The 56,495-nt window shown below is 51.2% G+C and carries 61 protein-coding genes, 2 riboswitches and 1 other annotated feature (2 of these 64 cut by a window edge); of the genes, 41 read left to right on the top strand and 20 right to left on the bottom strand.

The features are described 5' to 3' along the window. Both lipA and RB297_RS28415 read left to right on the top strand, forming a co-directional pair. A protein-coding gene (lipA, locus tag RB297_RS28420; RefSeq protein ID WP_009591422.1) for a lipoyl synthase crosses the window boundary here: on the top strand, positions 1 to 395 show its final stretch. 499 nt of this gene lie to the left of the window's left edge; 395 of the gene's 894 nt are visible here — the last part of the coding sequence; the start codon falls outside the window, past its left edge; it ends in the stop codon at positions 393 to 395. A 28-nt stretch (positions 396 to 423) separates the two neighbouring features. After that, positions 424 to 963 (top strand): YutD family protein, encoded by a 540-nt coding sequence (locus tag RB297_RS28415; RefSeq protein ID WP_375121955.1) that lies wholly within the window; start codon positions 424 to 426, stop codon positions 961 to 963. A 119-nt stretch (positions 964 to 1,082) separates the two neighbouring features. Here the strand turns inward: RB297_RS28415 and RB297_RS28410 are convergent, their stop codons facing one another. Both RB297_RS28410 and ylbJ read right to left on the bottom strand, forming a co-directional pair. After that, entirely contained in the window at positions 1,083 to 1,886 is an 804-nt protein-coding gene (locus tag RB297_RS28410; protein ID WP_375121954.1) for an NAD kinase, read from the bottom strand. A 76-nt stretch (positions 1,887 to 1,962) separates the two neighbouring features. Then, a complete protein-coding gene (gene ylbJ / locus RB297_RS28405) occupies positions 1,963 to 3,180 on the bottom strand; it encodes a sporulation integral membrane protein YlbJ (RefSeq protein WP_375121953.1) in 1,218 nt (405 codons plus the stop codon). Between the two features lie 405 nt (positions 3,181 to 3,585). Here ylbJ and RB297_RS28400 point away from each other — a divergent pair, with 405 nt between their 5' ends. Continuing rightward, a complete protein-coding gene (locus tag RB297_RS28400; RefSeq protein ID WP_036671870.1) occupies positions 3,586 to 3,963 on the top strand; it encodes a globin domain-containing protein in 378 nt (125 codons plus the stop codon). Positions 3,964 to 4,020: 57 nt separating this feature from the next. Continuing rightward, entirely contained in the window at positions 4,021 to 4,716 is a 696-nt protein-coding gene (locus tag RB297_RS28395) for a DUF2225 domain-containing protein (protein ID WP_255250656.1), read from the top strand. A gap of 78 nt (positions 4,717 to 4,794) precedes the next feature. Here RB297_RS28395 and RB297_RS28390 read toward each other — a convergent pair whose 3' ends face one another. Together RB297_RS28390 and RB297_RS28385 are read right to left on the bottom strand one after the other, a co-directional pair. Next, the gene (locus RB297_RS28390) at positions 4,795 to 5,025 is read right to left on the bottom strand and encodes a hypothetical protein (protein ID WP_009591425.1); all 231 of its coding nucleotides are present in this window, start codon (positions 5,023 to 5,025) and stop codon (positions 4,795 to 4,797) included. Next, positions 5,022 to 5,207, bottom strand: a complete 186-nt coding sequence (locus RB297_RS28385) for a YycC family protein (RefSeq protein ID WP_096776657.1) — start codon at positions 5,205 to 5,207, stop codon at positions 5,022 to 5,024. The genes RB297_RS28390 and RB297_RS28385 overlap by 4 nt, the downstream gene beginning before the upstream one ends. A 145-nt stretch (positions 5,208 to 5,352) precedes the next feature. Between RB297_RS28385 and RB297_RS28380 the strand changes: the two genes are divergently transcribed. Together RB297_RS28380 and RB297_RS28375 are read left to right on the top strand one after the other, a co-directional pair. Continuing rightward, positions 5,353 to 7,146 (top strand): M3 family oligoendopeptidase, encoded by a 1,794-nt coding sequence (locus tag RB297_RS28380; protein ID WP_375121952.1) that lies wholly within the window; start codon positions 5,353 to 5,355, stop codon positions 7,144 to 7,146. Between the two features lie 293 nt (positions 7,147 to 7,439). After that, positions 7,440 to 7,844, top strand: a complete 405-nt coding sequence (locus RB297_RS28375) for a hypothetical protein (protein WP_009591435.1) — start codon at positions 7,440 to 7,442, stop codon at positions 7,842 to 7,844. A 93-nt stretch (positions 7,845 to 7,937) separates the two neighbouring features. On the opposite strand, the gene RB297_RS28370 is transcribed toward RB297_RS28375, so the two are convergent. Both RB297_RS28370 and RB297_RS28365 read right to left on the bottom strand, forming a co-directional pair. Beyond that, on the bottom strand, positions 7,938 to 8,159 hold the full coding sequence (locus RB297_RS28370; protein ID WP_006212633.1) for an alpha/beta-type small acid-soluble spore protein: 222 nt from the start codon (positions 8,157 to 8,159) through the stop codon (positions 7,938 to 7,940). Between the two features lie 208 nt (positions 8,160 to 8,367). Continuing rightward, entirely contained in the window at positions 8,368 to 9,357 is a 990-nt protein-coding gene (locus RB297_RS28365; RefSeq protein ID WP_192570586.1) for an aldose 1-epimerase, read from the bottom strand. Between the two features lie 178 nt (positions 9,358 to 9,535). Then, positions 9,536 to 9,777 (top strand) — a binding site (T-box leader). A 91-nt stretch (positions 9,778 to 9,868) separates the two neighbouring features. On the opposite strand from RB297_RS28365, the gene trpS reads away from it, so the two are divergent. Next, positions 9,869 to 10,855, top strand: coding sequence for a tryptophan--tRNA ligase (gene trpS, locus RB297_RS28360; RefSeq protein WP_015737432.1), 987 nt, complete (start codon positions 9,869 to 9,871; stop codon positions 10,853 to 10,855). A gap of 11 nt (positions 10,856 to 10,866) precedes the next feature. Here trpS and RB297_RS28355 read toward each other — a convergent pair whose 3' ends face one another. Further along, positions 10,867 to 11,034, bottom strand: a complete 168-nt coding sequence (locus RB297_RS28355) for a hypothetical protein (RefSeq protein WP_009592873.1) — start codon at positions 11,032 to 11,034, stop codon at positions 10,867 to 10,869. Positions 11,035 to 11,156: 122 nt separating this feature from the next. Between RB297_RS28355 and RB297_RS28350 the strand changes: the two genes are divergently transcribed. The 3 genes from RB297_RS28350 (at position 11,157) to RB297_RS28340 (ending at position 13,296) form a co-directional block, all read left to right on the top strand. Then, positions 11,157 to 11,375, top strand: a complete 219-nt coding sequence (locus RB297_RS28350; RefSeq protein ID WP_015737431.1) for an alpha/beta-type small acid-soluble spore protein — start codon at positions 11,157 to 11,159, stop codon at positions 11,373 to 11,375. Between the two features lie 284 nt (positions 11,376 to 11,659). Continuing rightward, positions 11,660 to 12,598, top strand: a complete 939-nt coding sequence (gene cyoE / locus RB297_RS28345; protein WP_009592896.1) for a heme o synthase — start codon at positions 11,660 to 11,662, stop codon at positions 12,596 to 12,598. Positions 12,599 to 12,678: 80 nt separating this feature from the next. Continuing rightward, positions 12,679 to 13,296, top strand: coding sequence for an SCO family protein (locus RB297_RS28340; protein WP_192570587.1), 618 nt, complete (start codon positions 12,679 to 12,681; stop codon positions 13,294 to 13,296). A gap of 123 nt (positions 13,297 to 13,419) precedes the next feature. On the opposite strand, the gene RB297_RS28335 is transcribed toward RB297_RS28340, so the two are convergent. Then, entirely contained in the window at positions 13,420 to 13,767 is a 348-nt protein-coding gene (locus RB297_RS28335; protein WP_096776653.1) for a toprim domain-containing protein, read from the bottom strand. Between the two features lie 414 nt (positions 13,768 to 14,181). After that, positions 14,182 to 15,354 (bottom strand): MFS transporter, encoded by a 1,173-nt coding sequence (locus tag RB297_RS28330; RefSeq protein WP_096776652.1) that lies wholly within the window; start codon positions 15,352 to 15,354, stop codon positions 14,182 to 14,184. A 182-nt stretch (positions 15,355 to 15,536) separates the two neighbouring features. Between RB297_RS28330 and RB297_RS28325 the strand changes: the two genes are divergently transcribed. The 3 genes from RB297_RS28325 to RB297_RS28315 all read left to right on the top strand — a co-directional run bounded on the left by RB297_RS28325 (position 15,537) and on the right by RB297_RS28315 (position 19,427). Continuing rightward, positions 15,537 to 15,983: a hypothetical protein gene (locus RB297_RS28325; protein WP_192570588.1), complete on the top strand. Its 447-nt coding sequence runs from the start codon at positions 15,537 to 15,539 to the stop codon at positions 15,981 to 15,983. Positions 15,984 to 16,089: 106 nt separating this feature from the next. Next, the gene (locus RB297_RS28320) at positions 16,090 to 17,238 is read left to right on the top strand and encodes a transglutaminase domain-containing protein (RefSeq protein WP_096776650.1); all 1,149 of its coding nucleotides are present in this window, start codon (positions 16,090 to 16,092) and stop codon (positions 17,236 to 17,238) included. A 134-nt stretch (positions 17,239 to 17,372) separates the two neighbouring features. Further along, complete coding sequence (locus tag RB297_RS28315) at positions 17,373 to 19,427, top strand: peptidoglycan D,D-transpeptidase FtsI family protein (protein ID WP_096776649.1); 2,055 nt, start codon at positions 17,373 to 17,375, stop codon at positions 19,425 to 19,427. A 49-nt stretch (positions 19,428 to 19,476) separates the two neighbouring features. On the opposite strand, the gene RB297_RS28310 is transcribed toward RB297_RS28315, so the two are convergent. Further along, complete coding sequence (locus tag RB297_RS28310) at positions 19,477 to 19,938, bottom strand: SRPBCC family protein (protein WP_119846444.1); 462 nt, start codon at positions 19,936 to 19,938, stop codon at positions 19,477 to 19,479. Positions 19,939 to 20,198: 260 nt separating this feature from the next. Here RB297_RS28310 and RB297_RS28305 point away from each other — a divergent pair, with 260 nt between their 5' ends. Genes RB297_RS28305 through RB297_RS28295 form a run of 3 tightly spaced genes read left to right on the top strand, consistent with a single transcriptional unit; the run spans position 20,199 to position 23,113 of the window. Beyond that, positions 20,199 to 20,945: a Cof-type HAD-IIB family hydrolase gene (locus RB297_RS28305; protein ID WP_015737425.1), complete on the top strand. Its 747-nt coding sequence runs from the start codon at positions 20,199 to 20,201 to the stop codon at positions 20,943 to 20,945. A gap of 7 nt (positions 20,946 to 20,952) precedes the next feature. Continuing rightward, positions 20,953 to 21,432 carry a DUF456 domain-containing protein gene (locus RB297_RS28300; RefSeq protein WP_096776714.1) on the top strand — a complete coding sequence of 160 codons (480 nt, stop codon included), beginning with the start codon at positions 20,953 to 20,955 and terminating at the stop codon, positions 21,430 to 21,432. Positions 21,433 to 21,487: 55 nt separating this feature from the next. Next, complete coding sequence (locus RB297_RS28295; protein WP_096776647.1) at positions 21,488 to 23,113, top strand: putative polysaccharide biosynthesis protein; 1,626 nt, start codon at positions 21,488 to 21,490, stop codon at positions 23,111 to 23,113. Positions 23,114 to 23,200: 87 nt separating this feature from the next. On the opposite strand, the gene RB297_RS28290 is transcribed toward RB297_RS28295, so the two are convergent. Then, entirely contained in the window at positions 23,201 to 24,628 is a 1,428-nt protein-coding gene (locus RB297_RS28290) for a DUF2515 family protein (protein ID WP_375121951.1), read from the bottom strand. 87 nt (positions 24,629 to 24,715) lie between these two features. On the opposite strand from RB297_RS28290, the gene RB297_RS28285 reads away from it, so the two are divergent. The 8 genes from RB297_RS28285 (at position 24,716) to RB297_RS28250 (ending at position 31,389) form a co-directional block, all read left to right on the top strand. Then, positions 24,716 to 25,060: a thioredoxin family protein gene (locus RB297_RS28285; protein ID WP_009592843.1), complete on the top strand. Its 345-nt coding sequence runs from the start codon at positions 24,716 to 24,718 to the stop codon at positions 25,058 to 25,060. A 249-nt stretch (positions 25,061 to 25,309) separates the two neighbouring features. Beyond that, a complete protein-coding gene (locus RB297_RS28280; RefSeq protein WP_375121950.1) occupies positions 25,310 to 26,284 on the top strand; it encodes a COX15/CtaA family protein in 975 nt (324 codons plus the stop codon). An 86-nt stretch (positions 26,285 to 26,370) separates the two neighbouring features. Further along, positions 26,371 to 26,694, top strand: a complete 324-nt coding sequence (locus RB297_RS28275) for a hypothetical protein (RefSeq protein ID WP_375121949.1) — start codon at positions 26,371 to 26,373, stop codon at positions 26,692 to 26,694. 25 nt (positions 26,695 to 26,719) lie between these two features. Further along, entirely contained in the window at positions 26,720 to 27,439 is a 720-nt protein-coding gene (locus RB297_RS28270; RefSeq protein ID WP_096776644.1) for a Cthe_2314 family HEPN domain-containing protein, read from the top strand. Positions 27,440 to 27,560: 121 nt separating this feature from the next. Then, positions 27,561 to 27,707: riboswitch (SAM riboswitch) on the top strand. Positions 27,708 to 27,814: 107 nt separating this feature from the next. Beyond that, entirely contained in the window at positions 27,815 to 28,831 is a 1,017-nt protein-coding gene (locus RB297_RS28265; protein ID WP_375121948.1) for a methionine ABC transporter ATP-binding protein, read from the top strand. Then, positions 28,831 to 29,499, top strand: a complete 669-nt coding sequence (locus RB297_RS28260) for a methionine ABC transporter permease (RefSeq protein ID WP_009592866.1) — start codon at positions 28,831 to 28,833, stop codon at positions 29,497 to 29,499. The genes RB297_RS28265 and RB297_RS28260 overlap by 1 nt, the downstream gene beginning before the upstream one ends. A 66-nt stretch (positions 29,500 to 29,565) precedes the next feature. Continuing rightward, positions 29,566 to 30,408, top strand: coding sequence for a MetQ/NlpA family ABC transporter substrate-binding protein (locus RB297_RS28255; RefSeq protein ID WP_375121947.1), 843 nt, complete (start codon positions 29,566 to 29,568; stop codon positions 30,406 to 30,408). Between the two features lie 207 nt (positions 30,409 to 30,615). Next, a complete protein-coding gene (locus RB297_RS28250; RefSeq protein WP_015737416.1) occupies positions 30,616 to 31,389 on the top strand; it encodes an SDR family oxidoreductase in 774 nt (257 codons plus the stop codon). Between the two features lie 185 nt (positions 31,390 to 31,574). On the opposite strand, the gene RB297_RS28245 is transcribed toward RB297_RS28250, so the two are convergent. Beyond that, a complete protein-coding gene (locus RB297_RS28245) occupies positions 31,575 to 31,820 on the bottom strand; it encodes a NifU family protein (RefSeq protein WP_006212609.1) in 246 nt (81 codons plus the stop codon). An 82-nt stretch (positions 31,821 to 31,902) separates the two neighbouring features. Here RB297_RS28245 and RB297_RS28240 point away from each other — a divergent pair, with 82 nt between their 5' ends. Further along, positions 31,903 to 32,151 carry a YuzB family protein gene (locus RB297_RS28240; protein ID WP_009592888.1) on the top strand — a complete coding sequence of 83 codons (249 nt, stop codon included), beginning with the start codon at positions 31,903 to 31,905 and terminating at the stop codon, positions 32,149 to 32,151. A 63-nt stretch (positions 32,152 to 32,214) separates the two neighbouring features. On the opposite strand, the gene RB297_RS28235 is transcribed toward RB297_RS28240, so the two are convergent. Both RB297_RS28235 and mqnE read right to left on the bottom strand, forming a co-directional pair. Next, on the bottom strand, positions 32,215 to 33,273 hold the full coding sequence (locus RB297_RS28235) for an NAD(P)/FAD-dependent oxidoreductase (RefSeq protein ID WP_009592908.1): 1,059 nt from the start codon (positions 33,271 to 33,273) through the stop codon (positions 32,215 to 32,217). A gap of 155 nt (positions 33,274 to 33,428) precedes the next feature. Continuing rightward, on the bottom strand, positions 33,429 to 34,535 hold the full coding sequence (gene mqnE / locus RB297_RS28230; protein ID WP_009592862.1) for an aminofutalosine synthase MqnE: 1,107 nt from the start codon (positions 34,533 to 34,535) through the stop codon (positions 33,429 to 33,431). Positions 34,536 to 34,927: 392 nt separating this feature from the next. Between mqnE and RB297_RS28225 the strand changes: the two genes are divergently transcribed. After that, positions 34,928 to 35,287: a HesB/IscA family protein gene (locus RB297_RS28225; RefSeq protein WP_009592872.1), complete on the top strand. Its 360-nt coding sequence runs from the start codon at positions 34,928 to 34,930 to the stop codon at positions 35,285 to 35,287. A gap of 163 nt (positions 35,288 to 35,450) precedes the next feature. Here the strand turns inward: RB297_RS28225 and RB297_RS28220 are convergent, their stop codons facing one another. Continuing rightward, entirely contained in the window at positions 35,451 to 35,660 is a 210-nt protein-coding gene (locus tag RB297_RS28220) for a hypothetical protein (RefSeq protein ID WP_009592898.1), read from the bottom strand. A gap of 222 nt (positions 35,661 to 35,882) precedes the next feature. Here RB297_RS28220 and RB297_RS28215 point away from each other — a divergent pair, with 222 nt between their 5' ends. Together RB297_RS28215 and sda are read left to right on the top strand one after the other, a co-directional pair. Further along, positions 35,883 to 36,545 carry a YheC/YheD family protein gene (locus tag RB297_RS28215; RefSeq protein ID WP_009592895.1) on the top strand — a complete coding sequence of 221 codons (663 nt, stop codon included), beginning with the start codon at positions 35,883 to 35,885 and terminating at the stop codon, positions 36,543 to 36,545. A gap of 298 nt (positions 36,546 to 36,843) precedes the next feature. Continuing rightward, a complete protein-coding gene (gene sda, locus RB297_RS28210) occupies positions 36,844 to 36,987 on the top strand; it encodes a sporulation histidine kinase inhibitor Sda (RefSeq protein ID WP_006212600.1) in 144 nt (47 codons plus the stop codon). A 193-nt stretch (positions 36,988 to 37,180) separates the two neighbouring features. On the opposite strand, the gene RB297_RS28205 is transcribed toward sda, so the two are convergent. Next, complete coding sequence (locus RB297_RS28205; protein ID WP_009592883.1) at positions 37,181 to 38,182, bottom strand: NAD(P)/FAD-dependent oxidoreductase; 1,002 nt, start codon at positions 38,180 to 38,182, stop codon at positions 37,181 to 37,183. 479 nt (positions 38,183 to 38,661) lie between these two features. On the opposite strand from RB297_RS28205, the gene RB297_RS28200 reads away from it, so the two are divergent. Further along, entirely contained in the window at positions 38,662 to 39,855 is a 1,194-nt protein-coding gene (locus tag RB297_RS28200) for an NAD(P)/FAD-dependent oxidoreductase (protein ID WP_096776639.1), read from the top strand. Further along, positions 39,856 to 40,116 carry a hypothetical protein gene (locus RB297_RS28195; RefSeq protein WP_009592851.1) on the top strand — a complete coding sequence of 87 codons (261 nt, stop codon included), beginning with the start codon at positions 39,856 to 39,858 and terminating at the stop codon, positions 40,114 to 40,116. 69 nt (positions 40,117 to 40,185) lie between these two features. Here RB297_RS28195 and hemQ read toward each other — a convergent pair whose 3' ends face one another. Continuing rightward, the gene (hemQ, locus tag RB297_RS28190) at positions 40,186 to 40,935 is read right to left on the bottom strand and encodes a hydrogen peroxide-dependent heme synthase (RefSeq protein WP_015737412.1); all 750 of its coding nucleotides are present in this window, start codon (positions 40,933 to 40,935) and stop codon (positions 40,186 to 40,188) included. Between the two features lie 250 nt (positions 40,936 to 41,185). Between hemQ and RB297_RS28185 the strand changes: the two genes are divergently transcribed. The 3 genes from RB297_RS28185 (at position 41,186) to dnaI (ending at position 44,179) form a co-directional block, all read left to right on the top strand. Continuing rightward, a complete protein-coding gene (locus tag RB297_RS28185) occupies positions 41,186 to 41,485 on the top strand; it encodes a YuiB family protein (RefSeq protein ID WP_015737411.1) in 300 nt (99 codons plus the stop codon). 200 nt (positions 41,486 to 41,685) lie between these two features. Further along, complete coding sequence (locus RB297_RS28180; protein ID WP_192570598.1) at positions 41,686 to 43,191, top strand: replication initiation and membrane attachment family protein; 1,506 nt, start codon at positions 41,686 to 41,688, stop codon at positions 43,189 to 43,191. A gap of 34 nt (positions 43,192 to 43,225) precedes the next feature. Continuing rightward, positions 43,226 to 44,179 carry a primosomal protein DnaI gene (dnaI, locus tag RB297_RS28175; protein WP_009592849.1) on the top strand — a complete coding sequence of 318 codons (954 nt, stop codon included), beginning with the start codon at positions 43,226 to 43,228 and terminating at the stop codon, positions 44,177 to 44,179. Positions 44,180 to 44,305: 126 nt separating this feature from the next. Here the strand turns inward: dnaI and RB297_RS28170 are convergent, their stop codons facing one another. Then, positions 44,306 to 44,461 (bottom strand): hypothetical protein, encoded by a 156-nt coding sequence (locus RB297_RS28170; RefSeq protein ID WP_006212594.1) that lies wholly within the window; start codon positions 44,459 to 44,461, stop codon positions 44,306 to 44,308. Between the two features lie 253 nt (positions 44,462 to 44,714). On the opposite strand from RB297_RS28170, the gene trxA reads away from it, so the two are divergent. Both trxA and uvrC read left to right on the top strand, forming a co-directional pair. Then, positions 44,715 to 45,032, top strand: coding sequence for a thioredoxin (trxA, locus tag RB297_RS28165; RefSeq protein ID WP_009592891.1), 318 nt, complete (start codon positions 44,715 to 44,717; stop codon positions 45,030 to 45,032). Positions 45,033 to 45,169: 137 nt separating this feature from the next. Then, a complete protein-coding gene (gene uvrC, locus RB297_RS28160; protein ID WP_332296899.1) occupies positions 45,170 to 47,173 on the top strand; it encodes an excinuclease ABC subunit UvrC in 2,004 nt (667 codons plus the stop codon). Here uvrC and RB297_RS28155 read toward each other — a convergent pair. After that, entirely contained in the window at positions 47,145 to 48,833 is a 1,689-nt protein-coding gene (locus RB297_RS28155) for a CPBP family intramembrane glutamic endopeptidase (RefSeq protein WP_375121946.1), read from the bottom strand. The two genes, uvrC and RB297_RS28155, sit on opposite strands and share 29 nt — an antisense overlap. 290 nt (positions 48,834 to 49,123) lie before the next feature. Further along, a riboswitch (cyclic di-AMP (ydaO/yuaA leader) is annotated at positions 49,124 to 49,268 on the top strand. A gap of 63 nt (positions 49,269 to 49,331) precedes the next feature. Here RB297_RS28155 and RB297_RS28150 point away from each other — a divergent pair. Continuing rightward, positions 49,332 to 50,672 carry a TrkH family potassium uptake protein gene (locus tag RB297_RS28150; RefSeq protein WP_375121945.1) on the top strand — a complete coding sequence of 447 codons (1,341 nt, stop codon included), beginning with the start codon at positions 49,332 to 49,334 and terminating at the stop codon, positions 50,670 to 50,672. A gap of 16 nt (positions 50,673 to 50,688) precedes the next feature. Further along, positions 50,689 to 51,363, top strand: coding sequence for a potassium channel family protein (locus RB297_RS28145; protein WP_009592874.1), 675 nt, complete (start codon positions 50,689 to 50,691; stop codon positions 51,361 to 51,363). A gap of 35 nt (positions 51,364 to 51,398) precedes the next feature. Here the strand turns inward: RB297_RS28145 and RB297_RS28140 are convergent, their stop codons facing one another. Next, positions 51,399 to 52,316, bottom strand: a complete 918-nt coding sequence (locus RB297_RS28140; protein ID WP_015737406.1) for a LysR family transcriptional regulator — start codon at positions 52,314 to 52,316, stop codon at positions 51,399 to 51,401. A gap of 275 nt (positions 52,317 to 52,591) precedes the next feature. Here RB297_RS28140 and RB297_RS28135 point away from each other — a divergent pair, with 275 nt between their 5' ends. The 4 genes from RB297_RS28135 to RB297_RS28120 form a co-directional block, all read left to right on the top strand. Next, complete coding sequence (locus RB297_RS28135) at positions 52,592 to 53,260, top strand: succinate dehydrogenase cytochrome b558 subunit (RefSeq protein WP_375121944.1); 669 nt, start codon at positions 52,592 to 52,594, stop codon at positions 53,258 to 53,260. Positions 53,261 to 53,276: 16 nt separating this feature from the next. Then, positions 53,277 to 55,019 (top strand): succinate dehydrogenase flavoprotein subunit, encoded by a 1,743-nt coding sequence (gene sdhA / locus RB297_RS28130; protein ID WP_375121943.1) that lies wholly within the window; start codon positions 53,277 to 53,279, stop codon positions 55,017 to 55,019. A 19-nt stretch (positions 55,020 to 55,038) separates the two neighbouring features. Beyond that, positions 55,039 to 55,803, top strand: coding sequence for a succinate dehydrogenase iron-sulfur subunit (gene sdhB / locus RB297_RS28125; protein ID WP_375121942.1), 765 nt, complete (start codon positions 55,039 to 55,041; stop codon positions 55,801 to 55,803). Between the two features lie 132 nt (positions 55,804 to 55,935). After that, on the top strand, positions 55,936 to 56,495 hold the 5' portion of the coding sequence (locus RB297_RS28120) for an AAC(3) family N-acetyltransferase (protein WP_375121941.1). Its footprint extends 241 nt past the window's final position; only the first 560 of its 801 coding nucleotides appear in the window; its start codon is at positions 55,936 to 55,938; its stop codon lies off the right edge, out of view.

The raw sequence follows: 56,495 nt of genomic DNA, 5'->3' as shown, positions 1-56,495 counted from the left end.
TGGAGCGTATGTCCGATCGCGTACGTGCCAAAGCCAAGTATTCCCGCTCATTGCAGCTGCTGAAGAATGCCAAGGCGATGCAGCCTGACATTCCGACCAAATCCAGCATCATGCTGGGCGTCGGGGAGCAATGGCATGAAATTCTGGAGGCGATGGACGACTTGCGTTCGGTGGGATGCGACATCATGACGATCGGCCAATACCTGCAGCCTTCGCCGAAACATCTGAATGTTGAAAAATACTACACGCCGGAAGAGTTTGCGATCTTGAAGGAAGAAGGAATGAAGCGCGGATTCAGCCACGTGGAGTCCGGTCCTCTTGTGCGCAGCTCCTATCATGCACACGAGCAAGTGAAGTCTGCGGAACGCAACAAGGAAGAGACGGTGCAGTCTTAACCTATTGGAAAGGCAGGGGAAGCTTTCAATGATCGTTATCGGAAACAAAAGCTATGAAGTGTTAAAGGACCATCGAAACGGCTGGAATCTGGAAGCTTTCCGGGAGCGGTACAGCGAGGTGCTGGACCGCTATGATTACATCGTGGGAGACTGGGGTTACAATCAGCTTCGGCTTAAAGGCTTCTATCGGGACAATCATCCCAAGGCTGCCAAGGATTCAACCTTTTCCAGCATGTCCGATTACATTAACGAATATTGCAATTTTGGCTGTGCTCACTTTGTGCTTCAGAAAACGAAGGAGCAGAAGGAAACGAAAGAGCATGCCTCCAATACGAAAGAGCCTGTAGAGGTTCGAGAAACATCCCCTAAGGATAACCGGGCTGAGGGGGAAGCACAGAGAAGCAAGGAAGCCCAAGAGGGTTCAAAACCGGGCAAGGAGCACAAGGACCAGCGCGAGCGGCGCGAAGGCAAGGATTCAAGACGCGAGCCGCGCGAAGCCAAGGCCCCCAAGGAGAAGGAAGCAAAGCCTTCCAAGGAGTCTCATGTGCCCTCAGAGCAGCCGCAATAACCAAAGAACGGTCACCTGTATTTTGGCAGGTAGACCGTTCTTTTTTCGGATATTGGTAAGGTAAGACTTCGTGAAGCGTTGGCCCTCCTGGTAAATGTAAGAAAAGGGTCCTCTTCATATTAACCAAGGAATGCATCGCGGACGCGGTTCCAGAACGGAAACGGCCGATAACGTGCGAAACTGACCTGCTGCTCCGCCACCTGACAGCGCACGGATACGAGGTCGTCAATCGAGATATTAACGTGATCGATGGTAAGCAGCAAACGCTGTTCTTTTCGCGAGAATATATCACAATGATGATGCTTGGGCAGAAGCAGCGGCGAGCCCAGCGTACGGAAAATCCGGTTGTTAATCGAGGCGATTTCCGCAATCTGAAGCGCATCGATCGAGGGATGAACCATCGCGCCGCCGACACTCTTGTTATACGCCGTGCTGCCGGATGGCGTGGATACGCAAATGCCGTCTCCCCTGAACATCTCAAAGGTCACGTCGTTGATGTCAATTTGCGCGACAACGGTACCGTCAACGCCTTTAAGCGTAAATTCGTTTAAGGCAATGTAAGAGGACGTTCCTGATTTCTTATGGATTTCCAGTTGAACCAGGGGATACTTGACGAGGCGCGGCTTCACGTTGCCGTGTTCGCCTTCTCTGCTCATATGATCAATTAGCTCCGTCAGTTCATCCGCCTTCCAGTCAGCATAGAATCCCAAGTGGCCCGTATGGACGCCGACGAAGGCGAGGTCGGGAATACGGTCTATAAACGTATGGAAGGCGTGCAGCATCGTACCGTCTCCACCGATCGAGACCACAATCTCCGGAGATTCTGCATCCAGCACAAACCCCCGCTGTTCCGCCAGCTTGTGAAACTGCTGGGTCAGCTCGACAGACAATGGGTCACCGCGGTCCAGAACATAATATCTCAAGTTGATAAGCTCCTTTGTAAGGTTATATAAAGATGATAATCAATCTTGGAGAAGAACACAATGTTCACCTTGGGAATTAGCGGAATTTCTGCTGCAGTCCTCGAAGGATCTGAATAAACAACGCAACTGCAATCAGGAAACCGAGCAGGATGCAGAAAGCCGCCATAATATGGGTATACCCGTTTAGGGCGGAATCCGAAACAGACGGCACCGCCAGCGTCGGTATCGAAGACCCCATAACGCTTCTCCACAACAGCAACACGGCGGTGGCCGCAATAATGCCGTGGATCAGCCTGGCTACGACAAACGGAAAATACCTAAGGTTGGTAGAGTTCAGGATGCTGATGATCTGGGCATGAACGGACAGGCCGCCCCAAGACAAGATAAAGGCTGCCGCGGCCGCTTTGTATGGCAGAGGAATAGCGGCACCCGCTTCCCCGGCATAGCGTGCGCCCAGCGTCACTTCAAACAGTCCCCCCACGATGGCAGTGGATAAGGATTCGGGCATGCCAACGAGGGATAACAGCAAGCTGATGACCTCCGTTAGCGCGGGCATGACGCCGGCCCGGGTCCAGAGTTCAAGAAACACGGAGAAGAAAACCACAAGACCGCCGACAACGATAATCAGCTGAAGCGATGAGTTAATCGCTTGTCTCAGCAGCGTGCCGAGATCACGGCCGTCCTGCTCCCGCGCAGCATGCATGGCCTGAAAGGCGGACTTGAGCCGGCTTGTCTTCGTTTGGGACAGGAGGAGCGAATCGGTTGATGCATTGGACTCGCGCTTGCCATGAAATCTCATTAACAGTCCTACCAGGAACCCTCCGCCATAGTGGGCCAGGGCCAGTATGAAACCTATTTTGGGATCGTGAAAGAAGCCGATGGATACCGCTCCGATCAGAAATATGGGATCCGAGGAGGTAGTAAAGGCAACAAGCCGTTCACCTTCCTCCCGATTTACCATTTTTTGCTCCCACAATTTGGCGGTTAATTTGGCACCGACGGGGTAACCTGAAACATATCCCATCGCGGCCACGAATCCCCCTGCGCCCGGAATTCGGAACAACGGTCGCATCATGGGGTCCAGGAGCGTGCCGATCAGATGCACCACGCCAAACCCCAGCAGCACCTCTGAAATGACAAAGAACGGGAACAGGGATGGAAACAGCACGTCCCACCATATCGCCAGGCCGCGGAGTGCGGATTGGAGCGCCGCTTCGGGAAACAAAGCCATCAGGACAATTACGCTGATCAGAGCCGATACGAGCATGAGCCAGCCCATTTTTTTCATGGTCATATAAGGAATACGCCCCCTGGCATCGTTGTGAATGATAGAATATGGTCCGATATTTAAAATCTATGCAGCATATAGGACAAACAGTATAAAAAACATGAGAAAGCGGTTACATTTATGCTTTATTTTCGGGGATATTGTGCTATAATAAAAACCATCAAAGCACATCTTTCGTATTATGTTTGGATGGAGTGATGATCATGAGCATAGTCGCAGGTATCCTGGTATGCGCCTTCGTTTATGTTATACGTGCTTCTCTCGTCCAGAGTGAAGAGGACTGGCGCAGTTATTAATAAGTTCTAAAAGGTGCTAACCATCGCTTAGCGCCTTTTTTTGTTGTTTTTTGCTATAATGGACAGGTACATCCAATCGAAAGCGAATCATAAACAGATGGGAGAATTAGCGGATATGAATCCGAACTTAAGCATCTATGATAACCTCGGGGGTGCCGAGGGTGTACGATCGCTCGTCGAAGCTTTTTATCCGAGAGTGCAGCAAAATGAGCTGCTTTCGCCATTGTTTCCGGAAGATATCATGCCGGTGATGGAGAAGCAATATATGTTTTTGAGCCAGTTTTTCGGAGGGCCGGCCTTGTTCTCGGAAGCGTTCGGACATCCGATGATGCGGGCCAGGCACATGAAATTCCCGATTACCGACCGTCATGCCGAAGAATGGCTTGGCTGCATGGCCGGAGCCTTAATCGAAATCGGCGTGGAGGATGATTTACGTGATTTTGTGCTGCAGCGTCTTTCGGGTCCCGCCCACCATTTCGTGAATACTCCGTAGTGCCTTAGATCTAGAAACGGACAGGAATTAGACGCGAATGAAGGGATGGCGAATGGCGTGAAATTGGAACCCTTGTATTCCATCAAGGTGGTTTGTGCGCACTGTGAGCATGAATACTTAACGTCCAGGGTGAGACCGAGCTTTAAGAAGGCATACCGTACGGATACGGATTTCTGCGCTTACTACAAATCGGAGAACCCCGATTTTTACGTGGTGCGGATTTGCCCCGAATGCGGTTTTGCTTCGACGGAAAACTCGACCCTGAAATTGAATGAACGGCAGAAGACGCTCTTCTATGACCAGGTTGGATGTCGCTGGGAGAAGAGGGATATGGGCGGTCCGCGCGACCTGGAGGATGCTCTGGAGTCGTACAAGCTGGCTCTCCTCTGCGCCCAGGTGATCGGGGAGCGGGATCGCATCGTTGCCAGCCTGCTGCACCATATCGCTTGGCTGTACCGGTATCAGGGCAACGAGGATCAAGAGAAGCGGTTTTTGAGCTACAGCCTGGAATCCTATATCAGGGTGTTTGAGCTGGAAGGGGTAGGGGCCAATGATGCCCGTCTGCTGTACCTGATCGGAGAGATTCATCGCCGGCTGGGACAGTTCCAGGAGGCGGTTCAGTGGTTCTCCAGAGTGGTCCAGGACGAGAAGATCATGGATGCTGCCATGATCCGAGCCTCCAGAGAGCAGTGGAAGCTGATAGCCGAACAGATCCGGGAGCAGAAGAACGCGGCGATTCCGGCGGAGTCTTAAATGCAAACAGCCCGCTGAACGGTGGGCCAGCAGGCTGTTGATTTGCAATTTGCAGCGATGGCTCGTTTTAAGATAAAGTCAGCGCAATCGCTGATCCGTGAGCAAATAGTCGATGTCGCTGTCCAGCACGGTAACTTTGTTGTGGCAGCAGGGGAAGATGAGCAGCTTCTTTTTCCCTTCCCTAACGCTTACAAGCTCCTTAGGCTTCATGGGAAGCAAGACATTGTCGGTCCCGCAGAAGGGGCAGCTGTGTACATATACGTCGTTGCCAACGACATCATAAGGCCACGTATTCGAAAAAGGAATCATGAGTTCTCCGATGAATGGGACTCATCGTCTTTCGCGGTTGCTTTCGCTTCCTCATTTTTGGCAAGCTCGGCAATCTTCTGCATTAATATATGCTGAGGCATATGCATCAGCTGTTCCAGCGGAACGCCCAGCTGCTTGGACAGTGTAACCGCCGTCTCCGGTGAAATTTGCAAAGGTCTCATGGCTTCTAGCTCCTCCAGCAGTAATTTGTTTGATCAAGAGGTAAACAGTATTTTAGTTATATATAGTTATACACTTTTCCCTAAGTCCACACAAATGGTATTCCGTTTGAATTCATATTTTATCTCGAAAGGTGATGAATGTTCGATGGCACTTCAACAAACTTGGGATTTGGAATCGATATTTCCAGGAGGCTCCTCCTCGCCGCAGCTCGGGAGCTTTATTGAGGCTTTGGAGCAGGATGTACATCAACTTCAGCAAGACGTCAAGGCATTGGCTGTTCCAGAGACCATCGAGAGCGCGTCCAGCCTGGAGCTCTTCCTTGAGCAGTTCCAGAGCGCCTATGCAAGGATCCGCGAGGTTTCTGCCTTCGTAGGCTGCCTGACCGCACAGAACGTGAATGACAAGAAGGCGGTTCAATTGTCCGGGCGGGTAACTACGCTGTCCGCGGCCCTGCAGTCGGTGAAGAACCAGTTCGATAACGTGCTTCGCGGAATGAACGATGAGCTCTGGACCGCATGGACCGGTACGGATAAGGTGTCCGAGCTGGAATTCGTATTGAACGAAAGCCGCAATCTCGCGAAGGATAAGATGAGTCCCGAGCTGGAAAGCCTGGCTCTGTCGCTGGGGGTAGACGGTTATCACGGATGGGGGGAGTTCTACGACACCATCGTGAAGAAAATCCAAATTCCGTATGAGGAAGACGGAGAGACGGTCAGGCTGTCGGCAGGGCAAGCGTTCAATAAAATGCATGATCCGCGCCGGGAAGTGCGCCAATCCATGTTTGAGAAGTGGGAGAAGGCTTGGGGAGATTCCGCTGATTACTGCGCGGATACCTTGAACCATCTATCCGGCTACCGCCTGAAACTGTACGAGAACCGCGGCTGGAACGATGTCCTGAAAGAACCGCTGGCGATTGGCCGGATGAGCCGCGAGACGTTGGACACGATGTGGGCCGTCATCCAGGATACGAAGTCGGTGCTTGTGGAGTACCTGAACCGCAAAGCGAAGCTGCTCGGTCTGGACGGGTTGTCCTGGACCGATGTGGATGCTCCGCTCCGTACTTCGGCAACCAAGATCTCGTATGACGATGCCGCTGTTAACATCGTGGAGCAATTCCGTAAGTTTAGCCCGAGATTGGCTGATTTTTCGCAGATGGCGTTCGACAAGAGCTGGATTGAGGTCGAGGACCGCCCCGGGAAGCGACCTGGCGGTTTCTGTACCTCCTTCCCGGCAAGCGGCCAGACGCGGATTTTCATGACGTTTGGCGGAACGGCCTCGAACGTCTCGACCCTGGCTCATGAGCTGGGTCATGCCTATCATCAGCATCTGATGGGCGGAATTCCGGTGCTTAACCAAAAGTATGCGATGAATGTCGCCGAGACGGCATCCACCTTCGCCGAGATGATTGTTTTTGATGCGATGGTGAAGGGGGCAGGCAGCGAAGAGGAGAAGCTGGCTCTGTTGGAAGAGAAAATTCAGAACAGCGTGGCCTTCTTTATGAACATTCATGCACGTTTCTTATTCGAAACCCGCTTCTATGACAAGCGGAAGAACGGTCTGCTGAGCAGCGAGGAGATCTCCGATTTGATGGTGGAGGCACAGAAGGAAGCATACTGTGATGCCCTGACATCGTACCATCCGCATTTCTGGGCATCCAAGCTTCATTTCTATATCACGGGCACCCCGTTCTATAACTTCCCGTATACCTTCGGTTATATGTTCAGTACGGGCCTCTATGTTCGGGCATTGGAAGAAGGTCCGACCTTTGCGGACAAATATGATGCTTTGCTTCGAGACACAGGCGTAATGTCCGTGGAGAACCTGGCAAAGAAACATCTGAACGTAGATCTGACCCAGCGCGACTTCTGGCAAAGCGCGGCGGACTCCTGCGTAAGCGATATTAAGCAGTTCTTGCAAATGACCGAGCATTTAGCATAAATTGTTGGTTATCCTCGAAAAAACAGTTAAAAATGCAGTTCCTGTTATGGCGTTTGATCTCCGACTGCAGATTTACTCCCATATTCGAAAGAAGCTCCTTCGGGGCTTCTTTTTTTGTCGTAAAAGAAAGAAAGTTGACGCAATAAAGGAGCGGAAAACTAAAATATTTGTGCAATTTTAGTAATAAATACCCAAATGTGTTGAATATTGTTGATCCAATGATTTCTATCCCCTATAATGAGTCATAAGCCCTAATAATAGGGAAGATTTACTAATAAAGGAGGGGAGAAGGGATGGTAAAACTAGATCAATTATCACTGGCTAGGCAGCTGGACATCGTGTTTAAAGAGCTGGAAGAAGAGTTGGGAGGTCTAAGCTCGGGGACGGTTTTTGTACAAATACGAAACAATGTAATTGGTAAATTTGGCATACGGCATAATCCATTGTCTGGGCGTAACGGGATCATAGCTCCGCAAGAGGAGGGGCTAAGTGAGGCTCAACAATTCTCTTTTCGTTCGATGGCGCTTGAAAGTCTGAAACATAAACGCCATTGGACACATGGCGAAATCAGTTATGAATTTATGGTACGACAAGGCATCGTCGTTGTGGATGCTGTGCTTGAATCCAACTATAACATGGCCAACTTGATGATACGGTACCCTCGTAATACATATGCCGAAGCTGCTTCGGAATCCTGAAATCATTTATTATATAGAACATATAACGAAAGAGGCGATCTTTGGGGAGAAGATCGCCTCTTTCTATTTACGGCTGGAGGGAAGAGATGCTAATTACAGGTTCGAACGACCCGATAATTGCTGCTCAGCCAATTGTACCAGACGTTTGGTGATGTAACCTCCCAAAGAACCGGTTTCACGGGAAGTATAGTTTCCATAGTAACCGTCTTGTGGAATCGTTACGCCCAGTTCTTGAGCAGCTTCCATCTTCAATTGTTGAAGAGCTGCAGTTGCTTGAGGTACGACAAGATTGTTAGAAGAACGACCTTGAGCCATGTCATGTCACCTCCTTTGGTGTTGTATGAGGATATTATGACCTGATTGATAGGGATCTCATTCGTGCAGGAGGCAGATCGTCTGCTGGTAAAATTACCCGTAGGCATTGTTCATAGATCAAATAAAAGCAGCCCTTTGTTATTCAAAGGGCTGCTCTTGCTGAAAAGTTAAGTATATGAGGATGTTATGTGTCAATGGAGACGCTGGCTTATGCTTGCTCTGCCTCCGGTGACGTATTCTGAATGCTGATCTTGGTCGTCAGATTCACGGTCTGTCCCGGTTCCAAATGAATCAGCCCGGTTTCTTCGTTCGGGAGATTCAAATTGGGTGCGTTGGGAAGCCAGGTGTACGGTTCGATGCAGAGGAACTGCTCGGCAACACCTTTGGTATAGAGCACCCAATGCTTGAAGAAGGCACGGTCTGCCGAATAATGAATTTGGTAACCATCGTCCCGCTTCAGCAAGGCCTCGGCAGGTTTGCCCTCAGGGATCCTTAATATCGTATCCAGGTCGGCATCCTTCAGGTTTAGTCCCGAATTCAGTTGTTCCAAATGGCCGAGAGGTGAAAGATCGCCGGTCGGGATCAGTTCGTTATTCAAAGTATAAATGCCTTCAACTGGCAGATCCAGCGTCCAGCGATGCGGTTCGCCGTCCAGCAGGAACCACGTATGGTAACCCATGCCGAACGGAACGGGGCTAGCGCCAAGATTCGTTACGCGAAGGCTCTGCGTTAAGCGTGTCCCCTGAAGACGGAAGGTCATCTCCAGCTTCAGCGGCACAGGAAATTGGGCAATCCATTTCGGATCATCCGATGAGATGAACTCGGTCGAAACGGCGCAGCCGTCATCCTCCTCCTCTATGTCGCTGACACACCAAGCCTGTGATCGGTGGAGGCCGTGGATATGATTGTCGTTCGCGGTATTTTGGTCAAATTGATACGACGTTCCGCCATATTCGAAATGGCCCTTGGAAATCCGGCCTGGCGGTATGAGCATCGGAATGCCGAAGTGGTAAGGCTTCTGTAGATAGAATGCAAGCTCGCTTTCATCTGGTTTTCGGAGGATTTCGCGTGAGTTTTCATTGTCTTTAATCCCAATGACGTTATTACCTAGACGAGGAAGGAGAGTCACTTCAAGACGGCCGCTGTTTAAAATATAGGTGTCGTAACCATTCCACTGGCCTTTGGTCACTTGATTCATATCGATGCTCCTTTACTAACAGAAATCATGGTCTGGACGATTAACCACATCATAACAGATTTTTGCGGAAAGGGTAAAAGAAATGCTTCAAATAGGCCCGTACATCTTGATTCCAAATTGGAATTGACAAGGCAGAGCAAGAGTTTTATCATTGCATGTAATAGTGATCCATTATGATTGAAACACGATGACAAGGACAAGTAAGCAGGTGCGGCCCATCCTTCAGAAAGCCGGTGGTTGATGCGAACCGGCGGATCCGCTTTGCTGAATGGCCCTTCGAGTGCCGGGCTGAACGGGATAATGCTGTTATTCCTTAATATGCCGGCCGGGTATTCTCCGTTACAAGAATGGAAGGCTGCAGCCTGCGTAGGATGATGCTTGCAGCGAATAAGGGTGGCACCACGGTCTCACGTCCCTTGCGGATGTGAGGCTTTTTTGCGTTCCTATATGCTCCCGCAAGGACGGGGCAGACTTGGATTAAATGACAATATAAATAAATGGAGGGCTAGTCATGAAAACCGTATTATCGGGAATTCAGCCAAGCGGTAATCTAACGCTCGGCAACTACATCGGAGCCATTAAAAATTTTGTGAAGCTGCAAAACGAGCATGACTGTTATTTTATGGTGGTCGATCTGCACGCAATAACGGTACCGCAGGAGCCTAGCTCGCTGCGGGATCGCTCGGAATCGGTCGCGGCCCTGTACGTTGCCGCCGGAATCGACCCGAACCGCGCCAATATCTTTTTGCAGTCCCATGTTCCTCAACACGCCGAGCTGGGATGGATCATGACCACCTTGGTGAATATGGGCGAGTTGGAACGGATGACCCAGTTCAAGGACAAATCGGAAGGCAAGGAATCGGTTGGGGCCGGCTTGTTCGTTTATCCTGCGCTTATGGCCGCAGACATTTTGCTGTATAATGCAAATCTTGTGCCGGTGGGAGACGACCAGAAGCAGCATCTGGAAATCACGCGTGATTTGGCTGCACGCTTCAATCATCGGTTCGGTCCGTATTTCAATATTCCGGAGCCGTTCATCCCTGAAGTCGGTGCGCGAATCATGTCGCTGGACGACGCTTCCAAAAAGATGAGCAAGAGCAATCCGGTTGAGGGCAGTTATATCGCGATGCTGGATACGCCGGATCAAATTCGCAAGAAAATCAGCCGGGCTACAACCGACTCCGGAGCCGAAGTGGTGTATGATCCTTCCGCTAAGCCTGAGGTGAGCAATCTGATGAGCATCTATTCGGAGTGTGCTGGGGTGTCTTTGCAGGAAGTGCAGTCTCGTTTCGAAGGAAAGATGTACGGGGCATTCAAGAAGGAGCTTGGCGAAGTTGTCGTAGCCGCTCTGGAGCCGCTTCAGAACAGATACCACGAAATTCGCCAAACCGGTGAAATTCATGACATTCTCGCCAAAGGAGCCGAGCAGGCGCAGAAGACCGCTGCCCAAATACTCGATGGCGTGAAGGACAAGATGGGATTTCTGGCTCCTAAATAAACGAGGGTCTTCTAGGAAGGCTTGCGCTTGGATTTAATAATGAATCCCCAGCCTATGTTGAGGATGGAGAGCAGCGCCAGACCGACGGCCAGAAATCCGTTGTAGCTGATGGATATGGCGGAGGCGGTCAACAGGACGATGGAAGAGACCGCAAACCATAGGGATAAGCCTTTACTCATTATGAAAAAAACCTCCAAAGATTAAAATTTTAAAAATACGTATAACGTTGCAAGAAGGAGCCATAATAAGTTTGCAAGCTTGCACTGGAATAACAGACATTCAGTGAAGGGAGATTTTTAATATGGCACGTCGCAGCAACAATTTGGTTGTACCTCAAGCTACTGCAGCATTACAACGTTTGAAACTCGAGGCTGCTCAAGAACTAGGCGTAACGATTCCTCAGGACGGTTACTATGGTAACTATACTTCCCGTGAAACAGGATCCCTGGGCGGATACATTACTAAACGTTTGGTACAGCAAGCTGAACAGGCTCTTTCGGGGTCTGGCCGCACGCTGTAATCTCTCTCTCATAACGTGAGTATGGAAGCCCGGAGCGCTATGTCAGCGCTCCGGGCTTTGTATTCATATCGGGGGCCCGACAGGCATCCTGCTACATAGACAAATTGTGCCTTAAACAACGGCGAAACGTCAAGGTGATATCCCTTCCAAATGTCACTGAATTGTCATATAGATGGAATGAATTCCGAAGGATTGCTAAACACTTTTTACTAATGATATGATAAACTTTATAGCGGAGGCAGTACTTCCTCCATAACGACAGATACAAGGAGGAACGTTAACACGTGGATAATCACTTGAGATACCAGGCTCCTTCAGAATCCGCAGCACTGGCCTCGGCAGCGCCTGCACCTCCCGATAAGGCGGGGACTTGGAAAGATTTTATCACGGTGACGAAACCCGGAATCATCCGGTCAAATTTGATAGCGGCTTTTGCCGGATTTTGGCTGGCATCGCGTTGGGATATCCAATTTGGATTGATGATTATGACACTTCTCGGAACTGTGCTTGTCATGGCTTCGTCCTGTGTTTTCAATAACTATTTTGACCGGGAGCTCGACATGAAGATGGAGCGTACCCGGAATCGCTCCCTTCCAACCGGGCGTTTGACACCCAAGGTTGTTCTTTGGTATGCCGTCATTCTGGGGGTCGTGGGACTAGCCGTCCTGTTCTTGTTCTCAGGCGTGCTGGCAGGCCTATTCGGAGCCGTCGGAATGTTCGTTTACGTTGTGGTGTACACTCTCTGGCTTAAACGTTCTTCTACATGGAGCACGTCGGTCGGAGCGATCTCCGGTGCCATGCCTCCGGTAATCGGCTATGTGGCCGTGACCGGAAGCGTAGATATGGCAGCCGTCCTGCTCTTCGCCCTGCTGTTTCTCTGGCAGCCGCCGCATTTCTGGGCGCTGGGCATTCGCCGGGTGGAAGAATACCGTGCAGCGGGATTCCCTTTGCTGCCGGTTGTCAAAGGAATTAAACGCACAAAGTATCAGATGATTCCTTACCTGGTGCTTCTCATACCGATTCCCATCCTGATGTACGCCTACGGATATGCCGGTATATTCTTTCTGGTCATCGGACTCCTTCTGGCTATTTGGTGGCTCTACGCCGCACTCCAAGGTTTCCGTGCCAAGGACGATGAAGCTTGGTCCAAAAAAGTATTCATTATCTCCATCAACTACTTGACCTTGAGCCTGATCGTTCTCATACTCAATACCACCTTTTAACAGGTGGCTGGGCTTTTAGCGATACACCAAAACCTGATAGAACAGGGATTGCCTGAGACGAAGGGAGAACGGGGAAGGTCATGAATGCATTCAAACGTTACAAATGGACTTGGGTACTGCTCGCTATATGCGTAATAGCAGCCATCTACCTGGTATACAACTCGCTTGGATTCGGAAAGGAGAAGTTTCCGATCGTTCGTGAGGTTGCTGCCTATTCCATGGAGAATGTAGATGGGAAAACGATCACGTCGGAGGATACCAAAGGCAAGGTGAAGCTTATGTACTTCTATTTCACCAGCTGCCCGGATGTGTGCCCGATTACGACGCTGGTTCTGTCTCAGATCCAGGAGGACTTGAAACAAGAAGGTTTATTCGGTAAAGAAGTTAACTTTGTGTCCATCTCCTTTGATCCGGAGACCGATACGAAAGAGAAGATTAAGGAGTTCGGAGACCGATTCTATGCCGATTACAGCGGCTGGTACTTCCTTCGTGGAGACCAGGAGGAAACGCGGAAGCTGATGCAGGAGTCTTTCAAAATTCCGCTGTTGGGCAACAACTCGACGAATTTCACGCATGGCAATTCCATTGCCTTGGTGGACCGGGACAATAATATCCGGAAGACCTATAATGCTGCGGATCCATCCGAAGTGAAGACCGAGGATATCGTGAAGGACATCAAGGCTTTGATTAAGGAATAAATTGCAGGTAAAACCAAAAGGCGCGCTCTATCGTTAAAGATGGAGGACGCCTTTTTTATTTAAATAGCGAAAATTGAAGCCATTCAAGATGCTCTTGTGATCCTTGACAATAGACGCAGTTCATCAGAATACGTCAGGGGGCGGGTAGATGATGAATTCCTCCAGCCCTGCCTTCTCCAGCTGGGCAATCAAGTATTCGTCGGGAGTTCCTTCAACGCCGGCATATCCCCGGCGGGTATAGATTTGTTCGGCATCTGGAAAGACGTCCCGCAGAGCCCCGCGAATTTTTTTGCCGGAGCTGTCGTTATCCATAAAAAGGTACACCTCTTGATCCTTCACCTGTTTATGCAGACTCTCAAGCTTGGCGGTGTTTAACGTTCCGAAAGTGCACAGGATGGTTATATCCGTAGTCAGCAGCCGACGCAGCCGGCTCCGGTCGTTCTTGCCCTCTACAATGAGAAATATCGGCATCTTTTTTTCACCTCTGTCATGATACGGAGATCCTTGGCAGCATTCCCCGGGAAATGTTGATCTGCCGTCGAATGATGTAGGTATAGTGTAACTTGTTTTCTGCCGATCATGCAAAAGGAGGCATAATAAACGACCATCCAGTGGATGGCCGAAATAAGGTAAATCCATGTATTCTAGTTAGAAACAGCTCAGAATGATGACGAGCAGAATGTACAATACAAGAATCATTCCTACGGAATTTCCATGGCCCCCATGGCAATGTTTATGATGAACATGACTCATGATTACTTCACCCCTTGGTTAAATGTTCGTGGTCATTTGCCACACTGTATCTTATGTGGGTTTACCCATATGGACTGTGCATTGGCCCATCCGCGTTGATTTGGGCGCTGTTCTTAACTTGGGACAAATTCATCAGACGGTTGAGATTGGGGTTTCGGGCGAGATGGCTGTCAAAGGTGCCTCACGATTGCGTTTGGGTAGGAGCAGCAGAACCGTCATCAGCATGAGAAACGCAACAAAATAAGGGGATACCACCGTGCGCAGCTGTCCAGCCGCGATCGGGCCGACAAAGGATCCCAGCGACATGGCGATGGACTGAAATGAGAACACTTTGCCGAGCCTGCCTCCGCCGCTGAGCTGAATGAACAAAGAGGATAAAGCCGGGAATAGCAAGCCTTTGGCAAGTCCGAGCGTAAACAGGATAATCATAATCGGTACATGGTCTGCTGCAGCTAGGGCGTAGAAGCATATGGCCAGCCCGAATACGCCTATGGTCACCCTGATATGAGGCGCATAACGGTTGAGGAACAGCATGCTTAGCGTGACCAGGGCTCCAAGGCTAATGACGGAGAAGAGAAGCCCGGTGGACATAATGCTTGCCAGCCCGCTTTCCCGAAGCGGTATTTCAAAGAACAGGATTCCCTGAGAGCAAGCAATCGCAAAAGGAATCAAATATAAGCGCAAGCTAAACGGAAGCCGTGCCGGCTTCTCGTTATTGATCGGTTCAGCCTGCTGATCCATATGTTTAGCAGCGGCCGACATCGGCTTCGGGAGACTGAGAAACGCCATCAAGCCCGTGAAAATCAAAAGCCAGCCGAGACTCTGGAATGTGCCGGAAAATCCGGCATTGGCGACGATGAAAGCTCCTGCAGCCGGCGACAAGACAGAGGCAAGGGTGTGGATCACGCCATGACCGGACATATATTTGCCCTGCGTAACGGGATCCCGGGAGAGCGACGCCAGCAGCGCTAGGCAGGCCGGTGACAGAAAGGCCAGCACGAAGCCGCTGATCGAGCGGAGCACGAGCAGCTGCCAGGGCAATTGGACATGGGCCTGAAGAAGCAGAATGATACCGGCGGCGGTTAGGCTGAAAATAATGTAGCGTCTGCTGCCGTGACGATCGATCAGACTGCCCGCAAGCAGGTTGCCGGGCAGATGGGTTAGAGCATAAATGCCCATCATCCAGCCGATAAACGTAGGGGCTGCTCCAAGTGAAATGGCAAAGGGCGTCAGTACAGGATACTGAGCATGCAAATCAAAAAACGCCAGAAACAAAAACATATAGAGCCATAAAGCGGTTTTCAATATGGCACCCTCCTATCCGGCTAAAGTTGATATGGTACTACTACTTGTACGTACGAAAGGTCAAGCTTAGACCTTTTTGTGAAAAGACCCGGTTGGCTGACAGCTTTGCGGGGTATCATGTATAATTAACAAGACGGCCATAAACCGCCGCTTTTGAAACGATTGACGGGAGTGAAAACGAATTGGATACTCAGGTCTGGATTGAATTTCTTAAACAAAATTGGCTGGTCATCGCCATCGCCTTAATCATCTTGTTTATCGTGCTGAACGTGGTGAGAACCGTCATTAAGTGGGCACTTGCCGTGCTCATCATCGGGGGATTGCTGGTGTACAGCGGAATTTCCCTGGACAAAATCGGCGAGGTTGTAACCACGGTCAAGGAAGAGACGGTGGATACGATAAAAAAAGAAGCGCTGAACATGATGATGAAGGAAGCGAAGGAAGCACAATATACTTCGAATGGAGACGGCACGTACTCCATTAAAGCGCCCAATCTCGAGTTGAAAGGAAGCGCCGGTTCGAAAGAGGTGGAAGTCACCTTCCGCGGTGTTTCGGTAGGGAAGTGGGACATCAACGATACGATTCAGAGCTTTATCGATGATGCCAAGAGCAATTCGGCAATGAAATAACAAATGACGAACGCAATCGGATGCGGATGTAAGCTGGCAGCATGTTCTTGATGCGATCAAGCTTACGTCCGTTGACAAGACATCATGGGATAGGAGGGGATACCGTTTGATGTCGGCATGGAAGGAAAGTGTGCTGGAAGGGAACGGAATCACCATCTTGCTGCTGCTGATTGTGGCTTTTTCACTCATTCAGGGATGGAGTCGCGGAGCCTCCCGCTCAGCCGGGAAGCTTGTTTTTTTTCTGGGGGACGCGGTGCTTCGCCTGGTCGGGCTTGCGATCTCCGTTCCTTTTACATTATGGCTGTCGCCTAAGGCAGGCGATTGGCTGGGCACGGTCTCCGGTTTACCGAATCGGGAGCTGCGCTTCTGGGAGCAGATTTATTATACGGCCGTAAAATCGCTGGCGGATTTCCCGCTGCTTCGGTTTGCGGTCCTGTTTATGCTGAGTTATGCCGTTATCGTGTTTATGCTGCGGCTGCTGGTTTCCCTGATCATGGGAGGCGGGCTGGGACTCTTCGGAACCAAAAAAGAAACCTCGGCATCGCTGCTGAGCCGGCTGACCGGTGCCGGAATCGGCGTCGTCATGGGCGCAGCGCGGAGCATTATTGTGATTGCTATCTTATTCATCTTCGTCAGTCTGAATCCTGATCACGGCTTCAGCCGGTACGTTGAAGCTTCTCCGGTTTATCAGCAGGGGGCGCGGGCTGTGATCGAGCCTTTGTCGGGTTCTCTCGTTAAGGAAAAGCTGCCGGTGTTTACCCAGTCGGTTCAGGAAGAATTGAATGGGATCATTCAGCGAAAGTACGAGGTCATCGACCATCAAATCCCCGAGGGCATCGAGCAGACGGCTGCCCATGTCGTGAAGGGGGCGTCAACCGATGAAGAGAAAGCGCGAAAGCTTTATGATTGGGTAGGCAGCCGGATCGCATATGACCACGACAAAGTGACGCTGTATGAAGAGCAGCGGATATGGAAAGAGCAGACGCCGCAGGATACCTACGATACGAGGTTAGGGGTATGCATTGATTACGCCCGGTTGTATGCCATGATGGCGAGGTCCCAGGATCTTAAGGTCAGAGTGGTTACCGGCAGGGGATATAACGGACAAGGCGGTTATGGTCCGCACGCATGGAATGAAGTCTACTTGAGCGAAGAGAAGCGCTGGATCCCTCTTGACCCGACCTGGGCACAGAGCGGCAACTGGTTTAATCCGCCGCGCTTCAACGAGACGCATATTAAAGAGCAGGTATTTTAATAGAGTGATATAGGCAGGGGCGGCTTTCTAGCAGGGAAGTCCGCCCTTGCTATCCGATGGGCCTTCAGATGAAGTGGGGGGGCGTTTATGTTAATATGGGTTTATGTGATTGTGGATAAAGGGGAGAAGCTTACGTGAAAGGGTTTAGGCCGGACAAGCGCAAACAAGAAGAACGAGATGCCGGCAGTCAGTTTAACTTGCGGGTTAATCTATTTTTTTTCAGCACGTTTATTATATTCTGCGTCATTATTATACGTCTTGCCATATTGCAGTTCGTGGAAGGGCCTGAGCTAAAAGAACTCGAAACCGGTGGGCAGGTTAAAAATTTCCCGCTTCAGCCGATTCGGGGCAGCATCATCGATGCTTCCGGAACGCCGATTGCCTACTCGACACCCTCCCAAGCCCTGTATTTAACGCTGTTAAAGGATTACAGTTCATCCGAACGAGGGAAGAAGAACCGTCCGGAAATCGAAAAGCTGGCCGAGGAAATGGTCAGGGTCTTCGATCAATACGGTGATCCGAAAGCAGAGAAGTTAACGGTGGATGATGTAATCAAAGCGATGGACCTGGAATTTAACAAGCAGCCGGGTTATGAGCCGAGACGCATCAAAGCGGATCTCTCGACTAAAGAAGTGGCTTACTTTATGGAGCATAAGAACGAGTATCCCGGAGTCGAGGTCGTGGAAGAGAGCCAGCGTCAATACAACCCTGATAAAATCGCCGTTCAAACGATTGGATATTTGAAAGAGTTCCGCGGCATTAAGACATTGGATAAATATAAAGAGATTGATGAGCAGAACAAGAAGCAAAAGGATCCGGGACTCATCTACACGGAGCAGGAGAAGGTCGGCGTAGACGGACTCGAAATGATGTTCCAGGATGAGCTGCGCGGCAAGAACGGATATATCGGCATTCCGATTAATCCGCAGAACATGGCGGACGGGGTACCGACCATGATTGCCCCGGAGAAGGGTTACAACATCCATACGACGATTCATAAGGATATCCAAAAAGCTACCCAGCAGGCGATCATCGATCAGCTGAAATGGCTGCACGCCAATCCGGTTTCCGGCAAAACGCATCCGAATGCGCTCACGGGTTATGCGGTAGCGATGGAAGTGGATACCGGCAACATTGTCGCCATGGCCAGCATGCCGGACTATGACCCCAATGTATGGGAGAATGGCACCGACGATTGGGAATCCGTCATGAAGTATTACGGCAACGGTACGATCTCTCCATACAGTTCCGGGCGCTCCGGCAACAATCTGGAATCGGTCGTGCTGCTTGGCTCGACGATGAAACCTTTGTCGGTGCTGATCGGGCTTAACGAAAACTTGTTCGGGCCGAACGATTACTATTATGACGGCGGCGCGGCATTCTTCGGTAAGGATAATACGAGGGTTCGGAACTCCGGCGGTAAAGCCTACGGGTCCCTGAACGCAAGAAAAGCGATCGAGCATTCCTCCAATGCCTTTATGGTCGATTGGATCGGGGAAAAGCTGTACAACAAGTACGGCTCCGAATCCGTTGAGGTATGGGATAGATACATGAAGAAATTCGGGCTTGGGGTATCCACCGAATCCGGTCTGCCAAAGGAGCATAAAGGCATCATCGAATATACCAACATCGAGCAGGCGGGAAGTTATTTGGCTGCCATGGCGTACGCCTCCTTCGGACAGTCGGGCAAATATACGACGCTCCAATTGGCGCAGTATGCCAGCACGCTTGCCAATCGGGGAGAACGCATCCGTCCGCAGCTTGCCAGCAAGATTGTGGATCAGGACGGCAATGTGGTCAAGGAGTTCAAGCGCGAAGTATTGAATAAAGAGGAATTCCCGCAGCAGTACTGGAATGAAGTCATTGCGGGGATGAACACGCAGGGACTTCGGGCTTTCGAGGATTTCAAATATGATTTTGCGCGGAAAACAGGAACATCCGAGCAGGATATTTATAAAAACGGCACTCGGATCCGGGTGGAAAACGGGGTGTTCATCGCCTTTGCACCACGGCAAAATCCGAAACTGGCCGTTGCCGTAGTCATTCCGGAAGCAGGCTTCGGTTCCCAGAGTGCCGCGCCGGTTGCCCGTAAAATTTTCGACGCTTATGACGAGATTTACGGACTGGACGGTACGCCGCACCCTAAAAAAACCGAGGGTGAGAATGAGGACGGCAGTACGAACGAATAATCGACAAACGGCAGCCAATAGCCCTGCAGGGCTGGCTGCCGTTTTTTTGTCATACATGGGCGTCCGGGGCCTTGTCCGCCACGAGATTCAGAACAACGCCAAACTCCAGCAGCGCTTTGAGGCCGCAGAGCACCATGGTGTATCCTCCCATGGAATCAATAGCCCCATGCAATATCTCATCATCATTTCCTGTAAATCCGGAATGGGTAATGGTAACGAAGGTCTCATGTTCGCCCCGCGGGGTGAATATCCACTCGGTCCTCGTTTGATCGGAAGATTCGATGGCGATGCGGCGGTTCTCCTCGATATCGTGCACATACAAGTCATCAAACACGCCATACATTTCCCAATCCCAGCGGATATGCCGGCCTTTCTCAAGTCTGCCGCTGCTTTTGGTAAACCAGAACTTGGTTGTGATATCAGGGTCGATGAAAGCCTCGAAAACTTCTGAAACGGGTCTTCGAATCAACATCTCTGCCGTGACGACGGGATTCTGATTGAGCTTGGTCATTGGGGTGCATAACTCCTTTCGGGTTTGTCTTCGTATTCATCCTAGCATACCGTAACGAGTATTCTTTCTTTTACATTGCTTATTTATTTCAAGGGGCTTGTCGTTTGTTCGAGCCCCCTAGAGGAAATCTTGCGTCAGGCCGGGTTTTACCTGGTTTGGCATGCATCGAGGGGCTGCTCATTCAGGGGAATGTTTTGACGCCCGGCCTTTTGTGGTAAAATGTCGTTATGTTTGCTTTGATTCGTAAGGGGGTTAATACCATGAAACATAAATATCGATTGTTGGCACTGGATATGGACGGTACGCTGCTTCAGGACGACCATGAAGTATCCGAGGAAACCGTGAAGTGGATCAAGGAGGCGGTGCGGCACGGCATTCACGTCTGCCTCTCGACGGGCCGGCCGTTTCAGGATGCTTATCCGTATGCCAAGCAGCTTGAACTGACGACGCCGATGGTAACGGTGAACGGCGGCGAAGTATGGCGTGCGCCGTATGAATTGCATCGCCGCGCGCTGCTCGACAGCAAGCTCGTGGAACAAATGCATGCACTCGCGGTTGAAACCGGATCGTGGTTCTGGGCGTATTCAGTAGATAGATTGTATAACTCTGAGAACTGGACCGATGATGTCGCAAATCAGGAGTGGCTGAAATTCGGATATAACACGAATGATCATGAGGTACGCCACAATATCATGATGCGATTGCAGGATATGGGCGGACTGGAGATCACGAACTCTTCGCCGGATAACCTGGAAATCAATCCGCAGGGCGTCAACAAAGCGACCGGGATCGGACAGGTGTGCGAGCTGCTCGGTATCAGCATGTCCGAGGTTGTAGCCGTAGGAGACAGCCTGAACGACCTGGCCGTCATCCAGCAGGCCGGCCTCGGCGTGGCCATGGGCAATGCCCAGCAGACCGTGAAGGATGAGGCGGATCTTGTGGTTTCCAGCAACAATGAGGACGGCATCGTCGAAGTCATCAGGGATCATATTTTGATCGAAGGGTGAGATGTTGATGGACGTATTGGGCTGGATTATCGTCATCGCTCTGTTTATCATTGGGATGGCCGGGGCGGTATACCCTATTCTGCCGGGGGTTGTCGCCATTTACCTGGCGTTGTTCGTTTACGGCTGGTTCTTTACATTCGAGCATTACAATGCATGGTTCTGGATTATCCAGACCATTATTCTGGTGGTGCTCTTCATTGCCGATTATGCGGTTAATGCCTGGGGAGTCAAGAAACTCGGCGGTTCCAAAGCCTCGATCTGGGGCAGCACGATCGGACTTATTATCGGACCGTTCGTGATACCGGCCTTCGGGTTGATTATCGGACCGTTCCTCGGCGCATTTCTGGGTGAAATGCTGGCAGGCTCGGGAGCAAGCAAATCCATGAAGGTTGGCTTCGGATCGGTCGTTGGATTGTTTAGCAGCATTGTGGTGAAGATTATATTGCAGCTTGCGATGATCATCATTTTCTTCATCTGGATTTTCTAATAGAGCATAGCGATCGCTGTAAGAGGCGCTTTGGAGGAGAAAGAAGGGTACGGTTTTGTCTAAGAAAGAGTCATTTATTAAAGGCACCATCATCTTGGCCGCTGCTGCGCTGGTAGCCCGGGTCCTGGGCCTTGCTCAGCGGGTGCCGCTGGAGCATATGCTGAATGATATCGGGGATGCCTCGTTTACGATCGCCAATAACGTATATTTAATGCTGTTAACGGTAGCCACGGCCGGCATTCCCAGCACGCTCAGTAAAATGGTATCGGAGCGCCATGCTTTGAACAAGCCTGCGGAGGCTCGGCGCGTCTATCATGCTGCGCTTATTTTTGCCGGGGCAGCAGGCGTTGTCATGACGCTGCTCCTTTACCTCGGAGCTCCTTTTTATGCCACTCATATAGCCAAGCAGCCGGAAGCTGCCGCTGCCATTCAAGCGCTCGCTCCGGCGCTGCTGCTGTTTCCGGCCATCGCCATGATGCGGGGTTACTTCCAAGGGCGCAATAATATGACGGCTGGCGGCATATCGCAAATTATCGAGCAGATTGCACGGGTTCTGACAGCGATCGGCTTGGCCTATGTGCTGCTGCGTTTGGGATATGACGATACCTGGATCGCGGCAGGTGCTTCCTTCGGGGGCGTCCTCGGCAGTATCGGGGCATTTGCGGTCATGCTGTATTTTACGGTGAAACTTCGCCGAAGCGATCGTGAGCTCAAAATGCCGGCGGCGGACCGCTCGATTCCGCTTGGCGGGATATACCGGGATATATTCACGCTGTCTATACCGATAGTGCTGTCTTCCCTGGCTGTTCCGGCGGTCAACTTCATTGACAGCTCCATTGTGAAGCCGCTGTTGATCGGGCAGGTTGGTCTGGGAGAGGCTACCGCAGCCCTAGCGGTATTAGGAAACCGGGCGCAAAGCGTAGCGGGCATTCCGCCGATTCTAGCCATTGCCCTCAGCACCTCGCTCATTCCGATCATCTCTGCCGCTTTTGCGAGGAAAGATCAGGAGCATTTGGAACAGCAAGTATCGCTGGCCATGCGCGTTGCCATATTGACGGGTATGCCGATGGTGATTGCGCTCTGCGTTGCATCCTATTCCATCAACGGATTGCTGTTTAGTTCCCTCGGCGGAAGCGGGATCATCGGGTTCCTGACATTCGGTACGATTTTTCAGATCACGATGATGACAACGAACTCCATTCTTCTTGGAATCGGCAAAGCTAAGCTCTCGATGGTTCACGTGATGATCGGGATAGCGGTCAAGCTTGTTGCCAGCTTCCTGCTTGCTCCGTTGTTTGGCATTTACGGCATCATCGGGAGCACGGCTCTCTGTTTCCTTGTCATTACGATACTGAACGTCAGATCGATCAAGGCGATTGTATCCTTCTCGATCCTGGGCAAACGCTGGATGGGCTTCATACTGACGGTTGCTGCCGCAGGGGGGATCGGTTACGGTCTGAACCTGGCCGGTATTCAGATGGTCGATGTCATGCCGGCAAGGTTGGCATTTCTGCTGACCTGCCTGGTTGTAGGCGTAGCCGTAGTCATTATATATCTTGTGCTGCTGGTGGTGTTTGGCGTACTGCGGCAATCGGAGCTTAGCAGTTACCCGCGTCCTTTGCAGAAGGTATTCCGTCCGCTGATGAGGCTGCAGCCTGCGCGTATGCGGGAGCGGGGATAAACCTAAACCTATGATGCAAGAACAGCACGTCTATTCATTCATCCGTTAGAGAAGAGACCATTCCGGCCGTATCGGAATGGTCTTCTTTTATTGCCGGTGGAACGGATCGGATACGTCATGGGCGATGGAGGTTTTCTCCAGGACGGCCCGATGGGCGTGGGTGATATCCGGCAGCATCGGCGGTTTCGGTTTGCGAATATGCTTAAACATCGCGTGGCCCTGATACCAGTCGTACCGGGGAATCGGTTCCGGGGTTTCATCCTGCCAGATCTCCTCGAGACGGGGGCTATACAGACGACGGCCGTCCGGCAGCCATTCCGATTGGATAAGCTCAAGCCCCTCGTGGCCGTGATTCATGGCTTGATCCCGCGTCGGCGTAAATAACGCCGGCCAATATTCAGCGCGCGAGCCCTGATGCTTGGTGGAACGAGCGAATGCCAGCACGGCATGGTAGATATCCTCGTAACCGAACAGTAAAGCGTACAGCGAGCGGCCTGCCTTGATCCGGATGGACAGGTCGTCAAACTTGGGGATGGTGAGTCCGGCCAGCGGCCGGGTAGGGGATACGGGATTTTCGGCAGAGTCTGTGCTTGTCTGTTGGTTATGACCCAGCGGAAATACGATCTGATTCAACCGGGTTAGCTCATGCATCCGGAAGAGGGGATCCTGCAAAATATGCTGACGGTAAAAAGGATGTCTTGCCACCCGCCCCTCAATATAGTTCTGTTCATTAATGATGAGGGCGACCGTAAGCAGCGAACTGCCTTGGTCGTTCCAGAACCGTTCCCAGAACGGCGTCATGAACGATGAAACATGGAAGCGGGGGAGCAAATGGAATAAGGGTTTTCCTATTTTTCGACTGTGCATATAGAGAAGCAGCTGCGGATAGGCATCCTGAAAAATCAGCGCATTGCAGCGCTCCAGGAAACTGTACAGATGGTTTTGGAATGGGGGGGCCATGAGATCCGACTTCAGCCCGCCCTTCAGATCGCTCATATTCCATCCGGCATTGCGTGATACCATATGGGCAAGGAAGGCCCAATGCAGCTCCGGATGCGACTCGTAACAGTCCAAATAGGCCTTGGTTCGGGTCACGTTGCTTCGGTTGGCGGCGGCAGCGGCCTCCTGAATGCGATGAACCAGCTCTTGCTCCTCATCCGTTGGCTGCAGGTCCGGCTCATGACCGCGAATATCGCTGTGACCTTCTTGCAGAGGGAGAAACGAAGAAATGCCCTGCGGCAGATAGGGATGGGAGGAGAGAATGTTCTTGAGCTGCCTGCGAATGGCCCTGACGGCTGTAGGATCCCACTGCAATTCATGCCTGTTCATCCGAAGCTTTAAGGAATATCGCCAAGCTGCCACCATACCCGACCATGATTCTGCCAGGGCTTGCGGAATGGCGGCTGTCCATGCCCCGTAATCCCTGCCCCGATTTGGTTTGTCCTTGGCTCCGTGCGAGTGCATGCCGGTTGTCACCTGCACTTTCTGATGATAATTCCAGACCGTGAACCTCATACAGTCAGTATGCTCTAAAATTTGACTTCCACTCAACAATTTGATTCACTAGGGGTGAAGGAATTCGACGTAAAGGGGAGATAACTAATGGAAAAAATCACTTCAGAAGCAGAATTTCAGGTTGCAATCCAGTCTCCACGACTGACAGTTGCCGTATTTAAAGCGGACTGGTGCGGCGATTGCAAGTTTATCGATCCATTCATGCCGGAGGTTGAGACGAAGTTCTCCAACCAATTGACTCTGGTGGAAGTTGACGTCGATGCTGTCGGTGACGTGAGTCAGCAGCAAAATATTCTGGGCATCCCTAGCTTTGTTGCATACTCTGACGGTCGCGAGCTGGTTCGCTACGTTAACAAACTCCGCAAATCGCGCGAGGAGATTGAAGATTTCCTGCAGCGTGCCGTAGACGTATACGGTACGATTCACAAGTAAGCAGTGACGATAGCACCGCCGCCTTTGAGCTATAACGGGCGGCGGTGTTGTTTTTACATTGGATATTATGAGGGGAATTGCGAAGTCAAGTACCTTGAGCATGAAGGTTTTGTTCATTTTTGAACATTTTGTCACAATCGCTCAAGTGACCGGGGCTGAAGAATCAGGTATAATGAAATGTGGACTGTATATGATGCGATCCTGTATAGGTTTTGAATAGTGAATGATTATGAGCAGCAGGTGAGATAAGTGAACGATAAACAATTAAAGTGGCTGAGTTACATAACATGCTTAATTATGTTCTGCGCGACTTTCGGGGGCATGGTTGTGACAAAGACGGGGTCGGGGCTTGGCTGCGGCCAAGAGTGGCCGCTGTGCAACGGCAAATTTGTTCCCGCTTACACGGTGTCCTCGATGATCGAATATTCCCACCGGGCCGTAAGCGGAATGGCCGGCTTGGCCGCCTTGGCTTCGCTGATTGCGTTCTGGAAGTACAAGCGGGACCGCCGGGATTTGATGGCTTACGTCATCGGAACCTCGATATTCGTCGTGGTACAAGCCATCATGGGGGCCCTCGCGGTGGTTAAACCTCAATCGGCGGCGATCATGGCGCTGCATTTTGGCTTCTCGCTGATTGCTTTTGCCAGTTCGGTCATGCTGGCTTTGGGCATGCGCCGAATCGAACAAGCGAAGGGACCCGCTGACCTGGAGCGATTGCCGCGGGTGGGCAAGGGCTTCCGTAATTTAGTCTGGGGCACAACGTTATACAGCTACATCGTGGTGTATATCGGTGCATTCGTCAGCCATACCGATTCCCGGGAAGGCTGCTCCGGCTGGCCGTTGTGTAACGGAGAAGTGATACCGGAGCTGAGCGGAGGGGTCGGCATCGCCTTTATGCACCGCGTGGCCGCGCTTCTGCTGCTGATCGTGGTGGCGGTGATGGGGCATTTTGCATATTGGCGCAATCGCGATAACCGGGAGATCCAGATGCTGGGCATTTCGGCAACCGTGCTGTGCCTGCTGCAGGTGTTCAGCGGCGCCCTCATCATGGCTACGATGCATAACGAGGAAGTTTACGTATTCTCCGCACTGGGTCATACGCTGCTGATCTCGGCGCTGTTCGGCGTACTGTGTTATTTAAGCGTCCGGGTATGGCAGCTCAGCAAGCCGCTCGAAGCCAAAATACGGAAGGGCCACGACGTGCCCCGCGAAAAGATCGTATAAGGAAGAACGCCGATCATTCCGTTAAGAAAATCCAATATTCTATAGCATACATGCATGCAAAGTCCCCGGACCGGAGTTCGAGGGCTTTGTTGTATAGAAAGGAGCTGCCGGCAGCCGTATCGAAAAGGTTTGATAAGGCAACGAATTTGTTTATATTTAATAACACCGGAGAAATCACAAGTCGCTCCATGCTTATGGAGTTGTCTTCCCGTTTCGGGGGCATCCTAACAGGACGAACCCGGATTGGCGCAGCAGATGATGGGTCATCTGCCAGTCAAGGGGATGCCGAAGGGCCTGATGGCGATCCGGATGAGTTGCCCCCGCGCGAGGATATCGCCGTGAAGACGGCCGCTGAGCGCTGGAATGAGTATATTGGCATTAGCACAATCGAGATCAAGAACCAAGGTTAATCTGATGACGCGAGGGGGTACCGCCATGCTTCGAATGTTACTTGGGGAACAGCCCCGGCAGAACAACGGCCTGCTTGAGGAAGCCATCGAATCGATGGTGAAGACAACCCGGCTGCTGCAGAAGGAAATGGATAAAAATCAAGATCCGACGCATGATTTTCGCAAGCTGGAGATTTGGACCCGGGGACTGATCGTCTCCCTGGATGAGCTGGAGCAGAGCTGGAATGCGGCCAAGCATTTCAGTCAATCGGTTAAATCGGGTTACATCGATGATATGTCGATTCAGGAGCAAGGGGAATATCAACGATATGTGTATTTTTACAAAAACGGCTTCATCCGCGTATTCTCGATCCTTGACAAGCTGGGCACGGTGCTGAACGATTTGTTTGATCTGCATACCTCCAAGGTAAAGGCGCATTTTTCTTATTTTACGGTCCTGCGGCAGTTCAGATTTTTGAAGGCCCACGGTGAGCTGGCTGAAGAGCTGGAAGCGATCAAAGATCGCTACAAAGCACCGCTGAACGCGCTCCGCAAAAGGCGCAACGCTGAAATTCACTACATGAACTCCGAGATGCAGGATGATTTGTGGCAGCGCCATCAAGGACTGTCCGACAAAATCGAGCTGGAGGATATCGACAAGCACCTGGATGATCTCCAACAGGGCATCGATATGGTATGTCGCAGCCTGGCGGCCTCGTATAAATATACGAACAAGCTGTGGACTGAAAATGGAGTGCGGGCTTAGGCACAAAATCGCCATGAAATTCCTTTTGACAAAAGGCTGAAAAGAATCTATACTAACTATTGCATTCATTAAATGTTATCAAATCAGATCAATTTAATCGGAAAAATTTCATATCGATGTTTTCTTATCGAGAGAGGCGGAGGGACAGGCCCGATGAAGCCCGGCAACCGACTTCTTGCGTACCATTGCATAATGCGATGACGCTTGGAGTGACATGGTGCTAATTCCTTCAAAGCTATGGGATACCTTCAGCTTTGACAGATGAGAAAAGGCGTTGACTTTTACGTAAAGAGGGCCCTTTTTGATTCTACAAAAAGAGGCTCTTTTCTTTTGGGTAAATAGATATGAAGCTAAGGAAAAAGGAGGATTATCGGATTGATTGAGCTCAAGCAATTGACGAAGCAGTACGGAAAAGCCGGGTCATTAACAACTGCGTTGTCCGAATTGGATTTGTCGATTGAAAAAGGAGAAATTTTCGGAGTGATCGGACACTCCGGTGCAGGTAAAAGTACATTGATCCGCTGTATCAATTTACTGGAGCGTCCCACCTCGGGTGAGGTGTGGGTCAACGGCAAAAATTTGACGTCGCTCGGCAAGAAGCAGCTTCAGGCGGAGCGCCGTAAAATCGGAATGATCTTTCAGCACTTTAACCTGCTGTCTTCCGCGACGGTGTACGATAACATTGCGTTTCCGCTGCGTCTGATCAAGACGCCGAAGGCCGAACTGGAGCGCAAAGTATCCGAGCTGCTGGCTTTGGTCGGCTTGGAGGCGCATCGCGACAAATACCCGTCCCAGCTGTCAGGGGGCCAGAAGCAGCGGGTGGGTATCGCCAGGGCGCTCGCGAGCGATCCCGAAGTGCTGCTGTGCGACGAGGCCACTTCGGCCCTTGACCCGCAGACGACGGATTCGATTCTGCGCCTGCTGCTGGACATTAACAAAAAGTTTCATCTGACGATCGTGCTGATTACCCATGAGATGCACGTCATTCAGAGCATATGCGACCGGGTCGCCGTTATTCATCAGGGCGGCATCGTAGAGCAAGGACCGGTAACGGAAGTGTTCCTGAAGCCGAAGCATGAAGTGACACAGGAATTCATCCGCCAGGAGATGGACAGCGGCGAAGCGCTGCGGCTGGCTATACAGGGTCAGGTAAACGGCCCTTCAAGAGCGGTTCAAATCACGTTCCTGGGATCGAAAACGTACGAATCGATCCTGTCCCATACCGTTCATGAGACGGGCGTGAATTTTGCGATTCTGCAGGGCACGATCTCTACGATCAAAGAAACGCCGTACGGCCAGCTCATCGTTCGTTTCGAAGGGGAAGAACGCGCAATTGAAGATACGATCCGGAAGCTGCTTGAACAAGGACTAGACGTGGAGGTGATTCATTGATGTTCGGACTTGATTTTACCCAGATCGACTGGAAAGAGATATGGACGGCAACATTGGATACCCTGCGGATGCTGGGAGCTTCGGCCTTGTTCAGCTTCATCATCGGACTGCCGGTCGGCGTGCTGCTCTACATGGCCGCAAGGTCCACGTCCGGGTTGGTACGCTTCGGCTACACGATTCTGTCGTTCATTGTAAACATTCTGCGCTCGGTTCCGTTCATCATCCTGATCGTGGCGATGATCCCGATTACGAAGTCGATCGTAGGCGTTTCGTACGGCGTGCTGGGGACCATTCCGCCGCTGGTGATCGGCGCTGCTCCATTCTTCGCAAGGCTCGTGGAAACGGCTTTGAATGAAGTGGATAAAGGCGTGATCGAGGCGGCTCACGCCATGGGCTCCTCGACAAGCCAAATCGTATGGAGGGTGCTCCTTCCGGAGGCTCGTCCGGGCCTGCTGGCCGGGATGACCATCACGATTGTAACCCTGGTATCTTACACCGCGATGTCCGGTCAAGTCGGGGGCGGCGGTTTAGGGGATTTGGCCATTAAGTATGGCTATTACCGTTATGAGACCGAGATCATGATTCTGGCTGTCGTGCTGATGATTGTCCTGGTCCAGCTGCTGCAGATGGCAGGAGATCGTCTGGTGCGGCATTTTACAAGAAAATAACGGATTGATGAGGCTTCAAGAAAGACAATATATAAATCATATATTTTTCGGAGGGAGAGTTTTAGAATGAAAAAATGGACATTGGCATTGATCAGCTTGACCTTGGTTGCGGTGCTGGCTGCATGCGGCAGCAAGCCTGCGGATAACGCATCCGAGCCAGGGGGAACAACGGGAGGCGGCGGTCAAGAGACCGTGACCTTGAAAGTAGGGGCTTCGCCATCACCGCATGCCAAGATTCTCGAGCATATCAAGCCTGCGCTTGAAAAAGAGGGCGTAAACCTGGAAATCGTAGAATTCACGGATTATGTGCTGCCGAATACGCAAGTGGATTCCAAAGAAATCGACGCGAATTTCTTCCAGCACAAGCCTTACCTGGATAACGAAATCAAAGAGCGCAAGCTGGACCTGGAGTCCGTGATCGCCGTGCACGTGGAGCCGCTGGGTGCGTACTCCAAAACCATTACATCTGCGGATGAGCTGAAGGATGGAGCGGTTGTAGCCATTCCGAATGATCCTTCCAATGCTGGCCGTGCATTGACGCTGCTGTCCAAGAACGGCGTGATTAAGCTGAACGACGAAAGCAAGCTGGAAGCAACCGCCAAGGATATCGTAGAAAATCCGAAGAACCTGGAGTTCAAGGAAGTCGAAGCCGCTATGCTGCCTCGTATGCTGGATGAGCTGGATCTGGCTGTCATCAATACGAACTACGCGCTGGAAGCGGGACTGGACCCAACGAAGGATGCGCTCTTCATCGAAGACAAGGACAATCCTTATGCCAACCTGCTGGTAGCCCGTCCGGACAACAAGGACACCGACGCCATCCAAAAACTGGCGAAGGCGCTGACTTCCGAGGACGTGAAAACCTTTATTGAAGAAGAGTACAAAGGTGCCGTCATCCCGGCATTCTAATTCGAGCAGTAAAGCTCGATATAATGTATATGAATTCATCGTATATGTGAAGAAAGGGCATTATCCAAGAGACCCATCGGTCTTTGCGGATAGGCCCTTTTTTCTTTCTTTTTCTGTCGAATGGCCATTCCTGGTCGGAAGCAAGTTGTTCGGCCTTATCAAATCTTTTATACTGAAGGAAGGATATCCATCTGAGGAGGGAAAGCCTTGAAGGGAAAAGTGGCGCTGATTACAGGCAGTGCGACAGGTTTGGGAAAAATGACGGCACTGTCGTTAGCACGGCAGGGATGTCATATAGCCATAAATTATGTGAACAGCAAGGATGAAGCGGAGGCGCTTTCCCGTGAAATCGAGGGGTTTGGCGTGAAATCCATCGCGATTAAAGCCGATATCGCCAGCGAGCCTGAGCTGTATTCATTGGTGGATCAGACGGAGGAGCGGCTGGGCAGCGTCGATATCCTGGTTAACAATGCTGGACCGTTCATTCGGGAACGCCGTCTGTTCTCGGAGTACAGCCGCGACGAAATCGTACATATGGTGAATGGCAATTTAACCGGCGTCATGCTGCTGGACCATCGCGTTCTGCCTGCCATGCGGGAGAAAAAATGGGGACGCATCATCCACTTTGGTTTCGGGCATGCGGGAGAAGCCCGCGCATGGCCTCAACGCTCCGCCTACGCGGCTGCGAAGGTGGGCCTGGTCTCCTTTACGAAGACGCTGGCCGTGGAAGAAGGGCCGTATGGAATCACCGTGAATATGATTTGTCCGGGGGATATCCGCGGGGCCAACAAAGAGAAAACCATCGATGAAGTATCCGGCATTCAGGACGGGTTGACTCCTCGCGGACGATCGGGCAGCGGCGAGGACGTCGCCAGGGTGATCGAATATTTATGCCTGGATAAATCGGATTTCATTACCGGCAATATTATGGATATATCCGGCGGGCTGGACCCGATTCGCCCGTTAATCAAGCCGGAATAAAACATCCCCACAAAGTGGAATCTACGCTTCGATGTTTATTCCATTTACTTTGCGGGGATCCCAAAACCATTAAATACGATTCAAGAATTGCTAACGCTTCGCTGAAAACTTATATCTTCTTTAATCTCAAAAAAAGAGTCTTGGTCCCGCGAGGGAAACCAAGACTCTTTATAGTTAAAGAAGATTTAGAATACTTGAACTACTTCTTGGATGCCTTCTACTTCTTCAACCAGGGCGCGCTCGATCCCTGCTTTCAGAGTAATGGTGGAGCTTGGGCAGCTACCGCATGCACCCATCAATTTCAGCTTAACGATGCCGTCTTCAACGTCAACCAGTTCCACGTCACCGCCGTCGCGCTGCAGGAACGGACGAAGTTTATCAAGCACTTCAGCCACTTCATCATATACAGTGGTTTGCGTGTTTTCACTCATCTTGTTCAACTCCTTTCCTCCCTATATTATAGTACATAAACCGGCAAAATAAAATGCCAATCTTAAGGCAGGTCTAATAACAATGTCCATTATCATTGAGTTTTGCACAAGCAATTCCTATTTCGGCACGGATAAAGTGCTGCAGACGCTTGAAGGCAAGTACGATTGCCAAGTCATCGAATATGGCTGCCTGACCAGCTGCGGCCAGTGCTATTTGATGCCCTTCGCTTACGTGGATGGCGATTGGGTTGAAGCCCCTACGGCTGAAGAGCTGCTTGAGGTTGTCATCCGCAAGCTCGAAAGCTTTCGGGACGGCGAAGAGGAGAGCTGACGTTCTGCTTTCGCTCCGCGGCGTCCCTCCACAGGAGCATTATCAGCGCCCGTAACCATTCGACTAGTAATGACGTTTGGATTTCCAGAGCACGCCGCTCTTTAATATCCTTGGTACCCGGCCCATGACCGACGTGCTGCCCATGAGTCCAAAGCCCGCATGTTTGCCGAGGGAACCCAGCGTTCCCTTCAGCTTCAGCGGAGATACCTTAGGCGTATCGTCGCGCCATAAAGCTTTCATGACATGTCCCACTTGCTCGGCCTGAGCCCCTGCCGCTTGCGCGCTCGGGACGAAGGGGAGGCTGGCGCAGTCGCCGATCACATATACCTCGGGATGGGACGGAACCTGGTACCATTCGTTCAGCAGAATGCGTCCGCTGCGGTCTTTTGGCAGATCCAGATCCTGTACGACCTTTACGGGCTGAATGCCGGCCGTCCATACCGCCAGATCGGTTGCGATCGGCACATCCAGATTGTACACGGCGTCCTTCTCCACTCGGGATACGGATACGCCGCTGTGGATGTCCACGTGGTGTTCCTCAAACCAGCGATGAATATAAGCAGACAAACGGTTAGGAAAAGAAGAAAGCACCCGTTGTCCCCGGTCCAAAATGGCGATATTCAGGTCAGGCCGGCTTTCCCGAAGATCGGCAGCGAGCTCGATGCCGCTTAAGCCTCCGCCAATGATATGAACTTGACCATATGGTCTGAGGTTGTTCAGGTTCAAATAGGTTTCCCGGGATGCCGCAAAAGATTGCAGGCTGAACGTGAATTCTTCAGCGCCCGGTACCCCATGATAACGGTCCGTACATCCCAGGGCAATGGCCAGCTGATCGTATTCCACCGGATCGTTGTTCGTCAGGTTCACAAGCTTCTTCTCAAGATCAATGGATAGGACTTCACCGTATACAACATGGAGGCGGTCATACACCGGGAATTTAACACGAACGGCGGTATCGGCCACGGTACCTGCTGCCAGCGCGTAATATTCGGTTTTGAGTCCTTGGTACGGCATGCGGTCGATGAGCACGACCTCCACGTCCGGAGGAAGATAGCCGCTGAACAATTCTTGAATTAGGGCAAGACCACCATAGCCTCCGCCGAGAATGACGAGCTTTTTCATAAATTTCTTCCTTTCTCAAGAGATAAGAAGGTGAGCGCCGATTCGCAAGAAAAACGCCGCTGAAAGCGGCTTAGGTTACCCACGCTATATTATCTCTTTAACCTGTTTTCCGTTTTTTGGAACGTCTGCTTTGCTTGCGTTTTTGCTGGTATGGCTTATTCGTAAACCTTGATCTCGTTATAGAAGGTATCGCGTTCGACCGGAATGCGGCCGGCGCCTTGGATGAGCCACACAAGCTCTTTGCGGGTCAGCCCTTCTGGCGTCAGCGCTCCTGCGGCATGGCTGATGCGTTCCTTCAGGATCGTGCCATGGACGTCCGATGCGCCGAAACTGAGAGCGACCTGCGTCAATTGCGGCCCGATATTAATGAAGTAAGCCTTGATGTGGTCGATATTATCCAGCATCAATCGGCTGATGGCAATGGTTTTCAAATCTTCGTAAGCCGAATTGCGGCGCATGATGCCCGCATTCTTATTCTTCGGCTGCATGGACAGCGGAATGAATACCATGAATCCGTTCGTTTCATCCTGAAGATCCCGAATTTGCAGCATATGGCGGATCCGGTCCTCATGGCTCTCGATTGAGCCGTACAGCATGGTCGTGTGCGTCTTCATGCCGAGCTTATGCGCGGTACGATGAACGTCGAGGTATTGATCCACGTTGGCTTTATCCACCTTCATCTTCTGACGGTACTGGTCAGACAAGATTTCGGCTCCGCCGCCCGTCAAGGATTGAAGACCAGCCTTCTGCAGCTCCTGCAGCACTTCCTTCGTGCTGAGTCCGCTGATGCGGGTGAAGAATTCGATCTCCGCCGCGGTATAAGCCTTTAGGGTAACTTCAGGGAAACGTTCCTTCAATGCCTTCAGCGAATCTACATAGTACTGGAACGGGACATGGTTATTATGTCCGCCAACGATATGAAATTCACGGATGCCGGGGTGAATATGCTGTTCCACATACTCGATCATTTCCGCGCCGGAGAGGGTATAGGAGCCTTCCTCGCCTTGGTCTTTCCGGAAATTGCAAAAAGCGCAGCGGGATTCGCATACATTGGTAAAATAGAGACTCATGTTCTCAATGAAGTAAACTTTTTTCCCGTTCTTGCGCAAATTGGCTTCATTTGCCAGCTGCCCGAGGGTCAGCAGGTCATCGGTTTGATACAAATACACACCGTCTTCAAGATTCAGGCGTTCGCCGCGTTGGACTTTCGCAACGATCTCGGCCATTCTCTGATCGGTAAATGGTGTCACAATCGTGGACATGTTCAATCCTCCTGTTCACACTTTGACTTACCGAATATTCGGCAGATCAAGTGATCATAAAGTGGATCACTCCCCGCGGGGAACGGTCCGTTTATAGTCGTGTAACAACGAAATCAATGAATGGGCTGAATAAATAAATAACTTTGTGAAAAAATATACAACTGTGGACCAGCCATAACCTTTGCCGCATTTTAGCCGGGGGATGTGACAATTATCCAACAGTTGCCGCCCATGTTCCTTCCCTATTATAAACCTGACCCCTCGGGGTAGCAATACATATAGAGGAATTGAAATAGGTTATAGACCATATGGTAAAATGGCCATCATCTCAACCTTGAGCGAATTCGCGAAGAGGAGTATACTTAAAGAATGAACGAAAAGGAGGGTGACCTATGATATCAATCAGCGAAACAGCTGCAGAACGTTTGAAAGAAATGCTTGCTGAACAGGAAACGCCCAATATGTTCCTTCGACTGGGTGTCACTGCCGGCGGATGCAGTGGTTTTTCATATGCAATGGGCTTCGACGATCAAGAAACGGAAGCGGACGTATATATGGACCTGCAGGATATGAAAGTCGTTGTCGAGAAGGACGATCTGAAATACCTGAACGGTCTCGAAATTGACTTCGAGGAATCCGGCATGACGGGCGGGTTCACCATCCACAACCCGAACGCGACCGTAACTTGCGGCTGCGGATCTTCCTTCCGCACGGCAACGGATGCGGGCAAACCGAACGAAGAGCCTTGCTAAGCAGCGGGTTTTCGGGCACTGTGCTCTGAATCTAACCAATAAAAAGACCTCTGCGACCCTGTTGTCGCGGGGGTCCTTTTTTTTGCTGCCGCCCATAAGAAAATGAAAAAATGCAGCGGACTCCCAAACGGGGCAGCTGCATTTTGTTGTTCTTCCTATCCGATCAGACCGGGAAGAAGAAGGTATCGTTCAGCATCAGCACGATCATGCCGGCAGCCACGAGCGAGAACACGATGCAGCCGGCCCCGAGTCCGCGGCGCTTGTCTTTGATGAACTTGAAGCCCATGACAAAGATCAGAACGGTGATGGCTGCAAGGGCAACCGACATGCCGACAATGGCAATCCAGTACAAAACTTCAAACAATGCTGCCAAGGTGACAAAGCCTCCTTTATGGTTATCCATGGATGGATTTATTACGGACAAAGCTCTGCTCTTACTATACGATAGATCACCTCATTTGCAAAGGGAAGCTCGCTTCGCGGCCATGAATACGTCAAATTATTAGGCATAACGATCCCGGACAATCATCCAAGACAAAGTGCGGATAAGAGAATAGGATAACGTATGTCATGAATAAAAGGAGGCGAAAGCAGCATGGCGGGAAGACAATTGGCCAGCAAGTGGCTGAAGACGGAAGCGCTGCTGACCGATCCGCAGGTTGCTCCCTACATTCCGGCGACCCAGTCGTATGGAGGGGATACCCTGGTCTCAATGCTGGATGAACACGAAATGGTCGTGATCAAGCCGATTGTAGGCACCGGTGGTAACGGAGTCATCCGAATACAGAAAGACGGAACGGGATACTTGGTAACCCATAAGAGGCGTACTGTTCATGTAGATACATTGAATTCCCTGTTGCACGTATTGAACAGAATGAAACTGAAACGGCGCTACATGATACAACAGGGGATTCATCTGGCTAAAATTCAGGGACGTCCGCTGGATTACCGCGTCAAGGTAGTCAAGGAAAGAGGAAGATGGGAATTCCGGGCCATGCTAGGACGGCTCGCGAACCCGGGGCTGTTTGTGACGAACATTTGCAAAGGGGGGACGCTGCTTCGTTGCCGCCATGCTCTGAGGCTGTCGCTGCCCCATATCAATGCCAGGGAGAAGCGTAATGAAATGCGCCACTTAACCAGACAGTGCATCACGATCCTGGAATCGCGCTTTCCCGGGATCGGGGAACTGGGATTCGATTACGGACTCGACGTCGAAGGAAAGATATGGATTTTGGAAGTAAATACAAGACCGAGCTGAATTTTTTGTTTAATATTCCCAACAGAAGTCGTTTATATGATTTTTTAATAGGGTAATAAAAAAATAACCGTAATCTACCGATATAATAATTGATCAATTTTTTTTATGGTAGATTTACCCCATATCCTGTGTATAACATTTATCCCCATAATCCACTTTGATATGACCTTGTTTCTTACACTTACCAACAAATTATACACAGGATTTCCACAAGAGGTTGTGGATAAGCGAACAGTTGTTCCGTTTTCGCATGTCTGATATGATAGATTCAGGAAATATGAGGAAGGGGTGTGAGGGGATGGCTATGTTGACGGATGAGATGCTTCTCGATTCCTATCATATGGCTGTTGAATTGAAGTTGGAACGAGAGTTCATCACTCTACTGCTGGCCGAAATTCATAAACGGAACTTGGACACCGATTCCGGCAGCATCCTGCATTAATCAGATTTTCGTATATAGAATAGATAACTTACGACATGATACGCATATAATGTGGGAGCTTTCAACCAAGTTCTACATATGGTTTGAAGAAGAATTAGAAAAGGTATCTTCCGTTCTGAGTGGCGCATCGCCCTCTGGAACGTTAGATACCTTTTTTTCTGTATGTCGAAGTTTTAGGAAATTCCGAGTACCTCTACAATTTCATGTTGCTGCTGTGTCCCGGAGCCAATCTGGCTTCAGGATCAAAGTATACTTTGGCATTGTTGACGGCGGTTGGCGCTTCGCCGAATCCGACGGCAATGAGCTTGACCTTGCCAGGATAGGTCGTGATATCGCCCGCCGCAAAAATACCCGGGATGCTGGTTTCCATGCGGGAGTCCACGACGATGGAGTTGCTTTCGATGGCGATGCCCCACTCGGAGATCGGACCAAGGGAGGAAACGAAACCGAAATTGACAATGACATCGTCAACTTCAATCTCTTGCGTCTCTTTGGTCTTAATATGCGACAGCGTCACCTTCGTAATGGCATCTTCACCATGCAGTTCCGTGATTTCGGTTGGTGTTACGATGTTCACCTTCGAGGCCATCAGCTGCTCCACGCTATGCTCGTGGGCACGGAACTTGTCGCGGCGGTGAACCAGCGTAACCTGCTCGGCGATCGGTTCGATCATGAGCGCCCAGTCTACCGCGGAATCGCCGCCGCCGCTGATGAGCACCTTCTTGCCTTTAAAGCGGCTGAGATCGTTGACGAAATAATGAAGGTTCGCCTTCTCGTACTTCTCGGCACCTTCAATCTCCAGTCGGCGGGGTTGGAACGCCCCGACGCCGGCCGTAATGATGACGGCTTTGGCATGGTGTTCGCCCAGATTCGTTCTCACGACAAAATGACGTTCTTCAAGCTTTTCCACAGCTTGGACTTTCTCTTCAAGACGGATGTCCGTTTTAAAGAGCTCCATTTGCGCGGACAGATTGTTCACAAGCTCCTGAGCGGTAACCTTCGGGAAGCCTGCTACGTCATAGATATATTTTTCGGGATACAGCGCAGCCAATTGGCCTCCGAGCTGGGGCATGCTCTCGATAAGTTTAACCGAGGCTTGGCGCATTCCGCCGTAAAAAGCGGCAAACATGCCTGCAGGTCCGCCACCGATAATCAAAAGATCCGTCATATTGTTGTCTTGTGGCATCGTTGTCATGCGGTAAGCACCTCCATAAAGTGAGTTTATATTCGAATCAGACAGACGTTCTTGTCCGGATAAAGCTGATTCATGAATTCCTTACCTATTATAATCGTCCCGAACCGGCATGAAAAGACGAGAATTGAGTTAAAATACCTAACATTGGAATGGTTGCGCTTACTTAGCAAGTAAGGGGGGAAATGGCGGAATGATTTGCATATTTAATGGCAAAAAAATTCTTGATATTTGCATGGTTTATGCATATGATTAACGTGATAACTTGTGTTCATTGCAGGGTTCTCATATCGATTGGTTACGGCAGCAATCATAAGGAAACCGCAGGATTACAGCTGTTTTTGAACCGTAATGAACCATCAGGTCAAATGATGAAACGGGCTCTGATAAGGGCTCTTCTCTTTTTTTGGATGCAATTTCACAGAATGTTAACATGTGTACCATACTGTATATATAAAGAGTAAGCTGGAAGGAGCAGTAGAATGAGCAGCATACCGAAGATCGTAATCCTTGGCGCGGGTTACGGGGGCATATTGACAGCGCAGCGGCTGCAAAAAGAGCTGAATTATAATGAGGCCGATGTTACATTGGTGAATCGCCATGATTATCATTATATTACAACGCATTTGCATATGCCGGCAGCAGGAACCGACAGCATTGAGAATACCCGGGTATCCATATCCAAGTTGATAGACGAGTTCAAAATCGATTTGGTCAAATCCTCGGTTCAGGAAATCCGCCTTCACGATAAGAAGGTTATCCTTGAAGATGGAACGTTATCCTATGACTATCTTGTCATTGGACTCGGCGGCGAGCCGGAGACCTTCGGGATCCCGGGACTCGCAGAGCATGCGATGACGATCCGAAGCATCAACTCGGTACGATTGATTCGAGAGCATATTGAATATCAATTTGCTTTATATAAGAATGAACGCAGACCGCAAGAGCGCATCAACTTCGTGGTTGGCGGAGCCGGGTTCAGCGGCATCGAGTTTGTAGCCGAGCTGGCGGACCGCATTCCGAGACTGTGCAAGGAGTATGACGTCGATCCGACATTGGTGAACATTTATAACGTGGAAGCCGCGCCGTCGGCGCTGCCGGGGTTTGCCCCCGAGCTGGTGGAGTATGCCATGAACGTTCTCGAGAAGAAGGGCGTTACCTTCAAGATGGGCATTGCGATCAAGGAATGCCTGCCGGGCGGGGTCGTGCTGAACAACGGCGAAGAGCTCCGGGCGGCAACGGTCGTATGGACCGGCGGCATCCGCGGGAACCGCCTGGTTGAATCGGCCGGCTTCGAAACGATGAGGGGCCGCGTGAAGGTTGATGAATATTTACGCGCTCCGGGATACGAGAACATTTATATTATCGGCGATAACTCCCTCATTTTTAACGAAGAAGGCAGACCTTATCCGCCGACCGCCCAAATGGCGATGCAGCAGGGCGTATGCTGTGCCCAGAATATCGTTGCGGCGATCCGGGACAAGTCCATGCGCAAGTTCGAGTTCCATAATAAAGGCACGGTCGCTTCCCTCGGCCGGGGCGAAGGCATTGCGGTTGTAGGGGATAAGAAATATCAGGGATGGAAAGCGGCCCAGCTGAAAAAATTGGTTGATCTGCGCTACCTCTTCATTATCGGAGGCATTCCGCTCGTCCTGAAAAAAGGCAGGTTCCTATAAATGAGACATTGCAGCGTTCAAGTGCGGGGGCTGCTCACAAGAGATGAACTGGATCGCTACAACGCCCTGATGGAGGTCGGCTCCTACCTGGAGTCGCAAGAGCGGTACGATCTGGCTTATACCGTTCAGCAGGAAGTCGACATTCTCATTCTTCCTGCCATTGAGCGCCTCAAGGATAAAGGGCGGGCCCGGGACCGGGCCACCGCTGAATATCTTGAAACCTTGCGCAAGCAAGAGCAAGATGAGGAAGACGGCGAATAACAGAAGAAGGGATGCTCTCATTCGGAAGAGCATCCCTTTTTTTGATATGCCATTTATGTGCAGAAGGAATTATACCTTCATCAAGTCGGTGAAAGAAGCTTGGTCGAGCAGGTTGCCGACATAGAAAGGACCGAATTCGCCGAAGCGCGCGCTCACTTCGTCAAATCTCATTTCGTACACGAGCTTTTTGAATTGAAGCGCATCGTCGCTGAACAAGGTAACGCCCCATTCCCAATCGTCGAAGCCGACGGAACCGGTGATGATCTGCTTGACCTTGCCGGCATAACCGCGGCCGATCATCCCGTGGCTCTTCATCATGGATTTACGGTCATCCATGCTCAGCATGTACCAGTTGTCCGCCAAATCCCGCTTTTTGTTCATCGGGTAGAAGCAGATATGCTTCGATTTTGGCAGGACCGGCTTCAAGCGGGCAATGACATGCGGGTTCTGCATCGGATCCTCATCGGAGGAGCCGGCCAAGTAATTGCTCAGCTCGACGATGCTGACATAGGAATAAGCCTTGGTGGTGAACTGGGCGAACGTCGTTTTGTTAAAAGCGTTCTCGATCGCGTTCAGCTCTTCCAGCGTCTCGCGCAAATGCATGAAAACAAAATCGGCTTTCTGGCCGACGATGGTATATACGGCGGTGCTGCCTTGCTTGGCGGTCTCGACGGCATCCCATTCCGCAAGGAACGCATTCAGCTCGTCCAGCGCAAAAGCGCGTACTTCTTCGTCTGCAGCTTTCCAGGCCGGCCAATTGATGGTGCGGAAATCATGCAGCGCATACCAGCCCTCGAGCGTCATTGCAGCTTCGTTCATGTGATCACTCCTAAACATTATGTTGGTTATAATTGAAGCGGATGGCCGCTTGCATTAACTTCCTATATTGTACTGTAAGCGCAGTCGGAAGGGCAAACGCCGACACAATGTATTCACGATTGTTCGTTGATCTGTGACATGATTTTTAGTAAACTAGCTATTAGCTAAAGCTTGGTGTGCTGTTTCTTGCTGCAATAAAGTAGGATAGCTGCTATGCGTAGGTGATAAAGAAGAGGTGAAAACAGCGATCATGCTTCAATTTATTCCTGTGCTCGTGCTGATGATTTTGTTTTTTGTCATGATGTTCGGTATCGGTTTTATCCTAAATATGTTGATGAAGACGACCTGGTTTCCGTGCTTTCTGTTCGTGATTGTCATTCTGCCGGTCGTTGTATACAGCTTGTGGGATCGGGGCCAAATGTCGTTCTGGACTCACGTCGGATCGTTCCAGTTGGTGGATTACTTAACGGGAGTTGCGGGTCTGATCGGGGCTTACATGAGCGGATGGACCATTAAGACATTGCGTATTAAAGGGTTTAGAATGTTTTAATCGCGCTTGGCGCAAATTGAATGGAATGTTAATGGCGGCTCTTCGATACCTGGGGGCCGTCATTTATATTTATGGAAGCTCTGCCAAAAGGCAGGCGCGAGAATTCCATAATTTTTGATGCGAAAGAACCGACTTCTGAGCATCGGATTTATGATAGAATAGAGGAAGTCTATTTTTGGGCGACAGGGGGAGCATAAACGATGCGCATGACTAATTTTTTACATTTTACAGAGAATCACCGTTACTGCGTATACCGTGACTTCTGCTTAAGCGGCCTGGACGACAAAATGCTTGGTTCGATATATCAACCGATGGTCGGCGCGTTTGCGGTCAGTCTGTACCGTCTTCTCGTATCGCATGTGCCGCTGGAGAAGGTGGGCTATTCGGCCATTGAACAGCAGCGAAGATTATTCTTGACATTAGGGCTTGAGCCCAGCGAAAAAGGACGCCGCTATCTCATTGAGCAAACCTCCAAGCTGGAAGCGGTAGGATTGCTGCAGACCAGCCGGATGTTCGTCCCGGAAACGGACGACCATGTTTATGAATATGAGCTGCAGGCGCCGCTCAGTCCGGCAGAGTTCTTCAACACCCAGCATCTGACGCTGCTGCTTCGCGATAAGGTGGGGAAATTCGCCGTCCTGTCGCTGAGGGAAGAGCTTTGGAGCAAGGAACCCCTGGAATGGTCCGGCATTTCCCTGAACAAGGAGAACATCTCGGTTCCCTTTTACGATATTTTCGAGTTGAACACGCATGTCATTGATTATGAATTGGAGCAGGCGCTGGAAGAGGTCGCGGTATCAAGGAAGCCGGTGCTGCCGCCGAATCCGCAGGGAGAAGGCCTGAACTACGCGGACATTATTCTGCGATTCCCGCGCGAATCCCGCAATCGCGTCTTTGTGGAGCGTCTTCGCTACGACCATGAGCAGATGGGCATCGTGAATTACGTCGTACGCAAGTACGATCTCAGCACGCAGGATTTGTGCCGCCTGCTTGACGAGGACGGCATCTTTACCGAGCACGGCGAGGTTGTCCTGGACGATTTGCAGCACAAAGCCAGCCTTCACTTTAGGCAGGGAATGAAGATGCAGGAGAAGCGGCAGATTACGGCGGGCAAGGTGGTTGCCCTGCATCAGGAGATGACGGCCGATCCGGACGAGCCTGCGCAGGAGCATGCCGTACAGATGGAATATTACGTCGAGGTTCCGGCCCAGTTCCAGTCCAAATGCGATATTCACCAATATAATATGATGCTTCGCAACGAGCCTTATACACGGCTCCTGCAGACGTTCTTCCCGGGCTCGGTTCCCGCGCAGTTTCTGGACATCTTCGAAAAGATCGACCTTAGCTACAAGCTGCCGGGCGAAGTCATCAACGTGCTCATTCATTATTTGATGTCGCTCATTGCCGCAGGCGGCGAGCAGCGGATCAACCGCAACTTTGTGGAGGCCATCGCTTCCAACATGCTGCTGAAGCAAGTAAACAGCTATGAGAAAGCCGTTCAGTATATACGGGATCAAGCCAAGATGAAAGGCAAGCAGAAGGCAGCCTCGCAGCGCACGCGTACATACGCTAAAGGCGGAAAGGCGAAGCCGGAAATTCCAGTGGCTTTGGAGACCGATCAGGCGGAGGCCGTATCGGATGAGGAGTTCGAAGAAATGATGCGGTTTGCGGCAGAAATGCAGGCTGGCAACAAGAAGGGCGGATAAGGAATATCCCGCTTAAGAGAGGAGGGAACAGGTGATGGAGTCCCTTGGTGAACTGCTGGAAAGCATGAAAAGTACTGCGCTCCTGCGCAGAACCGAGCAGATTACGGAGGATTTGCTCAGGAATCCTCTGATTCAAGCACTGCGAAGCGAATATCCCGAGATCGATGACCGGGTCATACGATTGAATTTAAGCAAGCTGTATCAATATGCGGGAGACCAGGCCCACTGCCAGGCATGCCCGGGTCTGGACCGGTGTCCGAATGATTTCCAGGGACATTTCAGCAAGCTGGATATCCAGCGGATGAACGGCACGGTGGAGATCTATGAACGGAAGGCGCCGTGCTCCCTGCAGATTGCAAAAACCAATGAGGATCAGATCAAAAAGCGGATTCGCAGCTTTTATGTTGACGAGCATGCCTTGAGCGAAGGGTACGACAACATGGAGATTATGGCGAAGGACCGCTTGCGGGCACCTGCGGTGCACCAGGTCTTCAAATATATCCGGGATACGAAGGAGAACGGCCTGTCCCCGCGCGGCTTGTATCTGACCGGTTCGTTCGGTACCGGGAAAACGTACCTGATGGGTTACTTAATGCATGAGCTTGCGAAAGCGGGCCACTCCGGCGTGATCGTCTATATGCCCGATTTCGTGGAAGATCTGAAAACCATGATGCAGGACGGCCAGAAGCTGAAGGACATGGTCGAGACGATGAAGCATTGCGACCTGCTGATCTTTGACGACATTGGAGCGGAGAATTTGAATCCGTGGGTACGAGATCATGTCCTCGGTTCCATCCTGAATTTCCGGATGAACCGGCTGCCGACCTTCTATACGTCGAACTATCCGCTCGACGGGCTGGAGCAGCATCTCAGCTTCACGAGCAAGGACGGCGAGGAGCTTCACAAAGGGCAGCGGTTGATGAACAGGATCGCGCCTTTCGTGGATGTCGTTCATTTGTTCGGAGAGAACCAGAGAGGGAAGTTCTAGACGTTTGCAACGAGCACATGAACAGAGTGGATAAACGTCTCTTGAAGCGTAAAAAGTCTGATCCCGCTTGCGCATGGAGCGCGGCAGGATCAGACTTTTTATCTGTGCACAAGGAATCATCAAATATTAACCGACCAAGAACTTGATAATGACGAATCCGAAAAAGATGATGGTCATGAAACCGAACATCCCCACGAAGCCCATCATCAAATCGCCAAAGTCATTGCGTGGTTCTTCATTGATGTGCTCCCGTGGATCGTTAACGCGTACGTTTACATCCATGGTGCTTGCCTCCTCAAAAGGTGAACATGCCGTGCGAACACGAAAAACTTGACCGTCACCCGACTTGTTACTAGTAGTATACCCAATGCGCAAATCATTTGTAAAGATTGCATAAAAATCCCGTGAAAACCTCTTTCTTTAGGTGAGTATATTTCACTTTTTCCGGCCGATTGTGGTATACTAAATTCGTCGACCCATTCGACAATTATGATTCGCACTTTACCCGATCTTATCCTGTGAGGAGGAGAATACAATGGCTATCGTCAATGTTACCGACCAAACCTTCGTCAATGAAGTAGAAGGACAAGGCACGGTTGTAGTTGATTTCTGGGCGCCATGGTGCGGCCCTTGTAAAATGCTTGCTCCGATTCTGGACGAATTGTCTTCAGAACTCGGCGATGATGTAAAAATTGCAAAGGTGAACGTGGATGAGAATCCGGAATCCGCAGCACGCTTCGGCGTCATGAGCATTCCGACCATGATCTTCTTTAAAGACGGCCAGCCTGTCGATAAAGTCGTAGGTCTGAACTCCAAAGAAGCCTTGAAGGGCATCATTGCAAAACATCAATAAGCAGGATTTGCCATAGACTGCAATCCGCTTTCATACAGCGCCTTCGGTGTAACCCGGAGGCGCTTTGTGTGGTTCATTATCATGGTTTATATTAATATTGTTAATATCATACAATCTCCTTGGAGAGGAGGAATAGCATGGACGATTCTGCCAAACGGCTTCAGGAGCAGGAGAAGGCGCAGGAGAATATTCGCCACAAGCTGGCATTGCTGCCGGATCAGCCGGGCTGCTACCTGATGAAGAACCATGAAGGCACGATTATATACGTGGGCAAGGCCAAAGTGCTGAAGAACCGGGTGCGCTCGTATTTTACCGGGAGCCATAACGGGAAGACCCAGATGCTCGTTTCGGAAATCCGCGATTTCGAATACATCGTGACGGGCAGCAACATGGAAGCGTTAATTCTGGAGTGCAATCTGATCAAAACCCATCAGCCGAGATTCAATGTGCTGCTGAAGGACGATAAAACCTATCCCTACCTTAAAATAACGAATGAAGAGCATCCTCGCCTGGAAGTGACCAGGAGGGTGCTTAAAGATAAAGCCAAATACTTCGGTCCTTATCCGAACGCGTATGCGGCGCAGCAGACCAAAAAGCTGCTGGACCGGATGTATCCACTGCGCAAATGCGGCGTTATGCCGAAAGAGGTCTGCTTGTATTACCATATGGGACAATGCTTGGCTCCATGCGTGAAAGAAGTGCCGAAATCCGCCTATGAACAGATTACGGGGGAGATTACTTCCTTCCTGAGCGGCGGGCACGAAGAGATCAAGAAGGAACTGCAGCGGAAAATGCAGGAGGCCGCGGAGGATTTGTATTTCGAGCGTGCCAAGGAGCTGCGGGACCAAATCATCCATATCGATACCTTGATGGAGAAGCAGAAGATCACGACAACGGATACCCGGGATCGCGACGTGTTCGGTTATGCCGTGGACAAAGGCTGGATGTGCGTGCAGATTCTGTACATGCGCCAAGGCAAAATGGTGCAGCGCAACAAGTCCGTTTTTCCGTTCTACGGGGATGCGCACAGTGATTTCATGTCGTTCATAGCCCAGTATTACAGCGATAATCCTGCATTGCCGCAGGAAATTCTGCTGCCTGGGCCGCTGTTGGCAGAGGAGACCGGCTCCGGGACGGCCACTGATAGCGCCGGGGATCAGGGTGCCCGGAACGCAGACGAAGCCGCAGAAACGGAGAAGAAGCTGACCGCGGATACATCCGAAGAACAGCAGGAAGTCCTTGTCCAAGCCCAAGCGGAGCAGGCGGAGGCCGCTGGCCTCGTGGATGCTGCCGGGGGCGCTGCCGCCTTGCAGGAATGGCTGGGCGTGAAGGTTCACGTGCCGCAGCGGGGCTTGAAGAAACAGATGGTCGGCATGGCGTCGGATAACGCGAAGGTGTCGCTGGACGAGAAATTCCGCTTGATTGAGCGCGATGAAGAACGGACCTCGGTTGCAGCGGCCAATCTGGGCGAGGTGATCGGCCTCCAGTCGCTGAACCGGATCGAGGCGTTTGATAACTCGAACATCCAGGGCGCAAATCCGGTATCGGCCATGGTCGTATTCACCAACGGGAAACCGGATAAGAAGGAATATCGCAAATATAAGATTCGTACCGTGCAGGGGCCGGACGATTACGATACGATGCGTGAAGTGATCCGGCGGCGGTACGAGCGTGTATTGAAGGAGAATCTGCCGCTTCCGGACCTCATTGTCGTCGATGGGGGGAAGGGACAGATCTCAGCAGCCATCGACGTGCTGGAGAATGAACTGGGGCTGTTCGTCCCGGTCTGCGGGCTTGTGAAGGATGCCAAGCATAAAACGGCGCAGCTGATGGTCGGAGACCCGCCGGAGCCGGTGTCGCTGCCTCGGGACAGCCAGGAGTTCTATTTGCTCCAGCGCATTCAGGATGAGGTTCACCGTTTCGCGATTTCCTTCCACCGCGAGCAGCGCGGGAAATCGATGGTGACGTCCAAGCTGGATTCGATCCCAGGCATCGGGGAGAAGCGCCGCAAAATGCTGCTGAAGCATTTTGGCTCGGTCAAAAAAATAAAAGAGGCTTCAGTCGAAGACTTCAAGCCCCTTTCCATCGGTGAAAAATTAGCAACGGAAATTCTTAATGCACTTCGTGAGGAGGAGTCGTGACATACGGCTTCTCTTTTTTTGTCGGGTTGAAACGGTAAATCGCATAGGCGACAATCGCCGGAAGCACCATGTAAAAAGCGCCGGTCAGCAGGTTGGCTGCATCCTTGAGCATGATCAGGCTGATGCCCATCAGGATGCTGTTGAAGATGACATGGGAGAACATCGCCGCCAAATACCCGTATTTCAAGAAGATGTAGCTGAACAGCAAACCGATGATGACCAGCTCAATCGGCCGGGAGATCACGGGGTATATCGGATAGAGCGTATGTCCCAGTGCCCAGATAAGCGAGGTGATCAAGCTTGCGACAAAGGTGTTGCGGACGATCTTTTTCACCATCTTGATGCCGAACAGCCGGTACACGGCCTCCTCGGATATGCCGGCCAGCCAGGCCATCAACGGAAACAGCCAAGGATACAGCATGTTGTAAGGCGATTGCGTCGCATCCGTGGTGGACCATGTATTCAGGGTCAGACCAAGACCGATAAAGATGACGGATTGGATGCCAAGCAGGATGAAGGCCCACATATACCCCAGCTTCATGCTGTCCAGCACGTAATGCCCGTATCCGGGTTCTTTGGCACGCGGCCATGGATTGAGTCCGTCTTCTTTATGCCACAGCCCGCTGCCGCCGACAAGGGAAAAATAGAGCAGGGCGGAGAAGACGAGCGAATAGACGGCATAGAAAATCATCATCCCGAGCACGCCGGTTTGCGACATGCCTTCGGATTTGAAAACGGGAATCAGATTATACGTATTCAGCATTTGAATGACGAACAGCAGCGCGGATAAGAACAGGCCGCGCTTAAACGAGGTGTAGGCCCTGGTCTTCACGCTGTACACAATCGCAAGAATGCCCAGGATTAGGGTGAACAGGCCGTACCCTGCGAGCGTCAGCAGGGTGGCATCCTGCGTCTGCTTGTTGACATAAGCAGAGTGGGCGGCTGGCACCGAGAAGGAGGGCTCATAAGAGCGCAATTTCCCCTGCTCGAAGGTGAAGCGGTGCTCCAGCCTGGAGTCCCCGATCCTGGATTCAGGGTCCACATATTTGAGACGGGGCTCCCCTTCCTTCGTAACCAGCTCCAGATTCGACAGGTCATAACCCGCCCGCTGAAGCCATGGCTCCGCCAGCGCCTGCTTCTCGGCCAATGTCATGCCGTCCTCAACGACGAGCAGCATCTGCCTCTGAATCTCGCCCTTGTTCAGCTCGATCCGGTCAAAGCTGGAACGGGCATAATCATACGAGAATCCGACGATGCCGGAATTCTGCATGTGCACGTCCACATTGAGGGCATCGCCTCCAGGCTCGCTGAAGCGAACGCGGTATACGTCATAGGGATATTTGGCTTCATAGGTTTTGTTATATTCCGAAAGCCTCTTCTCCTTCGCCAGATATCCGTAAAGTTCCGATTTGGATTGATATGTAACCAAGGCTTCGTCCGTGTCCGCAGCCGCAAACTGCAGATGCTCCTGAGCAAACCTTGAAGCTGCCTGCCGAGCCTGCTCCTTGGAAATGATATCCGGTGAGGCCATCTCGGCATCGTCCGGATTCGCCCACGGAAATACCTGAAATAATAGGAACAGAATCAGGCCGACTGCGGCAGGCGCGATGAGCTGCTTCAGATTGGGCTTCAGCTTCAAGGGCTCTCTTGCACGATTCATGAAATTCCTCCTCTAAGAAAGTTGATACTCCCACTGGTATTCGATATGCCTGATTAAGAACGCATAGAGTCAATATAACATAGTATGAAAGCCATAAGCAGCTTATCCCAATTATCGGAATATTGAAATAAATCGATGAAAATGAATGAAAGGTTTCGAAAACGTTAGAGAACCCTACGCTTGTATTCTTGAATATGCCCAATTCGCGCTCTTTTAAAGATATTTCGGGCGAAAAACGGCATTGGGTTACGTAACGGATTGAGTTATAATCACATCATGCTTGAAGGAACCGAATATTCCAGCCGAATTTCGTAATGAAAATGGGGGAACCATGTAATTGGGGTGAATTTCATTATTCCCGGAATAATGAATAGGGCGACCTGTGGAAATGCCCGAATCCGTCAGCTAACCTCGTAGGCTGTTGCACAGGAACCAGACCGAAAGGCACTGCGTTTTCCAGTGTCTTTTTTCGTTGATTTTTTTAAAGAAGGTGTCCGATTGAACGCTAAATTAAACTGGCTTACATTGTCTCCGCCCCAAATTCTCGTGCTTGGTTTTGCGGCCATCATCTTCATCGGGACCGGGCTGTTAATGCTGCCAATCTCGACGACGACGGGCGAACCGCTTGGATTTACTGACGCCTTGTTCACTTCGACCTCGGCAACGTGCGTAACGGGCCTGGTCGTGGTGGATACGGGAACGACATTCAGTTCTTTCGGAGAAGTCGTGATCATGCTGCTGATTCAAATCGGCGGGCTCGGATTCATGACGATGGCTACTTTATTCGCCTTGGTTCTGAAAAGACGCATATCGCTCAAAGACCGTCTAATCTTACAGGAAGCGATGAATCAGTCCTCGATGGAAGGCATCGTAAGGCTGATACGCAGAGTATTGCTGTACTCCCTCGTCATCGAGGCCTGCGGCGCAGTCCTTTTATCGATTCGTTGGGCGTTTGATATGCCGCTGGGCCGGGCGATCTATTACGGTGTTTTTCATGCGGTGACGATGTTTAACAACGCCGGCTTCGATTTGTTTGGCGATTTTCGGAGTTTGACCGGGTATGTATACGATCCGGTAGTCAACTTCGTCGTGATGTTCTTGATTGTTTCCGGGGGCATTGGATTTATTGTGCTGTCCGATCTGATCGATTATCGAAAACAGCGGAGGATCTCCCTGCACTCCAAGGTGGTGCTCACGATGACGGCTGCCTTGCTTGCGGTCGGATTTATCGTCATTCTCATATTTGAATTTACCAATCCGAGAACGCTGGGTTCCCTGAACTGGGGCGGAAAATTCTTCGGCGCGTTATTCCAATCCGTAACGCCGCGTACGGCGGGCGCGAATACTATAGATATTACGGGGCTTAGACAGGCAACGCAATTTTTTATCGTCATCCTGATGTTTATCGGAGCATCTCCAGGGTCAACCGGCGGCGGCATCAAAACCACGACCTTTACCATTATGGTAGGGGCGGTCATCGCGATGATGCGCGGGCGGGAAGACATCGTCATGTTCCGTTATCGCCTGGCCCAGGAGCGGGTGCTGAAGGCACTGACCATTGCCTTGCTGGCCCTGCTGCTCGTTCTAACCGTCTCGATGATTCTGTCGACGACAGAGGAAGGGGACTTCCTGGAGATTCTATTCGAAACGACATCCGCCTTCGGTACGGTAGGTCTCTCCATGGGCTTAACGCCCGATTTGACCGTGTTCGGCAAGATCCTGATCAGCCTTACGATGTTTGCGGGTCGATTGGGGCCGTTGACGCTTGCTTATGCACTGGGGCCGAAAAAGGGTAAAGAATTATATCGTCATCCGGAAGGCAAAATGATAATTGGATAAGGGGTATAGGAGAGACATGAAACCAAAGCAATTTGCAATCATCGGTTTGGGGCGATTTGGCGCCAGTCTGGCGCTGGAGCTGATGGAACAGGGATATGAGGTGCTCGGCATCGACCGGAACGAGGAGGTCGTCGAGGACATGAGCGAGCTGCTGACGCATACGGTGGTGGCGGACGCGACGGATGAGGAAGTGCTTAAATCGCTTGGCATCCGCAACTTCGACTGCGGGATCGTTGCGATCGGGAACGACATTCAGATGAGCATCCTCTCCGCCATCCTGTTGAAAGAGCTGGGTGTCGCGATGGTCGTTGCCAAGGCGATATCGGTGCTGCACGGCCGGGCGCTGGAGAAGCTTGGCGTGGACCGGGTCATCTTTCCCGAGCGGGATATGGGGATCCGGGTAGCGCACCAGCTCGTGACGCCAAACCTGCTTGATTATATCGAATTATCCAAGGATTATCTGATTGTGGAGATGACGGTCACGGACTGCATGGACGGAAAAACGCTGAGCGAGCTTAATACGAGGGTCCGGTACGGCGTCAGCGTGGTAGCGCTGAATAAACAGTCCGGCATTATCGTTGCTCCGACGGCCATGGACGTCGTGAACTCCGGCGACATTATGGTCGTCATCGGCTCCAATGACAACGTGGACCGCTTTGAGTCCGAAGTCGTGAATATGCTCGAGAAATAAATATAGTAGAAAAAACTGACGATTGCGAAATATCGTCAGTTTTTTTTCGATTTATCTTCCTCCAGCTTGCGGAACAGGATCTCCGTTTCTTCGATCCAGCGGCTGGCCGCCTTGCTCAGCTCCGAGGCTTGACCGTAGATCAGCGAAGTCGTTCGCCGGGTTTCGATGAGTGCCGGAATATGAATGTCGACGAGCCCGTTATCGGACAGCAGCTGCGGCCTCAGATAGGATTTGGGCAGCAGCGCGGCCGCCTTGCAGGTCGGGATCAGCCTGACGATCGCTTCGAAGGAGTCGATCTCCATCCGGATATCGGGCATGATGCCCCAGCGGTGAAACAGATCGTCCGTCAGCTTGCGGTACCAGGTTCCGGTCGAAAATATGATCATCGGCAAGCCTTGAAGCTGTTCGATGCCCACATCCTCGATTTCCGCCAGCGGATGTGAAGACGGGATGACAAGCTCCAGATGGTCATCGAACAGCGGGATGCAGTTCAAGCCCGGCTGGTTGATGGATGAAGCAACAATGCCGACATCGACCCGTTTATCCCTTACATAAGACACGATTTCATGGGTCTTGCCGGTGATGAGCTTGATTTCGGCTGACGGATGGCGCTCCATGAAGGCATTGACCAGCGGGGGCAGGGTGGTCTGCAGCGTGGTCAGACTGGCGCCCAGGTTAATCGAGATTTGGTCCCCTTCCCGGTAATGGGCCAAGGTCTGCAAGAATTTGATCTGCTGCTGGCGCTGCTCCAGGGCGAAGGTATACACAATCTGCCCGATGGAGGTAAGTTCCAGCCTTTTGCCGCGGCGGTTGAACAGCTGCAGTCCGAGCTGGTCCTCCAGTTTGGCTATTTTTCGGGACAAGGCCGGCTGTGACAAGTTGAGCAGCTTGGAGGCTTGATTGATGCTGGATTGCTCCACGACGACGGCGAACACGTCCAGTTCTTCGAACATGGAAATCCTCCTATTAAAATAGACATGCGTGCAAAACGTTGCTTATGCGTATAGATTATAACGATTAATAATTATATTGCAATTCCATTATAAGAAAAAAAGGAGTAACATGAAACATGACACAAGTTGTTCACACGATTGCTGAAATAGGCAACTTTTTGTCGTTGCAAGGCTTTTTGAACAACCTCTTTTAGGGCAGGGGAAGTGTAATTGTTCTGAAAATAGGAAAGATTGAAAATGAAAACGCTGTACATTGGAAAGGGGAACGTCAACTGATGAAAGGGTATTATTCCAGAAAGCTGCATTCTTTGCTCGGTGTCATACCGCTTGGGGCATTTTTGCTCAGCCATATGATTTCCAACTTTAAGGCTTTCGAGGGTGGAAAGGAAGGCTTCGCGAGCGCGGTGCATTTTTTGAACAGCATGCCGCTGATTTTTTTCCTCGAGCTGTTCCTGATCTGGCTGCCATTGCTATATCACGGCGTCTACGGGTTATACATCGCTTACCAGGCGAATAACAACGTGGGCAACTACAACTATGAACGGAACATCCGCTTCACCATCCAACGGATCACCGGCGTTATTACGTTCGTTTTTGTCATCTGGCATATGTACGATACGCGCTTCCAAATCATGATCGGCAAAATCACGCATGACGATTTGGGCGCGACGATGCACGGCATCATGAACAATCCGGTTCTGTTTGCTCTGTACGTCATCGGCGTCGTTTCGGCAGTCTTCCACTTCACGAACGGCCTGTGGGCATTCCTCGTTAGCTGGGGCATCACTGTCGGTCCGCGCGCGCAGAAGGTATCCACTTACATCTGCATGGGCTTGTTCGTATTGATGAGCGTGCTGTTCGTTCTGGCCATGACAGCATTCCGCAGTTCCGAATTCCAGGCGGCGACAGCAGCGATCGATGTAGTTAAGACAGTCTTAAGTTAAGGGGAGTGAACGAAAAATGGCATCTAATATTATTGTAGTGGGCGGTGGCCTCGCCGGGCTGATGGCAACCATCAAAGCGGCAGAAGCAGGAGCTCACGTTCATCTATTCTCACTTGTACCTGTTAAACGCTCTCACTCCGTGTGTGCGCAAGGCGGCATCAATGGAGCCGTCAATACGAAAGGTGAGGGTGACTCTCCTTGGGAGCACTTTGACGATACGGTGTACGGCGGCGACTTCCTTGCGAATCAGCCTCCGGTCAAAGCGATGTGCGAAGCGGCTCCGGGCATTATCCACTTGATGGACCGCATGGGCGTTATGTTTAACCGTACGCCGGAAGGCCTGCTCGATTTCCGCCGTTTCGGCGGAACGAAGCGTCACCGGACCGCATTCGCCGGCGCAACGACCGGACAACAGCTGCTCTATGCGCTTGACGAGCAGGTTCGCCGCTGGGAAACCGCGGGTCTTGTGACCAAGTACGAGAACTGGGAGTTCCTGAATGCGATCATCGACGACGAAGGCGTATGCCGCGGTATCGCAGCTCAGGATTTGCGCTCGATGGAGATCAAGGCGTTCAAAGCTGAAGCTGTCATTCTCGCAAGCGGTGGTCCTGGCATTATTTTCGGAAAAACGACTAACTCGGTGATCAACACGGGAACAGCGGCGAGTGCCGTTTATCAGCAAGGCGTTCATTATGCCAACGGCGAATTCATTCAGATTCACCCGACAGCCATTCCAGGCGATGACAAGCTCCGCTTGATGTCGGAATCGGCACGCGGTGAGGGCGGACGGATCTGGACCTATAAAGACGGCAAGCCTTGGTATTTCCTCGAAGAGAAATACCCTGCTTACGGAAACCTGGTGCCGCGCGATATCGCTACGCGTGAAATCTTCTCCGTCTGCGTCGATATGGGACTTGGCATCAATGGCGAGAACATGGTATACCTGGACCTCTCCCATAAAGATCCGAAAGAGCTGGACGTGAAGCTTGGCGGCATCATCGAGATCTATGAGAAATTCATGGGCGACGATCCGCGTAAAATCCCGATGAAGATCTTCCCGGCTGTCCATTATTCCATGGGCGGCATGTGGGTCGATTACAACCAAATGACCAACATTCCGGGGCTGTTCGCAGCTGGAGAATGCGAGTATCAATATCACGGTGCGAACCGTTTGGGAGCGAACTCCCTGGTATCCGCCATTTATGGCGGCATGGTGGCCGGACCGAAAGCAATCGAATATGTCAAAGGTCTGAAGAAGTCCGCTGAAGATGTTTCTTCCACGGTATTCGATCGCGTTGCGAAAGAGCAAACGACCAAGTACGAAGGCCTGCTCAAGATGGAAGGAACCGAGAATGCTTACGTGATCCATAAAGAGCTCGGCGAATGGATGACCAACAATATGACGGTGGTTCGCTACAATGACAAGCTTGAAGCAACCATCAACAAAATCAAGGAATTGAAGCAGCGTTACCGCAATATCAATATGACGGATACCTCCCGCTGGAACAACCAGGGCGTGGCATTCACGCGTCAGCTGTGGAACATGCTGGAGTTGTCGGAGGCCATGACGCTGGGAGCGCTTCTCCGGAACGAAAGCCGCGGCGCTCACTATAAGCCGGAATTTCCGGATCGTAACGATGAGGAGTTCCTCAAGACGACCAAAGCAACCTGGACGCCTGACGGACCGCAAATTTCATACGAAGAAGTGGATGTTTCCTTAATCCCGCCGCGTATTCGCGACTATTCGAAAGACAAGTAAGAAGGAAGGGGGATTTACGATGTCTCAAACAACAGCCGCCTCAAAGAGCGTTAAGTTTATTATTACACGTCAGGACAGTCCGGAGACGAAATCTTACACTGAGGAATTCGAAATTCCGTACCGTCCCGGCATGAACGTCATTAGTGCGCTGATGGAAATTCAGCGCAATCCCAAAAACGCGCAGGGCCAAACGACCGCGCCTGTATGTTGGGACTCCAACTGCCTTGAAGAAGTGTGCGGAGCGTGCTCCATGGTCATTAACGGCAAGCCGCGCCAAGCATGTGCGGCACTGATCGATAAGCTGGAGCAGCCGATCCGGATTCAGCCGATGAAGACTTTCCCGGTTGTGAGAGACTTGGTGATCGACCGCAGCCGCATGTTCACGGCCCTCAAGCGCGTGAAAGCGTGGATTCCGATCGACGGCACCTATGACCTTGGTCCCGGCCCCAAAATGGCGGAGAAGAAGCGTCAGTGGGCTTACGAGCTGTCCAAGTGCATGACCTGCGGCGTTTGCCTGGAGGCTTGTCCGAACGTCAACGAAAAAACGGACTTTATCGGACCGGCCGCGATCTCCCAGGTTCGCTTGTTCAATGCTCACCCGACAGGCGAGATGAACAAGGAAGAGCGTCTGGAAGCGCTGATGCAGGACGGAGGCATCGAGGGCTGCGGCAACTCGCAGAACTGCGTGCGTTCTTGTCCGAAGGGCATTCCGCTGACCACGTCGATTGCGGAAATGAACAAGGATACGACCAAACACCTGTTTAAGCGCTGGCTTGGCGTTTAATCGGTTAACTTCAATACCAAGGCGTCTGACCGGGGCATGGGCTTCGGTACAGACGCTTTTTGTTGTGTGCTATAATTTATGTGTTTTTTTCATAGGATAGGAAATCTTCGAATTGAATCTGAGGTGAGTCACTTGATCATAGAAAGACCGATTACCATAAAGGATATTAGCGATGAATTGGCCGCTTTGGGCGTCCGGAAAGGCATGACCTTGCTCGTCCATTCTTCGCTCAAGAGTGTGGGCGGGTGGATCGTCGGCGGTCCGGAGGCCGTCATACTGGCACTCGAAGACGTACTGGGGGAAGAAGGGACGCTGGTGATGCCGACCCAATCCGCGAACTTAACCGATCCAAAGACATGGGGAAATCCGCCGGCCGATCCAAAATGGTGGAATCTGATTCGCGAGGGCATGCCGCCCTATGATCCGGATCTGACGGTCACTTCGGGGATGGGGATCATTCCGGAAGTGTTCCGTAAACAAGAAGGGGTTATCCGAAGCGCTCATCCGCATGTGTCGTTTGCGGCACGCGGCAGGGAGGCCAGGGACCTAATGCAATCCCATCCGCTGGACCATAGCTTAGGCGAAGCTTCTCCGCTGGCACGCTTGTATGAGGCGGGCGCGTACGTGCTTATGCTGGGCAGCGGTTATGGCAACAATACGTCGTTCCACCTCAGCGAATACCGCGCGAATTG

The sequence above is a fragment of the Paenibacillus sp. CR_12 genome (genome assembly GCF_041953985.1).
In the GTDB taxonomy this organism is placed as follows: Bacteria; Bacillota; Bacilli; order Paenibacillales; family Paenibacillaceae; genus Paenibacillus_AQ; species Paenibacillus_AQ lautus_A.
The sequence above is the reverse complement of the archived record's forward strand: the minus strand, read 5'-3'. Positions and strand labels throughout refer to the sequence as shown.

Bases quoted from the DNA above. Each gene is read 5' to 3' on its own strand.
- RB297_RS28385 (WP_096776657.1), bottom strand. From the start codon at position 5,207: ATGAGACCTTTGCAAATTTCACCGGAGACGGCGGTTACACTGTCCAAG.
- sdhA (WP_375121943.1), top strand. From the start codon at position 53,277: ATGGCATCTAATATTATTGTAGTGGGCGGTGGCCTCGCCGGGCTGATG.
- RB297_RS28215 (WP_009592895.1), top strand. From the start codon at position 35,883: ATGGCGGGAAGACAATTGGCCAGCAAGTGGCTGAAGACGGAAGCGCTG.
- ylbJ (WP_375121953.1), bottom strand. From the start codon at position 3,180: ATGACCATGAAAAAAATGGGCTGGCTCATGCTCGTATCGGCTCTGATC.
- uvrC (WP_332296899.1), top strand. From the start codon at position 45,170: ATGGACGATTCTGCCAAACGGCTTCAGGAGCAGGAGAAGGCGCAGGAG.
- RB297_RS28235 (WP_009592908.1), bottom strand. From the start codon at position 33,273: ATGAAAAAGCTCGTCATTCTCGGCGGAGGCTATGGTGGTCTTGCCCTA.
- RB297_RS28260 (WP_009592866.1), top strand. From the start codon at position 28,831: ATGTTCGGACTTGATTTTACCCAGATCGACTGGAAAGAGATATGGACG.
- RB297_RS28310 (WP_119846444.1), bottom strand. From the start codon at position 19,938: ATGACCAAGCTCAATCAGAATCCCGTCGTCACGGCAGAGATGTTGATT.
- RB297_RS28355 (WP_009592873.1), bottom strand. From the start codon at position 11,034: ATGAGTAAAGGCTTATCCCTATGGTTTGCGGTCTCTTCCATCGTCCTG.
- RB297_RS28285 (WP_009592843.1), top strand. From the start codon at position 24,716: ATGGAAAAAATCACTTCAGAAGCAGAATTTCAGGTTGCAATCCAGTCT.
- sda (WP_006212600.1), top strand. From the start codon at position 36,844: ATGGCTATGTTGACGGATGAGATGCTTCTCGATTCCTATCATATGGCT.
- RB297_RS28135 (WP_375121944.1), top strand. From the start codon at position 52,592: ATGAAAGGGTATTATTCCAGAAAGCTGCATTCTTTGCTCGGTGTCATA.
- RB297_RS28205 (WP_009592883.1), bottom strand. From the start codon at position 38,182: ATGACAACGATGCCACAAGACAACAATATGACGGATCTTTTGATTATC.
- RB297_RS28240 (WP_009592888.1), top strand. From the start codon at position 31,903: ATGTCCATTATCATTGAGTTTTGCACAAGCAATTCCTATTTCGGCACG.
- RB297_RS28365 (WP_192570586.1), bottom strand. From the start codon at position 9,357: ATGAATCAAGTGACCAAAGGCCAGTGGAATGGTTACGACACCTATATT.
- RB297_RS28185 (WP_015737411.1), top strand. From the start codon at position 41,186: ATGCTTCAATTTATTCCTGTGCTCGTGCTGATGATTTTGTTTTTTGTC.
- RB297_RS28200 (WP_096776639.1), top strand. From the start codon at position 38,662: ATGAGCAGCATACCGAAGATCGTAATCCTTGGCGCGGGTTACGGGGGC.
- hemQ (WP_015737412.1), bottom strand. From the start codon at position 40,935: ATGAACGAAGCTGCAATGACGCTCGAGGGCTGGTATGCGCTGCATGAT.
- RB297_RS28245 (WP_006212609.1), bottom strand. From the start codon at position 31,820: ATGAGTGAAAACACGCAAACCACTGTATATGATGAAGTGGCTGAAGTG.
- RB297_RS28225 (WP_009592872.1), top strand. From the start codon at position 34,928: ATGATATCAATCAGCGAAACAGCTGCAGAACGTTTGAAAGAAATGCTT.
- RB297_RS28170 (WP_006212594.1), bottom strand. From the start codon at position 44,461: ATGGATGTAAACGTACGCGTTAACGATCCACGGGAGCACATCAATGAA.
- trxA (WP_009592891.1), top strand. From the start codon at position 44,715: ATGGCTATCGTCAATGTTACCGACCAAACCTTCGTCAATGAAGTAGAA.
- RB297_RS28180 (WP_192570598.1), top strand. From the start codon at position 41,686: ATGCGCATGACTAATTTTTTACATTTTACAGAGAATCACCGTTACTGC.
- RB297_RS28390 (WP_009591425.1), bottom strand. From the start codon at position 5,025: ATGATTCCTTTTTCGAATACGTGGCCTTATGATGTCGTTGGCAACGAC.
- RB297_RS28380 (WP_375121952.1), top strand. From the start codon at position 5,353: ATGGCACTTCAACAAACTTGGGATTTGGAATCGATATTTCCAGGAGGC.
- RB297_RS28195 (WP_009592851.1), top strand. From the start codon at position 39,856: ATGAGACATTGCAGCGTTCAAGTGCGGGGGCTGCTCACAAGAGATGAA.
- dnaI (WP_009592849.1), top strand. From the start codon at position 43,226: ATGGAGTCCCTTGGTGAACTGCTGGAAAGCATGAAAAGTACTGCGCTC.
- RB297_RS28415 (WP_375121955.1), top strand. From the start codon at position 424: ATGATCGTTATCGGAAACAAAAGCTATGAAGTGTTAAAGGACCATCGA.
- RB297_RS28145 (WP_009592874.1), top strand. From the start codon at position 50,689: ATGAAACCAAAGCAATTTGCAATCATCGGTTTGGGGCGATTTGGCGCC.
- RB297_RS28375 (WP_009591435.1), top strand. From the start codon at position 7,440: ATGGTAAAACTAGATCAATTATCACTGGCTAGGCAGCTGGACATCGTG.
- RB297_RS28400 (WP_036671870.1), top strand. From the start codon at position 3,586: ATGAATCCGAACTTAAGCATCTATGATAACCTCGGGGGTGCCGAGGGT.
- RB297_RS28350 (WP_015737431.1), top strand. From the start codon at position 11,157: ATGGCACGTCGCAGCAACAATTTGGTTGTACCTCAAGCTACTGCAGCA.
- RB297_RS28340 (WP_192570587.1), top strand. From the start codon at position 12,679: ATGAATGCATTCAAACGTTACAAATGGACTTGGGTACTGCTCGCTATA.
- mqnE (WP_009592862.1), bottom strand. From the start codon at position 34,535: ATGTCCACGATTGTGACACCATTTACCGATCAGAGAATGGCCGAGATC.
- RB297_RS28140 (WP_015737406.1), bottom strand. From the start codon at position 52,316: ATGTTCGAAGAACTGGACGTGTTCGCCGTCGTCGTGGAGCAATCCAGC.
- RB297_RS28255 (WP_375121947.1), top strand. From the start codon at position 29,566: ATGAAAAAATGGACATTGGCATTGATCAGCTTGACCTTGGTTGCGGTG.
- RB297_RS28155 (WP_375121946.1), bottom strand. From the start codon at position 48,833: ATGAATCGTGCAAGAGAGCCCTTGAAGCTGAAGCCCAATCTGAAGCAG.
- sdhB (WP_375121942.1), top strand. From the start codon at position 55,039: ATGTCTCAAACAACAGCCGCCTCAAAGAGCGTTAAGTTTATTATTACA.
- RB297_RS28290 (WP_375121951.1), bottom strand. From the start codon at position 24,628: ATGAGGTTCACGGTCTGGAATTATCATCAGAAAGTGCAGGTGACAACC.
- RB297_RS28300 (WP_096776714.1), top strand. From the start codon at position 20,953: ATGGACGTATTGGGCTGGATTATCGTCATCGCTCTGTTTATCATTGGG.
- RB297_RS28305 (WP_015737425.1), top strand. From the start codon at position 20,199: ATGAAACATAAATATCGATTGTTGGCACTGGATATGGACGGTACGCTG.
- RB297_RS28370 (WP_006212633.1), bottom strand. From the start codon at position 8,159: ATGGCTCAAGGTCGTTCTTCTAACAATCTTGTCGTACCTCAAGCAACT.
- RB297_RS28335 (WP_096776653.1), bottom strand. From the start codon at position 13,767: ATGCCGATATTTCTCATTGTAGAGGGCAAGAACGACCGGAGCCGGCTG.
- trpS (WP_015737432.1), top strand. From the start codon at position 9,869: ATGAAAACCGTATTATCGGGAATTCAGCCAAGCGGTAATCTAACGCTC.
- RB297_RS28270 (WP_096776644.1), top strand. From the start codon at position 26,720: ATGCTTCGAATGTTACTTGGGGAACAGCCCCGGCAGAACAACGGCCTG.